A 56,327-nucleotide genomic window follows, 5' to 3' on the forward strand; every position below is an offset into this window, starting at 1 on the left:
CAGAAAGACGCCAATCTAAAGGTTGAACTGGATCCTTCCACTCGTGAAGACCATCTGTTGATTAACCATTCGCACGGTGCTCTGGGCAAGGTGGAAGTGCGTCAGGCGCTGGACTTTGCGATTGATAAAGACGCGATCGTGAAGACCGTGACTTTTGGCTATGGTCAGGTGGCGAATTCCTATATCCCCGCCGGGGCGCTATACCACTACGCGGACAATCTTCGCAGGCCATACGATCCGCAAAAGGCCAAAGAGATACTGAAAGCGGCGGGGGCGGCCGATCTGAAGCTGAACTATGTGGTTAACGCCGGAGATGAAGTGGATGAGCAAATCGCGATTTTGCTCCAGCAACAGCTGGCAAAAGTTGGGGTGACGGTGAATTTACAAAAAGTCGACCCGAGCCAGAGTTGGGATATGCTGGTAGCCGGGGATTACGATATTTCGGTGATGTACTGGACGAACGATATTCTTGACCCTGACCAGAAAACCACCTTTGTGCTTGGTCATGACGCCAATATGAACTATATGACGCGCTATCATAACGAGCAGGTTAAAGCGCTCGTGGCTTCGGCGCGCATCGAAATGGACAGTGAAAAGCGTGAGCAGATGTATATCGACCTGCAAAAAATGGCCAAAGCCGACGTGAACTGGGTTGATCTGTATTACAGCCCATACCGCAACGTCAGCCGCAAGAATATCGACGGTTTTTACCAAAATCCCCTGGGGCGCTTCTTCCTGGAAGATACCGTCAAAAACTAATGCCTCTTTGCGCCGGTTGATATCGACCACCGGCGCTTTTTTTAATCTTTTCGGACCACCCGCTTCCGCGGGAAACTCGCAACGTTACCGATCAGTCCGTCAACACCAGCTCCGCCGTTAATGAGTTCATGATGAAATTCTTTGCAGCCCTGCTTACCGTCATGGTGGTTTGTTTTCTCAGTATGGGCTGGTGCGTGGGGGCGCCCTTCCATGCAGTGGTGGAAGCGGCGGTACAACGGGCCAGGCCAGTGCTACTCACGGCACTGGCCGCCATTCTGGCGTTTATCCCGCTGACGCACTCCCAAACTCTCTTGTGAGAAATACGAGAGAGGGCGTTACCTGCGATAAAAACTCGATTTTAACCTTAACAATTCTTAACATGTTTAACGGCTTTTTTAAAAAGGTTTTAAGCTATTAATACATTGATATAAATAAGAATTTTTTTTAGACTGGATATGTAAAAGCGTATGCATGCCATAAGACACTTCATATCGAAGCTACAATCTTTTTAAACATCGCATCGTGGGGGTCTCTATCCAGAACAGTGTATGGCAGTTTTGATGCCCTGGTTCAGCGATAAGAACAGTGAGCTTAAGTGTGTTGGTTGCGGGGGAAAAAGTAACCCAGGCGTAACCCCAAAGAGTTTTTTAAAGACAGTGGCTTATATAACTATTTGATTTAGATGGTGCCGATAATAGGAGTCGAACCTACGACCTTCGCATTACGAATGCGCTGCTCTACCAACTGAGCTATATCGGCCCTGCAAGAGGTGTTCACGAGCGTGAATCACGAGGCAAAAGGTTAGAACTTAGCGGGCGATGCGTCAATAGCCAGTGGAATCAACTGCCTATTTTTGCATCGCCCGTTCTCATTTACGCACGAATGGTATCGTCGCCGAAACCAATCCACTTATAGGTGGTTAACGCTTCCAGCCCCATCGGGCCGCGGGCGTGCAGCTTCTGGGTGCTGACCGCCACCTCCGCACCGAGGCCGAACTGGCCGCCGTCGGTGAAGCGCGTGGAGGCGTTCACGTAGACGGCGGAAGAGTCCACTTCATTGATAAAGCGGTTGGCGTTACGCAAGGTGCGGGTCAGGATGGCGTCGGAGTGCTGGGTGCCATGTTCGCGAATATGGGCGATAGCCTCATCCATATCAGCCACCACTTTGACGTTCAGATCCAGCGACAGATACTCGTCGTCATACTGCTCCGCTTTCACCGGCTCGACCTTCGCAGGGCCGTTTTGCAGCGCGGGGAGGGCGGAAGGGGCGGCATGCAGGGTGACGCCGCTCTCGGCCATCTGCTTGCTTAACGCCGGCAGGAAGGTGTCGGCGATGTTACGGTGCACCAGCAGCGTTTCCACGGTATTGCAGGTGCTCGGCCGCTGGGTCTTGGCATTGACGATGATCTTCAGCGCAGGGGCGATCTCGGCGGTTTCATCAACGAAGATATGGCATACGCCAATCCCGCCGGTGATCACCGGGATCGTTGACTGCTCGCGGCACAGCTTGTGCAGGCCAGCGCCGCCGCGGGGGATCAGCATATCGATGTATTTATCCATCTTCAGCATTTCGCCCACCAGCGCGCGATCCGGGCTCTCAATGGCCTGTACCGCGGCGGCCGGCAGACCGCACTCCTGCAGCGCTTGCTGGATCACCTTCACCGTGGCGGCGTTGGTGCGCCAGGTTTCTTTCCCGCCGCGCAGGATCGCTGCGTTGCCGGTTTTCAGACACAGGGAGGCGACGTCGACCGTCACGTTGGGTCGCGCTTCATAAATCACGCCAATCACCCCCAGCGGGACGCGGCGACGTTCAATACGCAGACCGCTGTCCAGCAGCCCACCGTCGATCACCTGGCCGACCGGATCGGCCAGATTGCACACCTGGCGCACATCGTTGGCGATGCCGCTCAGACGCGCCGGGGTCAGCGCGAGGCGATCAAGCATCGCTTCACTCAGGCCATTGGCGCGAGCTTCGGCTAAATCTTCCGCGTTGGCGCGCAGAATATCGTCGGTCTGCGCTTCCAGATAATCGGCGATCTTTTCCAGTACCTGGTTCTTTTCCCGGCTGGAGAGTAACGCCAGCTGCCAGGAGGCCGCTTTGGCGGCAATGCCCATTTGTTCCAGCATTTTCAGCTCCTTAACGGATGATCATATCATCGCGGTGGACGGCCACCGGGCCGTATTCATAGCCCAGAATGGCATCGATTTGCTGCGAGTGCTGGCCGGCGATAAGGCGCAGCGCGTCGCTGTTGTAGCGGCTGACGCCGTGAGCGATATCGCGTCCTTCGCTATTGCGAATGCGGATCACTTCGCCGCGGGAGAAGTTGCCGCTGACGATTTTGATGCCTTTTGGCAACAGCGAGCTGCCTCTTTCGAGGATCGCCTGAGTCGCGCCCGCATCGACGGTCAGTTCACCGGCCGGCGGGGCGCCGAAGATCCAGCGCTTACGGTTCTCCAGCGGAGACTCCTGCGCGTGGAAGCAGGTGCCCACCGGCAGGCCTTCCATCGCGTGGCCGATGACGTCCGGACGGTTGCCGGCGGCGATGATGGTATCAATCCCCGCGCGGCAGGCGACGTCCGCGGCCTGCAGCTTGGTGCCCATGCCGCCGGTGCCGAGTCCGGAGACGCTGTCGCCGGCGATGGCGCGCAGCGCGTCGTCGATGCCGTAGACGTCTTTAATCAGCTCCGCCTGCGGGTTGCTACGCGGGTCGGCGGTGAACAGGCCTGGCTGGTCGGTTAACAGCAGCAGCTTATCCGCCCCGGCGAGGATCGCGGCCAGTGCGGAGAGATTGTCGTTATCGCCCACTTTGATTTCCGCGGTGGCGACGGCGTCGTTTTCGTTAATGACCGGGACGATGCTGTTATCCAGCAGCGCGCGCAGGGTGTCGCGGGCGTTGAGGAACCGTTCTCTGTCTTCCATGTCGGCGCGGGTCAGTAGCATCTGGCCAACGTGAATGCCATAGATAGAAAACAGCTGTTCCCACAGTTGGATCAGACGGCTTTGTCCCACCGCCGCCAGCAGCTGTTTGGAGGCGATGGTGGCGGGCAGTTCCGGGTAACCAAGGTGCTCGCGCCCGGCGGCAATGGCCCCGGAGGTCACGATGACAATACGGTGTCCCATGGCGTGCAGCTGTGCGCACTGGCGCACGAGCTCGACGATATGGGCGCGGTTCAGGCGACGGGACCCGCCTGTTAAAACACTGGTGCCCAGTTTTACCACCAGCGTCTGGCTTTCACTCATGATTCTCTGCCGTTCAAAAGGAATATCGATATCGAGCTGATGTTGTAGCAGGAGTCGGCCCGCTTGCCAACACCCGGGGCGGCGGGCGCGCCATTTTATTGCGCGGGATCGGGCATTCTGGAGAGGGTATGTGACAAAAATATGTCAGATACATTTAAATACTCTTTTTTATAAAAAGTTCCACATTGTCATAAATATTTAATATCCCGGCGTTAAAAAAACTCCTGTTTTTGATGGGCGAGTGCCCGCAATTGAATAGCGCGTATAAATAAATCACCAGGACTGAATAATGAAAAAGAGTACTCTGGCATTAATGATGATGGGCTTTGTGGCTTCAACGGCGACGCAGGCAGCGGAAGTTTATAACAAGAATGCTAACAAGCTGGATGTGTACGGTAAGATCAAAGCCATGCACTACTTCAGCGATTATGACAGCAAAGATGGCGATCAGACTTACGTGCGTTTCGGTATTAAAGGCGAAACGCAGATTAACGATGACCTGACCGGCTATGGCCGTTGGGAATCTGAATTCTCCGGTAACAAAACCGAGAGCGACTCCAGTCAGAAAACCCGTCTGGCATTCGCCGGGGTGAAGCTGAAGAACTACGGCTCCTTTGACTACGGTCGTAACCTTGGCGCCCTGTACGACGTGGAAGCCTGGACCGATATGTTCCCGGAATTCGGCGGCGATTCCTCTGCTCAGACCGATAACTTTATGACCAAGCGTGCCAGCGGCCTGGCGACCTACCGCAACACCGATTTCTTCGGTCTGGTGGATGGTCTGGATATGACCCTGCAGTACCAGGGTAAAAACGAAGGCCGTGAAGCGAAGAAACAGAACGGCGACGGCGTTGGTACCTCATTAAGCTATGATTTCGGCGGCAGCGACTTCGCCGTCAGCGCGGCCTACACCAGCTCTGACCGTACCGACGCGCAGAACTTGCTGTCCCGCGGTCAGGGTTCCAAAGCGGAAGCCTGGGCGACCGGCCTGAAATATGACGCCAACAATATCTACCTGGCGACCATGTACTCTGAAACCCGCAAGATGACCCCGATCAGCGGCGGCTTTGCCAACAAAGCGCAGAACTTTGAAGCGGTGGCGCAGTATCAGTTCGACTTCGGTCTGCGTCCGTCCCTCGGCTATGTGCTGTCGAAAGGGAAAGACATCGAAGGAGTGGGTAGCGAAGATCTGGTTAACTACATTGACGTGGGCCTGACCTACTACTTCAACAAAAACATGAACGCCTTCGTGGATTACAAAATCAACCAGCTGAAAAGCGATAACAAACTCGCCATCAACGATGACGACATCGTCGCGCTGGGCATGACCTACCAGTTCTGATTAACCGCAGAACCACCCGCCGCAGCCCTGGCTGCGGCTTTTTTTTAGCGGCGATTCTTCGCCAGATGCAGGGTGTCGCTGTTCATGGTGATCTGCGCGTTATACTCCTTCGGCAAACGGCGCGCCTGGTAGAACGCCGACTCCCAGTAAGGGTTGTCCAGCGAAGAGCGCATCACGCCCTGGCTGCTCGAGGCGTGAAGGAAATTATGATCGGTATCGTAAAAGCCAACGTGCATCCCGGCCCGGGTGCGGAAGAAAACCAGATCGCCGGGACGTAAATCGCGCTTATTGACCCGCACGCCCATGTGCAGTAGCTCGCGGGTGGTGATCCGCTCCATCGGCAGGTTAAAGCGATCCTTCAGCGTGCGCCAGACGAAACCCGAGCAGTCGACGCCGCTTTGTTCAGTACCGCCCCATTCATAGGGGGTACCCTGCCAGGTGTGCATCTGGTCATGCAGGGCCGCCACCACCGGGATCAGATCGTCCGATCCGCCGTCAATGGTCATATCCGCATGAGATTTTGTGTTCTTTGCCTGTTTCGGTGAGGAGGAGCATCCTGCCAACAACAAAAAAGGAATTAAAAAGAGAGCATGCGTCAGTTTTGGCTTCATATCGTTATTTTCGAAGTAGCAAGCAGACTGCTTTGTTTTATAGCCGATTAAAAAGAACGGCTAAATAAGCCGAGGCCGCCTTTACGTTTATTTACGATTAAAAATAAACAATCAGGCGAGAGATCACCCATAAAAGGCAGTTGTCACTTCCGAACGGCCTGTGCCAGGATTCTGATTAAACATTTGACGAGGCATTCCATGACGCATTACGCCATCTCTGGTGAGACTTTGCCTGGCGCCGCTTTCGACGCGGGGTGGATGACGTCTGCGCCTCATCATTGCTTCACCACGCTCTGCCCACCGCCTCCCCCTCCAGACCGGGTTGTTTTCGGCGCTTAACGCCGTCTTTAGCAGGCGCTTACCTGCCGGTATGACGCTTGATACCTTGTGTTTGACGTTCTGGAGCATGCTATGCACGTTCGCTATTCTCTGCTCGCCTCGCAGGCGACAACGGCCATTTTTGTGCTGCTGTGGGGCAGCGCGGCCATCTTCACCCGCTGGGGACTGGACAACGCTTCGCCGATGGCGCTGCTGGTCTTTCGTTTTCTGATTGCCCTGGTCGCGCTGGCGCCGCTGGCCATCGTCCGTCGGCGCTGGCTGCCCGCGCCGGGTACCCGCCTGCAAACAGCGGCTACCGGTCTGATGCTGATTGGCGGCTATTCGGTCTGTTACTTCGAGGCGATGGCTAACGGTGTGACGCCGGGACTTATCGCCACCATCATGGGGATCCAGCCTATCCTTACGCTTTGCGTGGTGGAGCGTCGCCTGCAGGGGCGGCGGCTGTCAGGACTGCTGATTGCCCTGGCGGGGCTGGTGCTGCTGGTGTGGCGCAGTCTGGCGGCCTCGCCGATGGCGATGGTGGGGATCCTGTTTGCGCTGGCGGCTCTGCTGCTGATGACCTTTGGCGCGCTGTGGCAAAAGCGCAGCCGTCAGGCGCCGGCGGATGTCCTGCCGCTGCAGTACGCCGTCAGTCTGGGGCTGTGCCTGCTGATTGCCCCGGTCAGCGGCTTCCAGTTTACCGTTAACGCCGGGTTGATTATTCCGGTGCTGTTTCTCGGGCTGCTGATTTCGGTGGTCGCCCAGCTGCTGCTGTATCGTCTGCTGAGCGCGGGAAATATTGTTAATGTCACCAGCCTCTTTTATCTGGTGCCAGTGATCACGGCGCTGCTGGATTATCTGCTGCTGGGCAACCGGCTGCCGGCGGCGGCGATGGTCGGTATGGTGGCGATCATCGGCGGGATCGTGCTGGTGTTCCGCACCGCGAAGGTCCGCGCCGGCTGATGGCGAGCCGGGCGCCGCGGCGTCCGGTCATTTTCCTGTCATCTTTTTTACGCATGCTCCCGGCAGCTTATTTTGATCAACAAGGGAAAGCTGATGGGCAACACGCTGACGATTTTCGATCTCGACAACACCCTGATACAGGGCGATAGCAGTACGGTCTGGAGCCAGTTTATGGTTCGCGAAGGATTAGCGACGCAGAAGGGGTATCTTGCCCGCGAGGCGCGGCTAATGGCGGATTATGACCGGGGGGAGATGAATATCGCCGATTATGTGGCCCTGATCCAGGCGCCGCTGGCCGGAATACCGAAATCGGACGTTGACGCGCTGGTGGCCCGCTGCGTGCGCGAGGCGATCCTGCCGCGGGTCTATCCGCAGGCGTGGGAACGCATTCGTCGTCTGCGGGTCGAGGGAGAGCAGATGCTGATCATTTCAGCCTCGGTCAGCCTGCTGGTGCAGGCGGTGGCCGCCGCGCTGGAGATTGATCAGGCGCTGGGCATTGACGTGGAGATGGTCGACGGCGGCTACAGCGGGGTCATTGCCGGGATCCCCAGCTATCAGCAGGGGAAGGTGGCGCGTCTGGCGCAGTGGCGCGAGGCGCATCCGCAGTATGACGGTGAGATGACGTTCTATACCGATTCCATTAACGATCTGCCGCTGTGCCTGCATGCGGATCGCGTGCGGCTGGTCAATCCTTGTCCGCAGCTGCAGGCGGCGGGTGCCGGATACGGTTGGCCGGTGCTGACCTGGCGGCTGGAATAGCGGAGCGGATAAATGCTTCTGCGGGTTCAGCCGTTCCAGGCCGGATAAGCCCTGTAGGCCGGGTAAGGCGCAGCCGCCACCCGGCATAAAAGCAGCTCCGTGCCTGATGCCATCGCCCGGCGGCGCTGCGCTTGCCGGGCCTACAGACAGTCGGAGCCGGACGAGTAGGCCGGGTAAGGCGCCAGCCGCCACCCGGCGGAATAACGGTACAAGCGTAAATTTCCCTGTGCATACAGCGCCTGGCAGGGCTACAACTTCTATGTTATTTCCGGACAGATTGCGCTCCCAATATTTTTTCTGCGCTATGTCACTCATGGCGCAGGGAGCGCACAGGGGGCGGCCAGTCGCCGCCGCCCCCTGTACCCCCGGGCTCCGGCCAGCAACATCGCCACTGCGTGGTGCCTTCGACTTATCCCTGCAGGCTTCGGGTCGGGCCGAGGCAGCGTCCCTGCAAAACACGGCCCTCAGCCCGCATCCATGCGGGCTGCCCCGGCCTTCCGGGAACGTCTCAGCGATGTTGAGGCCGCCAGCACCGGCAGTTTCAGTTGCCCCAGGCCCGGCGGTGATTTGGGGTTGTAGGTCGGGTAAGCGAAGCGCCACCCGACAAAATATCGGCATAAAAGGCCTTATAAGCCGCCATCCGGCGCAAAGGCGCGCTAGCGTCCGCCCCGATACAGCGGCACCGCGGCGCCGCCGATATAACGACGGCGCAGCCAGGCGGAGAGGGTATCCATGATCATCACCACCGCCACCAGCAGCAGGGTGATAAACATCACCACATCCCAGTTCCACAGGCGCATGTTCTCGGCATAGATAAGCCCAATACCGCCGGCGCCGACGAAGCCCAGCACCGCCGCGGAGCGGGTGTTGGATTCAATCTGATACAGGCTCAGGGCGAGGAAGGTCGGGAACGACTGGGTAAAAATGCCGAAGCGATGCTTTTGCAAGCCGTTCGCGCCCACGGCGGTCAGCCCGCGTCCGGGGGAGCGGTCCACGGCTTCGTGTCCTTCCGCGTACAGCCGTCCCAGCAGACCGGTGTCCTGCATGATGATCGCCAGCACCCCGGCCAGCGGCCCGAGGCCTACCGCGCGCACGAAAATCAACCCCCAGATAGCCATATCGATCCCGCGCAGCACATCAAACAGGCGGCGCATCAGCAGAGCGAGGGTCCCCAGCACCATGCCGCGCATGATGTTGCGGGCGGCAAAGAAGGAGAGCAGCAGCGCCAGCACCGTGGCGGTCAGCGTCCCGGCGAAGACGATAGCCAGGGTGATGCCGATTTGCGTGAAGTAATAGCCGAACGGCCAGTTCCAGAAGTCGTGCCAGACGAACATCCGCGCCAGGTAGCGGCCAATCTGCTGCAGACCGGTGGTCAGTTGCTCGCCGCTGATGCCAAACTGCAGAAAAAACCAGACGTAATAGAGCACGCAGGCCAGCGCCACTAGCCCGACGTAGCGCAGGTAGCGCCCCTGGACCTGATAGAGCTGCTTATGCTGTCGACGGCTGGCGGCGATATCCGGTTGTATGTGCCAGACACTCATTTTTTTCCCTCCAGTACCCACAGGCGCAGACGACCGGACAGCATGTCCAGCGCCGACACCACCAGAATGATCAGCAGCAGGGTGATGCTCACCTGATCGTAGCGGTCGAGTTTGATGTTGGTCATCAGCTCCTGACCGATGCCGCCCGCGCCCACCAGGCCGAGAATCGTCGACGAACGGAAGTTGATTTCAAGCCGCATAAAGCCGTAGGAGAGAAACAGCGGTTTCACCTGCGGCCACAGGGCGAAGCGGATTTTCTGCAGCGGTGACGCGCCGCAGGCCGCCAGGCCGCGTACCGGTTTGTTTTGCGCACTTTCCACCGCCTCGTAGAACAGTTTGGTCAGACTACCGACGGTGTGCAGCATCAGCGCCAGAAAGCCCGGGATCGCACCGATGCCGAACGCCATGACAAAGATCACCGCCCACGCCAGCTCGGGCATGGTGCGCAAAAACGCCACCAGTACGCGAATGGCAAAGCGCACCGGCGCCGGGGTCCAGGCGTTGTTGGCGGCGAGGAACGCGAAGACGGTGGCGATGGCGACCGCCACCAGCGTCGAGGCCAGCGCCAGCTGCAGGGTTTCCCAGATGAGCGGCAGCTGGATCGGCAGGCGATAGCCCCACCAGGCCAGCGACCCTTTGGTCTGCACATCGGCGAACAGGTTGCTGGCACTCAGAGGCGGAATGGTCTCTGCCATATAGTCAAAGAAGTGGGGCAGCGAGTGCCAGATGGTCAGCAGATTAAATTCTGCGGCGCTGCCGGCGGCAAAATAGAGCGCCAGCAGGAGTAACGACCAGCAGACGGTATCGCGCTTTTGCCGCGAGCGTACCTGCTGGTAATAGCGTTCAAATTCGGTGTGGGTCGTCTTCATGCGTCGGGGATCTTCAACGTAGCGCCGCCGCTCACCCTGGGGGCAAGCAGGCGGCGTTGAGGCAGGATTAACGCGCGCTCACCAGCTCGCGTTTCATGTCGATAATCTGCTGGAAGTCAGCCACGCTGCCCGGACCGATGTGCTGGGTACCGCCCATCGCTTTGATAAAGCAGGCGTGATCCTCGGTGTCCAGTTTTTTCACTGCCGCCACGACCTTCGCCTTAAAGTCCGCCGGCAGCGCATTGCTCACCAGGATCGGGCCGTTCGGGATCAGCGGCGATTGCCAGATAATGCGGATCTGCTTCATCAGATCCGGATGATCCATGCGAATCAGACGGTTGAACGCGCCGGTGGTGTAGCCGGTGTTGTAATCGCCGACCATCGAAGTCCAGGTGACCGCGCCCGCGAACTGGCCGTTCAGCACGCCGAGGATGTCCTGCTCGTGGCCGCCGGAGAAGGTGACGCTGGAGAAGGTATTGTTGTATTTGTTGTCGGCGTTACCGCCAAATTTTTCTTTAAACGCATGGTTAGGGATCAAATAACCGGAAGTGGAGTCCGGATCGGCGAAGCCGAACGCTTTACCTTTTAAATCGTCCAGCGTTTTGTACGGGGAGTCGGCTTTGACGATCACCACGGAGTGATAGCCGCGAGACTGATCTTTATCGTCCACGGCAATGCCGACGATATCCACCGCTTTCGGATTATTGATATAAACCGAGGCGTAAGAGGAAGGGGACATGCTCAGCACCACGTCGACTTTGCCCCCCAGCAGACCCTGGATCACCCCGGAATAGTCGGAAGAGTTACGCAGTTTGGTATCCACGTTCAGCTCTTTATCGAGGAAGGTCTTCACACACTGGTTATCGCCGATTTGCTGGGTGGCGTTCTGGCCACCGAGAATGCCCAGATTCAGCTCTTTCGGCTGCGCTGCCGCCGCCTGCCATGCCATCATCATGCCCGCGACCACTGCGGATAAACGAACTGCGCCAGTCATATATTTTTTCATTATGTTGCCCGTGTGAGTGAAATTAATGCAATTGGCTAACTTCATCGCCGTACAGCTGCTGCAGCACATCCTGCGTCAGCCGGGAGGGGTGATCGTCAAAAATAAGCTGGCCGCTGGCGACGCCGATAACCCGGGTGCAGTAGGCCTTCACCAGCTCTACCGAATGCAGGTTCACCATCACGCTGATGCCCTGCTCGCTAATCTCGCGCAGCACATCCATGATGCGCTGGGTGTTCTTCGGATCCAGCGAGGCGACAGGTTCGTCGGCCAGCAATATGCCGGGGTTTTGCATCAGCGCCCGGCAGATTGCCACCCGCTGCATCTGTCCCCCGGAGAGGTTCTCCGCCCGCTGCAGCGCATGCGGCAGCATGTTCATCCACTCAAGCAGCGCAATGGCGCGCGCCCGGTCGGCTTCGGGGAAAATCTTAAACAGCGACTTCAGGGTTGAGGTCTGGCTGAGGCGGCCAAGCAGGACGTTGGTGAGCACGTCGAGGCGCGGTACCAGACAGAAGTCCTGAAAGATCATTCCGCATTGACTGCGCCAGGCGTTGAGTGAGCGGCCTTTCAGCTTTGAGACATCGTGTGGCGTACCGACTTCCGGATAGCTAAGAATTTCACCGCCGCTGGCGCTGTGCGTGCCATTAAGGACATGCAGGAGCGTCGATTTACCGGCGCCGGAGCGACCAATGACCCCGACCATTTCGCCGGCGTGCAGGTCAAAGCTAATGCCGTCCAGCACCTTGTGCTGGGCATGATAGGCTTTAGTCAGGTTACGCACGCTTAAGACCTTCCGCTGCAGGCCTGCATCGAGATCGGTGAACGGCTGGAAATCAGTTTCGGCCACCGCGGCAAGAGAGCTGTTCATAAGAGTGTCCAGGTTCGTCATTAACTGGGCACTATTAATAGGTCTTTATATGAAATTTCGATGACGGTATTGCGAACAAACCGTGAACAGGCGGGAAAGGGCGGGGATGACAGGCCGACCGCGCGGCTCGCTAACCGCTGGCGAAGCCTTGAAAAGCGGCTATGCTTTCGGGGGACGCAGAGGCAGGTGCACCCGTGACGGCAGGAACCCATCGGCAAAACTCGTTTTATCTTGCTAATGAGGTCTGTTTAATCGAATAGATAATGCGTCTGCCTTTGTTTAGCATTCATCATTCCGCAGAATTAACATATGTATAACTATTTTGTGCGGCAGGTTAATCTATTCATCGGTCTTATGTATTGGTGAATCATCCTGGTTATTGCTAATTTCCAGATTTATATTCTTTATTTTTATATAAATTTAGCCTATTTGATAACTTCATCCTGCGCATCATTAAGAATATTCCTAACATAATAGGGCGAAGATCCTGGGTAATATAAAGCACAAGTAAGAATTGAGGGTTATATTGCCAATAACCTCATGAAAATAAATGTCTTTTTCATCTTCTCAAAAATCCGATATTTTCAGTTTTTGTAAATATTGACCCAGGCACGAAATTGATTGTCTGCCCGCGTGTTGACACTCCATAGGAAAAAACTTAAATTCAACCCCATGCCGAAAATAATTAAAATTAAACCCGGCTTATCAAATATTGATAAGTAATGTGTGTCTTATTTAATGGCGATTTATTAAAGGAAGCGAATACGCCAGTTAACTTTGTAGGCCTGGCAAACAGTGAAGTTGTAAAAATGATTACTTCAAGGACTATGAGGTTAAAAACTATATGGAATATAAATGCTGTTCCGATAAGTACATTTGGTCTGCCCATGACTCCTACTTCTATAAAGGGCTATCCGAACTGATTATGGATATCGACGAATTAATTTATCTGTCGTTGGAAAAAATCAGAAAAGATTTTGTTTTTATCAATCTCAATACGGCTTCTTTAAACGAATTTATCAGGCGCGATAGCGAATGGCTATCCGCGGTAAAGGGGAAACAGGTCGTATTGATTGCGGCCAGGAAATCAGAAGCCTTAGCAAATTACTGGTATTACAATAGCAATATTCGCGGCGTGGTATATGTTGGCCTGAGCCGCGATATTCGAAAAGAACTGGCTTACGTAATTAATGGTAGATTTCTCCGTAAAGATATTAAGAAAGATAAAATTACAGACCGCGAAATGAAAATTATCCGCATGACCGCCCAGGGCATGCAGCCGAAATCGATCGCCAGAATTGAAAATTGTAGCGTGAAGACAGTATATACCCATCGGCGCAATGCTGAGGCCAAACTGTATTCCAAAATATATAAGTTAGTTCAGTAACACCCAGGCAAATTTGTTTTTCAAATGGTTCACCGGGACATCATGTCCTTAATTCAACTCAGGATGAAAAAGCGATGAAAAAAAAGGTTCTGGCAATAGCTCTGGTAACAGCGTTTACCGGTATGGGTGTGGCGCAGGCTGCTGATGTAACGGCTCAGGCTGTTGCGACCTGGTCGGCGACCGCTAAAAAAGACACCACCAGCAAGCTGGTTGTGACCCCGCTCGGCAGCCTGGCGTTCCAGTACGCCGAAGGCATTAAAGGTTTTAACTCGCAGAAAGGTCTGTTTGACGTGGCGATTGAAGGTGATGCAACGGCGACCGCCTTTAAGCTGACCTCGCGTCTTATCACTAACACCTTAACCCAGCTGGATACCTCCGGCTCCACGCTGAGCGTGGGTGTGGATTATAACGGCGCCGCGGTCGAAAAAACCGCAGATACCGTGATGATCGATACCGCTAACGGCGTACTGGGCGGCAACCTCAGCGCGCTGGCAAATGGCTACAACGCCAGCGGCCGTACCACCGCGCAGGATGGTTTCACCTTCTCCATCATCAGCGGCACCACTAACGGCACTACCGCAGTGACCGATTACAGCACCCTGCCGGAAGGGATCTGGAGCGGCGACGTCAGCGTCCAGTTCGACGCCACCTGGACCAGCTGATCCTTCTGATGCACCAGCAGGGGGAGCTCCCCCTGCTTTTTTCACGGACGGAATTGTTATGAAAAAGCACCTTCTGGCCCTCGGGCTGCTGCTTGCCGGGGTGTCGCCGGCGCAGGCGCTGGATGTCGGCGATATTTCATCCTTTATGAACAGCGGCAGCAGCACGCTGAGCAAAACGATCAAGAACAGCACAGACAGCGGTCGACTGATCAATATCCATCTCGAACGGCTCTCTTCACCGCTGGACGACGGGCAGGTTATCCCGATGGATAAACCGGATGAGGTGCTGCTCACCCCCGCCAGCCTGCTGCTACCCGCCCAGGCCAGCGATGTCATCCGCTTCTTTTATAAAGGCCCGGCGGACGACAAAGAGCGCTACTACCGCATTGTCTGGTTCGATCAGGCACTCAGCGATGCCCAGCGCGATAACGCCAACCGCAGCGCGGTAGCGACGGCGTCCGCCCGCATCGGCACCATCCTGGTGGTGGCGCCACGCCAGGTGAACTACCGCTTTCAGTACGCCAACGGCTCCCTGACCAACACCGGGAATGCGACGCTGCGGATCCTCGCCTACGGCCCTTGCCTGAAGGCTGCCGACGGTAAGGAGTGTAAAGAGAATTACTACCTGATGCCGGGTAAATCGCGCCGTTTTACGCAGGTGGACACGGCGAATAAAAAAGGACGGGTTGCGCTTTGGCAGGGTGAGCAGTTTGTTCCCGTGAAATAGACAGTTGTGCAGATGGATAACGACGATGCCTCTACGACGGATTTCCCCAGGACTGAAAACGCAGCTTGCCTTCGGCATGATCTTTTTGTTCGTTCAGCCCGACGCCAGCGCTGCTGCCGTACGAGCTCAGCAGATTGGTGGGGTGATTATTCCGCAGGCCTTCAGTCGGGCGCTGCAGGACGGTATGAGCGTCCCGCTCTATATTCATCTTGCCGGCAGCCAGGACACCCGGGACGATCAGCGGATCGGCAGCGCCTTTATCTGGCTGGACGACGGCCAGCTGCGCGTCCGGCAGATCCAACTGGAGGAGAGCGAGGGGAACGCCAGCGTCAGCGAACAGACCCGACAGCAGCTGATCGGCCTGGCCAATGCCCCGTTCAGCGAGGCACTCACCATTCCCCTGACCGACAGCGCGCAGCTGGATCTCAGCCTGCGCCAACTGCTGCTGCAGCTGGTGGTCAAGCGCGAGGCGCTGGGCACCGTCCTGCGCTCGCGCAGCGAAGATATCGGCCAGTCCAGCGTGAACACCCTTAGCAGCAACCTGAGCTATAACCTCGGCGTCTATAACAACCAGATGCGCAATGGCGGGAGCAACACCTCCAGCTACCTGTCGCTGAACAACGTCACGGCGCTGCGGGAGCATCACGTGGTGCTCGACGGCTCGCTGTACGGGATCGGCAGCGGTCAGCAGGACAGCGAATTATATAAGGCCATGTATGAGCGCGATTTCGCCGGCCACCGTTTTGCCGGTGGGATGCTCGACACCTGGAACCTGCAGTCCCTGGGACCGATGACCGCCATTTCGGCCGGCAAGATTTACGGCCTTTCCTGGGGGAACCAGGCCAGCTCCACCGTCTTCGACAGCAGCCAGTCGGCCACGCCGGTGATTGCCTTTTTACCGGCAGCGGGCGAAGTGCATCTTTCCCGTGAGGGGAGGCTGCTGAGCGTCCAGAATTTCGCCATGGGCAACCACGAAGTGGATACCCGCGGCCTGCCGTACGGTATTTACGATGTCGAGGTGGAGGTGATCGTCAACGGTCGGGTGGTCAGCAAACGCACCCAGCGTGTCAATAAGCTGTTCAGCCGCGGTCGCGGCATCGGCGCGCCGCTGGCGTGGCAGGTATGGGGCGGCAGTTTCCATATGGATCGCTGGTCGGAAAGCGGCAAAAAGACCCGGCCGGCAAAAGAGAGCTGGCTGGCAGGCCTCTCGACCTCCGGGTCGCTCAGCACCCTGAGCTGGGCGGCAACGGGCTATGGCTACGACAATCAGGCGGTGGGGGAAACCCGCCTGACGCTGCCGCTGGGCGAGTCGATCAACGTTAACCTGCAGAATATGCTGGCCAGCGACAGCTCCTGGAGCAGCGTCGGCAGCATCAGCGCCACGCTGCCGGGGGGCTTCAGTTCAGTGTGGGTCAACCAGGAGAGAACCCGCATTGGCGATCAATTGCGGCGCAGCGATGCCGACAACCGAGCGATCGGCGGCACCCTCAACCTCAACGCGCTGTGGTCGAAGCTGGGGACGTTCAGCGTCAGCTACAACGATGACCGCCGCTACAACAGTCATTACTACACCGCGGATTACTATCAGACGGTCTACAGCGGCGCCTTTGGATCGCTCGGCCTGCGGGCGGGGATCCAGCGCTATAACAATGGCGACAGCAGCGCCAACACCGGGAAATATATCGCTCTCGATCTCTCGCTGCCGCTGGGCAACTGGTTCAGTGCCGGGATGACCCATCAGAACGGCTACACCATGGCTAACCTCTCAGCGCGCAAGCAGTTTGATGAAGGCACTATTCGCACCATCGGCGCCAATCTGTCGCGGGCCATCTCCGGCGATACCGGGGATGACAAAACCCTCAGCGGCGGGGCGTATGCCCAGTTCGACGCCCGCTACGCCAGCGGCACGCTGAACGTCAACAGCGCGGCAGACGGCTACGTCAACACCAACCTTACCGCCAGCGGCAGCGTCGGCTGGCAGGGCAAAAATATCGCCGCCAGCGGACGAACCGACGGTAACGCCGGGGTGATTTTCAACACCGGGCTGGAGGACGATGGTCAGATCAGCGCCAGGGTTAACGGGCGGATTTTCCCGCTCAGCGGCAAGCGTAACTACCTGCCGCTCTCTCCCTATGGCCGCTATGAGGTGGAGCTGCAGAACAGCAAAAACTCGCTCGACAGTTACGACATCGTCAGTGGGCGCAAGAGTCATCTGACTCTCTATCCGGGCAACGTCGCGGTGATTGAGCCAGAGGTGAAGCAGATGGTCACCGTCTCCGGTCGTATTCGTGCGGAAGACGGCACGCTGCTGGCGAATGCGCGGATTAACAACCATATCGGCCGTACCCGCACCGATGAAAACGGCGAGTTTGTCATGGACGTGGATAAGAAATACCCCACTATCGATTTCAGCTACGGCGGCAATAAAACCTGCGAAGTGGCGCTGGAGCTCAGCCAGGCGCGCGGCGCCGTCTGGGTCGGGGATGTGGTCTGCAGCGGCCTCTCGTCGTGGGCGGCGGTGCAGCAGACAGGAGAAGAGAATGAAAGTTAATGCACTGATGGCGCTGGCGATCCTCGCGCTGCTCTGGCCGGCAGCCGCGCTCAGGGCGGCGGTGTCCAAGACCACCTGGTCGGATGCGCCGGCGCGCGAGTTTGTGTTTGTTGAAAACAACTCCGACGACAACTTTTTCGTCACCCCCGGTGGGGCGCTGGATCCGCGTATGACCGGGGCTAACCGCTGGACCGGCTTAAAATACACCGGCTCCGGCACCATCTATCAGCAAAGCCTCGGCTATATCGATAACGGCTACAACACCGGGCTCAATGCCAACTGGAAGTTTGATATGTGGCTGGAAAACTCGCCGGTTTCGCACCCCTTAACCGGCCTGCGCTGCATCAACTGGTACGCCGGCTGCGATATGGCTACCAGCCTGATCCTGCCGCAATCCACCGACGCAAGCGGGTTTTATGGCGCGACGGTGACCAGCGGCGGCGCGAAGTGGATGCACGGCATGATGTCGGACGCGTTTTATCAATATCTGCAGCAGATGCCGGTCGGCGGCAGCTTTACAATGACCATCAATGCCTGTCAGACCTCGGTGAACTACGATGCCAGCAGCGGTGCGCGCTGTAAGGATCAGGCCTCCGGTAACTGGTATGTGCGCAACGTCACCCACACCAAAGCCGCGAACCTGCGGTTGATTAATACTCACTCGCTGGCGGAGGTGTTTATCAACAGCGACGGCGTGCCGACCCTGGGAGAAGGGAACGCCGACTGCCAGACGCAGACCATCGGCAGCCGCGCAGGATTAAGCTGTAAGATGGTCAACTATACCTTGCAGACCAACGGCTTAAGCAACACCTCGATCCATATTTTCCCGGCGATCGCCAACTCGTCGCTGGCCTCGGCCGTCGGGGCGTACGATATGCAGTTCAGCCTCAATGGCAGCTCATGGAAGCCGGTGAGCAATACCGCTTATTACTACACCTTCAACGAGATGAAGAGCTCAGACTCAATCTATGTTTTCTTCTCCAGCAACTTCTTTAAGCAGATGGTCAATCTGGGGATCAGCGATATCAACACCAAGGATCTGTTCAACTTTCGCTTTCAGAACACCACCTCGCCGGAGTCAGGCTGGTATGAGTTTTCCACCTCCAACACGCTGATTATCAAGCCCCGTGATTTCAGCATCAGCATTATCTCCGACGAATATACCTCGGCGCCGTCGCGCGAGGGATATGTCGGCAGCGGCGAACCGGCGCTCGATTTCGGCTACATCGTCACCACCAGCGGTAAAACGGCCGCCGATGAAGTGCTGATCAAGGTGACCGGACCGGCGCAGGTGATTGGCGGGCGTTCCTACTGTCTCTTCAGCTCTGATGACGGTACGGCGAAAGTGCCGTTCCCGGCGACGCTCTCTTTTATCACCCGCAGCGGCACGACGCAGACCTACGATGCCGGGTGCGATGACAGCTGGCGGGATATGACCGATGCGCTGTGGCTGACCACGCCATGGACCGATATCTCCGGCGAAGTGGGGCAGATGGATAAGACCACGGTGAAATTTTCGATTCCGATGGATAACGCCATTTCGCTGCGGACGGTAGACGATAACGGCTGGTTTGGCGAAGTCAGCGCTTCAGGAGAGATTCATGTCCAGGCGACGTGGCGCAACATTAACTAAGGCCCTGCTGACGGTGGGCTGCCTGCTGGCAGCGCCGCTGGCTCAGGCGATCTCGGTCGGCAACCTGACCTTTTCCCTGCCGGCCGAAGCGGATTTCGCCAGCAAACGGGTGGTCAACAACAATAAAAGCGCGCGGCTGTACCGCATCGCCATCAGCGCCATCGATCGCCCGGGCGGCAGCGAAGTACGCTCCCGGCCGGTGGATGGTGAGCTGCTGTTCGCCCCCCGCCAGCTGGCGTTGCAGGCAGGTGAAAGCGAGTACTTCAAATTTTACTATCATGGCCCGCGGGATAACCGCGAGCGCTACTATCGGGTCTCGTTTCGCGAAATCCCCACGCGTAACCTGACGAGGCGCAGCCCAACCGGCGGCGAGGTCAGCATGGAGCCGGTGGTGGTGATGGATACCATTCTGGTGGTGCGCCCACGCGAGGTGCAGTTTAAATGGTCTTTCGATAAGGTGGCCGGGACGGTGAGCAACACCGGCAATACCTGGTTCAAGCTGCTGATTAAACCCGGATGCGATTCGACCGAAGAGGAGGGGGACGCGTGGTATCTGCGTCCTGGCGACGTGGTTCGCCAGCCGGCATTGCGCCAGCCGGGGAACCACTATCTGGTTTATAACGACAAATTTATTAAGATCAGCGATACCTGCCCGGTGAAGCCCCGTCCCGCGGAGTGAGCCTTATCCGGCGGTCGCGCGGCGGGTAAAACGCCGGCTGGCCAGCAGGCTCAGACCGCAGCACAGCAGGTAGTACACCGCGCCGGTGAAGACGAAGATCGCCAGTGGATAGATCTGCACCCGGTTGTTGACCTGGCCGGCCACGGTGGTCAGCTCCGGGACGTTGACGATAAACGCCAGCGACGTGTCTTTCAGCAGGCCGATAAAGATCCCCACCAGCGAGGGCTGAACATTGCGCAGCGCCTGCGGGAGCAGCACCAGGCGCAGCGTTTGCCCGGGGGCGAACCCCTGGGTCAGCGCCGCCTCATACTGTCCTTTCGGCAGCGACTGCAGCCCGGCCAGCACCGAGTGCATCACCGAGGCGGCGGTAAACCACGCCAGCGCCAGGGTCACGGTCACCGCGCCGGGCAGATCGCCGCCGGTCAGCATCGGCAACAGATACCACAGCCAGAAGATGACAAATATCAGCGGGATGCCGCGAATAATTTCCGCCCACAGAAACAACAGACGCCGCACCAGCCCGCCGTAGCGCCAGGCCAGGCCCGCCAGCGCAATGCCTCCCGGCAGCGCCAGCAGGGTGGCGCCGATAGCCATCAGCAGGGTCAGCGCCACGCCGCCGGGCTGGCCCTCCGCCAGTCGGCCCCACAGCAGGTAATCGAGGTTATCGGCGATCACCGCCAGATTAGCGTTCATGTTGGGCGCTCCGTTGCAGTTTTCTTCCCGGGCCGAGACGCGTTAGCGCCACGCCCATCGCCACCCCCAGCGCCAGGTACAGCGCGGTACCCACGGCAAACGCCTCCAGCGCGTGCGCGTTATAGCTCTCAATCTGTCGTACCTGATAGGTCAGTTCCGCAAAGCCGATGCCGCTGGCCAGCGATGAGAGTTTCATCAGGTTAAGATACTGGCCGACAATCGGCTGCCAGGCGTTGGCCAGCCCCTGCGGCAGGAGGATAAAGCGCAGCTCCTGCCACGGCGTAAAGCCCTGCGACAGCGCGGCTTCCCGCTGCCCGTGGCTGACGGCGCGCAGTCCGGCGGCGATCTCTTCCACCAGAAAGGCGGAGGTAAAGACCCCCAGCCCCCACATTGAGCAGAGGAACTCCGGCGTCAGCCACCAGACGTTACCCGGCAGAATGGACCAGGCGTGTTCGTCGTTCACCACCTCCTTCACCGCCAGCGGCAGCAGATTCCAGGCGGCAAAGTACCAGAACAGCAGCTGGACCAGCAGCGGGGTATTGCGAAACAACGAGACCCACGCGGCCACCAGTCCGCGCCCCGCGCGGCCGCCGCCGAGGCGCAGGGCCAGCAGCAGGACCGCCAGCAGGGTGGCGAGCAGGATCCCGGCGACGCTGACCCAGACGGTGGTGAGAAAACCAGAGATGATCCATTGCAACGGCTGCCCGCTCAGGACGCCGTGCCAGTCAAGCATCGGCGTCACGCGAGGCTCTCCTGGTGCAGCGGATCCAGCACCTTCTGCAGAAAACGCCGTGCGCGGGCATGCTGCGGATGGGCGAAAAACTCAGCCGGCGGGGCGACCTCGAGAATGTCGCCGCCGTCGATAAACACCACCCGGTCGGCAATTTCGCGGGCAAACTGCATCTCATGAGTCACCACCAGCATGGTGATCCCGCTGTGGGCGAGGGTTTTCATCACCTGCAGCACTTCGCCGATCATCTCCGGGTCGAGCGCCGAGGTGGGCTCATCGAACAGGATAATCTGCGGCGAGGAGGCCAGGGCGCGGGCGATCGCCACCCGCTGCTGCTGGCCGCCGGAGAGCTGCGCCGGCATCTGCTGCGCTTTTTCTTCCAGTCCGACCTGGCGCAGCAGCGCCAGCGCCCGCTCCTGAGCCGCACTTTTCCCCCAGCCGTGGACGCGCTCCAGCGCCAGCGTGATGTTCTCCAGCGCCGTCAGGTGGGCGTAAAGGTTGAACTGCTGGAAGACAAAACCGACGCGGCTGCGCAGCTGGCGCAAGGCGCTGCCGCTCAGCCGGCTGGTCGGTTTATCGTCGATCAGGATCTCGCCGCCGCTTAAGGATTCGAGCTGGTTGATCAAGCGGATCAGCGTCGATTTTCCCGAACCGGAAGGGCCAAGGATCGCCACCACTTCGCCGGGTTCGACCTGCAGGTTGATCGCGTTTAGCACCTGATGATCGCCGTAGCGCTTGGCCACATCACGAAACGTAATGCTGGCGCGCTGCAGACGTGAAAAATCCGCGGCCGGGGCCGCGGAGTGGGAGAGTAAACCCGAGAACATATTATTTCGCTTCTATGGTAAAGGCGCGCGGCTGCGGCGTTTTAGTGGCAGGGCCAAACCAGACATCATAGATTTTCGCGGCTTCGCCGGTTTTCTCCAGCTTCACCAGCTCATCGTTAACGGCTTTCAACAGGGCCGGTTCGCCTTTCTTCACGCCCACGCCAATCTCTTCTTTGCTGAGCAGGTCGGGCAGAATTTTAAACTTGGCTTTATCCGGCGCTTCCGCCAGCAGACCGGCGAGGATGGTGCTGTCCTGGGTGATGGCCTGGACGTTGCCGTTGCGCAGGGCGGTCAGGGCCAGCGGAATATCGTCATAGGAGAGGACGCGAGCCTGCGGGAAACGCTGGTGCAGGGCCTGTTCGCCGGTGGTGCCTTTCACCGCGCCGATGCGCGCTTTGCTGTACTCATCGAGCTTATCCGGAGAGCCGGCCGGCACGAGGAACTGCTGGCCGGTGACGAAATACGGCGTCGAGAAATCAATGACCTGGGCACGCTCCGGGGTGATGGTAATGTCGGCGACGATCAGGTCGGCTTTGCCGGACTGCAGCAGCGGAATACGGTTAGCCGGGTTCGTCGCCACCAGCTCGAGTTTGACGCCGAGCGCTTTCGCCAGCGCCTGGGCAAAGTCGACATCGTAGCCGACGATATGGTGGGTTTTGGCATCCACGGAGCCGAACGGCGGGTTGGCGTCGAAGGTGGCGACTTTCACGACGCCGGCGGCTTTGATGTCAGCCAGCTGGTCTGCTTGTGCCTGAGACGCGAGCAGCAGCATACCCAGCGCCAGTGCAATTTTTGTGGTTTTATTGCGCATGTTTTTCCCCTGAATCCCTGTTTTGTTTTGTGGACATCACGCTCCCACAAATTCCCCGTCGGCGGCAAAGAAGAAAAAATTCTTATCTATAACGAAAAAGAACTTAACAAACATGTGGGTATTCTTTATGCGGCGCTGGCGTTTTACCGGCGCGGCAACGATTGCCGGGCGGCCCTCTCTCCCTCCGGAGAGAGGGTGAGGGTGAGGGAGAGGGGATAGGGGTAATTTTCCGTTCATCGTGCGCATGGGCGTTAGCCCCGCGGTGTATACCGGGGCTGCAACGATTGCCGGGCGGTTCCCTCTCCCTCAGGGAGAGGGTTAGGGTGAGGGGAAAGGACCGGGCGTAATATGCGCCAGCCAGGATTGCAAATTCGGAATTAGTATTTCCCGCGCCCGGCCAACTGTGGTTGAAATAGACCCAAGCGATTCGCTTCCCGACAGAGGAGAAAATGAAAGTGGCATTGTGGCAACGATTAACGGGCTGGCTGGCTTTGATGTCCAACGGCGAAGCCGGACAGCAGGATACCCAGCGCGTCATGGAGGCGATACTGCCGGTGGCCAGCCTCTACGGCGTGGACATTGGCAACGTGGAAACCCGGTGGTTCCGTCATGATAAGACATACTGAGCGACGCAGGACGCGAGAAGCCTACTGGAACGAGGTGTGCTTTGTGTAGCAAGAGACTGCCTGAGGTTGCGGCATCACAGGATGCGCCGCCGCAGCCCAGGCAGTTTTGACCACGCTTATCCCCCCAGATACATCCGCTTAATTTCCGGGTTAGTCAGCATCTCCCGCGCCGCGCCTGACAAGGTGATCCGGCCATTCTCCAGGACATACGCCCGATCGGCGATAGCCAGCGCTGCCGTCGCATTCTGCTCCACCAGCAGCACCGTCATATTCTCTTCGCGCAGTTGCTTAATGATGCCGAACAGCTCGCCGACAATTTTCGGCGCCAGCCCGAGGCTCGGTTCATCCAGCATCAATAACACCGGCTCGCTCATCAGCGCCCGGGCGATGGCCAGCATCTGCTGCTCGCCGCCGCTCATGGTGCCCGCCATCTGATGGCGCCGCTCCTTGAGCCGTGGAAAGAGGGCATACATGCGATCGCGCAGGCGGGTGTAGCCGGCGAGATTATTGTAGGCGCCCATGCGCAGGTTCTCTTCGATAGTCAGGTTGGTAAAGACCCGACGTCCCTCCGGCACCAGCGCCAGCCCGCGGCGCACAATCTGGTGGGTCTGGCTGCGTGAGATATCGTCGTTGAGGAAGCTGACGCGCCCACTGGAGCGCACCAGGTTGACGATCCCGTTCAGGGTGGAGGTTTTACCGGCGCCATTGCTGCCGATCAGGGTGACGATTTCCCGGTCATAGACGTCGATATCGACGCCTTTCAGCCCCTGGATCACGCCGTAAAAGACCTTTAGTTCCCGGGCGTTAAGCATAATTGGCTTCTCCCAGATAAGCGGAAATGACGTCCGGATGCTGGATCGCCTCGGCCATCAGGCCGCTGAACAGCGGCTTACCGTACTCCAGAACCATCACCCGCTCGCACAGGCGGTTGACGAAGGGCATATCGTGCTCAATCAGCAGGACGCTGAGCTGATAGTCATGGCGCATGCGGAAGATAAGCTCTGCCAGATCCTCGGTCTCCTTCGGGTTCATCCCGGCGGCCGGCTCATCGAGCAGCAGCAGCTTCGGCGCGGTGGCCAGCGCGCGGGCGATCTCCACTTTTCGCTGGTTGCCATAGCTCAGGTTTGTAGCCTGCATATGGGCGAAGTGGGCGATGCCGATGTCCTCCAGAATGGCCATGGCTTTGGCTTTCGCCGCCCGTTCGGCCGGAAAGTAGCGGCCAATATGCAGCGCCGCCTCCAGCAGCGAGTAGCGGCTGGCGCGGTCGAGTCCGACCATCACGTTCTCCAGCACCGTCATGGAGTTAAACAGACGGATATTCTGGAAGGTACGGGCGATCCCGGCGTTCACCACCTGGTTGGGCTTCAGCCCCTTCAGCGACGTACCCGCCAGGGTGACGTTGCCGCTGGTGGGTTTATAGTTGGCGGTGATGACGTTAAACAACGTGGTTTTGCCCGCGCCGTTGGGGCCGATAAGGCCAAAGATCTCCGCTTCATCAACATGGAAGCTGACGTTGTCGATGGCCCGCAGGCCGCCAAACTGCATGGTGACGTCCTGCACCTGTAGGATAATGTTATTTTCCGCCATAGCTGCTGTTCCTTCTTCCCATCTGCCAAATCTCTTTTTTCCCCAGCAGCCCTTCGCGGGCGAAGAGCATGATGATCAGCAACAGCAGGGAGAAGACCACCATTCGCAGGCCCGGATACGCGCCGAGATCGTGACCGAAGAACTGCAGCGACTGGTCGAGGAAGCGCAGCCATTCGCCGCTGCCGACCACCAGGACGGTGCCGAGCAGGGCGCCGGTGGTGCTGCCGAGTCCGCCGAGGACGATAATAATCAGCAGCTGGAAGGTGAGCATAAAGTCGAACAGCCCTGGGGAAATGGTGGTCAGCAGCGAAGCCAGCAGACCGCCACCGATCCCTTCGAAGAAGGCGCTGGTGGCGAAGGCGCAGGTTTTGATGCGGAAGGTGTTGACCCCCATGGCGATCGCCGCATCTTCATCGTCGCGAATGGCTTTCATCATCCGGCCATACTTCGACCATACCAGCTGGAGGATCATGCCGGTGGCCAGCAGGGCGAACAGCCCGCACCAGAACAGGAGATGCGGCTGCTGCGGAATATCGTTCAGCCCGATGGCCCCGTTGGTGATTTGCGGGTTGTTAATGGCGAGGATCTTGATGATAAACCCAAAGCCGAGGGTGACGATGGCCAGGTAGTCGCCACGCACCCGGAAGACCGGCACGGCGAGGCACACCGCCAGCGCCGCCGCGCACAGGCCGCTTATCAGCAGGGCAGGGAGGAAGCCCGCGTGCAGGCTGAGGATCCACGGGCTGGGGGCGGCCATTTCAAACATGTCTACCTTGCTGTCGCTGGAGAGGATCAGCAGGGCGGTCACGTAGGCGCCCACCGCCACGAAGCCGTTCGGCTCCAGCGACAACTGGCCGGTCACGCCGTTGATCAGGTTGTAGCTGACCGCAAGGATCATAAAGATAAAAATGGTGCTGATGACACGAACAATGTAGTCATTGAAAACCACGTTGATTCCGGCCAACAGCGCGATACAGATGACAATAATGGCCAGGTTGCGCAACTGCGCACCGGCGGTCGTCGTCGCGTTGAGCATCAGAAACGGCTCCTTTCCAGACGTTCGTCGCCCATAATGCCGACCGGGCGGAACAAGAGGACCAGAATCAAGAACAGGAAGGCGAAAGCGTCTTTATAGCCGCCCAGTTCGGGGAAGATCGCCACGGCGACCACTTCGGTAAAACCGAGGATAAAGCCGCCCAGCACCGCGCCGGTGACGCTGCCGATCCCGCCCAGCACGGCGGCGGCGAAGGCCTTCAGGCCGATAAGCACGCCCATCAGGGGATCGATAGTGGGGTAGCTGATGGAGTAGAACACGCCGCCGAGGGCCGCGAGACTACTGCCGAGGGCGAAGACCAGGGAGATGATCCGGTTGGCGTCAATGCCCATCAGGCGCACGGTGTTGACGTCAAAGGCCACCGCGCGGATCGCCATCCCATAACGGGTGCGGTACAGCAGCCAGAGGATCGCCAGCAGCAGCAGGACGGTGATCAGCGGCACAATCCACGCCACGTTGGTAATGATGACGCTGCCGAAGGCGCGGGTCTGGTTGAAAAAGTCAGGGGCGGAGAAGAAGCGTGAGCTGCCGCCGAACAGCACGTTAAACAGGTTTTCGAGGAAGAAGCTGACGCCGATGGCGGTGATCAGCATGGAGATTTTCGAGGCCTGACGCAGCGGACGATAGGCGACCCGGTCAATCAGCATACCAAACAGGCCGCACAGCCCGAGGGTCAGGAAAACGGCTACCCCGAAGGGTAGCCCAACTGAAGAAAATAAAAACAGCGTACTAAACGCGCCGACCATCATCACGTCCGCATGGGCGAAGTTGATCAGCCGTAGCACGCCATAAACCATCGTATAACCGATGGCAATCAGGGCGTACATGCCCCCAAGACTCATTCCATTGACCACTTGCTGGAGAAAAATGGCGCCGTCCATTTTGTAGCCTCGTCACAACTTAAGGGTTAACCACGGTACGAAACGCCAGCTTGCCATCTTTCACTTCGTTGATGACCGCGCTGCGAATGGCATCGCCGTTCTGTAACGTCAGCGTGCCGGTCACGCCCTGGAAATCTTTGGTGGCGCGGATTTTTTCATTCACGCAGACCCGATCGTGGGGATCGCTGCACTGGTTCATGGCGTTGACGATGACGTTATAGGCGTCCGCCGCCATTGCGCCCCAGGTATGGGTCGGCTGCTGGTATTTGGCTTCCCAGGCTTTGATGAAGGTTTCCCCGGCCGGGGTCTGCTCTTTGGCGTTCGGCGAGTAATAATCGGTGGTCATATAGCCGTTGACCGCGTCTTTACCGACATCGAAGAAGACCTGATCCGCGGCCAGACCGTCGCCGCCCACCACCGGTTTGTTGAGCCCCAGTTGTTTAGACTGCACGGCAATCAGCGCCCCTTCGGTGTAGTAGATCGGCATGTAAATCATGTCGACATTCTTCGCCTTGACGCTCGCCAGCTGGGCTTTAAAGTCCTTGCTGCCGCCCGGGGCCTGTACCTCGATGGGAATGGTGCCGCCGTTTTTCAGGAACTGGGTGCGGAACGCTTTCGCCAGGCCGACGGAGTAGTCGTTGCTGCTGTCAAACACGATGGCGGCGGTTTTGGCTTTCAGATCGCGGGAGGCCAGATTGGCCCCGACCACCCCCTGGAAGCTGTCCGAGAAGCAGACCCGGCTGACGTACGGATGGTTACGGGTGACGCGGTCGTTGGTGGCGGTGGAGGATACCAGCGGCGTTTTGCTGTCGTCGGCGATCTTGGTCATCGCCAGGGTGTTGGAGGAGGTGACTTCACCGATCACGGCATCCACTTTATCGCTGGAGACCAGCCGCTGCATGGCGTTGGCCGCTTCGACTTTGTCGCTTTTATCATCGATAACGATAAGCTTAATGGTATCGCCATTTTTTAACGTCGGGGTGATGGCCTGAATAATGTCCAGCCCTTTCTGCGACGGCTGGCCGTAGCCGCTGAGGGCGCCGCTCAGGGGTAATACCACCCCGATTTTAATTTCCGCTGCCTGCGCGCTGCTGGCGCCGACCAGCGCGGCAACCAGCGTGGCCATTAAAGACGCTTTCCCGGAAAACGATTTCATTGGTATTTCTCCGTCGGTCGATTATTTATCTTTAACCATCAATGACTGCATAACATTGAGGAATAATTCGCCAGCGTATTCGGTGAATTATTGGCTGTTATGTTGAATAGATAACGAGATATATACCCTAAATAATTCGAGTCGCATGAAGGCGGCAAGTGAGCGAGTCCCCAGGCGCTTACAGAAGTCAGTGACTGGGGGGAGAGAACGCCGCCAACGCACATGCAACTTGAAGTATGACGGATATTTTTAATGCGCTGATTTACCTTACAACGTCCGTTTCGTTTTTACTCATGCAATATTCTTATTACCTGCAGGGAAGGGCATAGGGCTGGCGACAACACGGTTTTTGGATTTTATCGGCGGGCGGCTGACGCCTTACCCAGTCTGGGAAATAGGCCATATAAACCGGTTGAACGGTTTCCGTAGGCCCGCGCAAGCGAAGCGTCGCCGGGCAATTTCAGCGCGCACCCGAATATAATATTCAGGTGCGCCAGGTCATATTGAAAATCTATTCTGCTGCTCACGTGACTTATTATTTTAAAGGGGTCAACGGTTTTATTTTCCCATGCAGCGCTGGATTATCACTTTCATCTTTTAACTGCACGCCGGTGACGCGGCGTAAAAAAGCCTGCTCCAGCAGCCAGGCCAGTTTAAAGGCGGCGGCGTCATGGCTTAATCCCTCCGGACGAATATTGGAGATACAGTTGCGCTCAGATTCCAGACGCTGACGATGGGGCTGCCAGGTGAGGTAGACGCCGAGGCTGTCCGGCGAGGAGAGACCCGGTCGTTCGCCAATCAGGATCGCCACCGCGCGGGCTTTCAGGGTTTCGCCAATATCATCCCCCAGCGCCACCCGCGACTGATGCGCCAGCACTACCGGCGCCAGGCCGATACCCAGCGTCTGCAGATAGGGCAGCAGGGCGCGGATCAATGGCACCGCCTGGCGCTCTACCGCCCAGGAAGAGAGGCCATCGCCGATCACCAGCAGCAGATCGGCGGGGCGGACGCCGCTGGCGGCGAGGTCGGCGCGACTCTCGTCGGCGAGCTGCCGCCCGAGATCCGGACGCCGCAGATAGGTGTGACGGTCCGGCGCGGCGCTGTGCACCGTCAGGGCGTCGAGGCCGAGCGCCGCCAGCGGCGCCACCAGCTGCTGGCTGGCGAACGGCTGATGAATAGCATCCCGCGCTCTGGCGTGGGCCAGACCAAAGTTAAGGACTTCGCGGGTCGGCAGGCTGGCGCCGCTGCGCCCCAGGGCGATCCGCGCATCGGTAAATTCACGCAGCGGGTTCCAGGCATCGGGACGGTTCATACGGGGGCTCCTTGCGGCAGGACGGACAACAGCGGATGGCGGGCGTCGGTGAGCCGCAGCGCGCCGTGCGGATCGATAATCTGCATCTTCGCCAGCCAGTCGGCGAACTCCGGGGCATGCTTTAAGCCCAGCAGGCGACGGGCGTACTGCGCGTCATGGAACGAGGTGCTCTGGTAATTGAGCATGATATCGTCCGCTCCGGGCACGCCGATCAGGAAGGTGAGCCCGGCGGTGCACAGCAAGGTCAGCAGGGTGTCCATATCATCCTGATCCGCTTCCGCGTGGTTGGTATAGCAGACGTCGCAGCCGATCGGCAGGCCCATCAGCTTGCCGCAGAAATGATCCTCCAGCCCGGCGCGTATAATCTGCTTGCCGTCGTAGAGGTACTCCGGACCGATAAAGCCGACCACGGTATTGACCAGTAGCGGTTCAAAGTGGCGGGCGACCGCGTAGGCCCGCGCCTCACAGGTCTGCTGGTCGACGCCGTGGTGGGCGTTGGCCGACAGGCAGCTTCCCTGGCCGGTCTCAAAATACATCACATTGTTGCCGAGGGTACCGCGCCTGAGGCTGAGGGCCGCCTCGCGGGCCTCCTGCAGCATGGCAAGATTGATGCCGAAGCCGCTGTTGGCCGCTTCGGTTCCGGCTACCGACTGAAACACCAGATCCACCGGCGCGCCGCGCTCAATCAGCTGCAGCGTATTGGTGACATGGGTCAGAATGCAGGACTGGGTGGGGATGGCGAAGCGCTGAATAATATCGTCCAGCATGACGTTCAGCTGCGCCAGCACCGGTAAGCTGTCGCTGGCCGGGTTGATGCCAATCACCGCGTCCCCAGCGCCGTACAGCAGCCCGTCGAGCATACTGGCGGCGATGCCTTTCAGGTCGTCGGTGGGATGGTTGGGCTGCAGGCGTACGCTGAGGTGGCCGGGCAGGCCGATGGTGTTGCGAAAGCGCGTCACCACCTGGCATTTGCTGGCGGCAAGAATCAGATCCTGATTGCGCATCAGCTTACTGACCGCCGCCGCCATCTCCGGGGTGATGGCGCGGGCGACCCGCTGCAGCGTGGCGGTATCGGTGGCATCATCCAGCAGCCAGTCGCGAAAATCGCCGACCGTCAGGTGACGCAGGGCGGCAAAGCCCTGCGCATCATGGGTGTCGAGGATCAGGCGAGTCACTTCATCCTGCTCGTAAGGGATAAGCGGGTTGTCGAGAATGTCGGTCAGCGGCACCTCGGCGAGGGCCATTTTCGCCGCCATCCGCTCTTCGGCTGAGGTGGCGATAACCCCCGCGAGGGCGTCGCCGGAGCGGGCCGGCGACGCTTTTGCCATCAACGTTTTCAGACTATCAAAGCGCCATACCTGGCCCGATAGCGTGGTTTTATACATGCCGCCTCCTCAGGAGACCGTGCGCAGTTGAGGATCCACTGGTGCCCGTTCACGGGCTGCTGCGGTTTTGCGGAACCACAGGTAGCCGCCGAGCATCATCGCCGCGAAAATCAGCGCCAGCAGCAGGTTATACCAGACCATCGCCACCAGGCAGATCACCGCCATGCCGAGGGCAAAGGCCGGCGCCAGCGGGTAGAGCGGGGCGCGGAACGGACGGATCAGCTTCGGCTCGCTACGGCGCAGTTTGAACAGCGCCGCCATGGAAGTGATATACATAACAATAGCCCCAAATACCGACATGGTGACGATACAGGCGGTCAGCGGCATGCCGCTGATGGTGATCAGCGAGTCGGAGAAGATCGCGGCGATACCGACCACGCCGCCGGCGAGGATCGCCAGATGCGGGGTACGGGTGCGGCGGTTGAGGGTCGCCAGCCCGGCGGGCAGATAGCCAGCGCGGGCGAGGGAGTAGATCTGCCGCGAATAGCCCATAATGATCCCGTGGAAGGAGGCGACGAGGCCAAACAGCCCCAGCCACACCAGCATATGCAGCCAGCCGCTGCCATTGCCCACGACCGTCTTCATCGCCTGGGGCAGCGGATCGTTAATATTGGACAGCGCGCGCCAGTCGCCGACGCCGCCGGCGAAGACCATCACGCCGATCGCCAGCACCGTCAGCGTCAGAATGCCGCCGCCCAGGGCGCGCGGAATGGTGCGCTGCGGATCTTTGGCCTCTTCGGCCGCCATGGAGGCCCCCTCAATGGCGAGGAAGAACCAGATAGCGAACGGAATGGCGGCGAACATCCCCGGCAGCGCCAGGCCGCTGAAGCTTTCCGCGCCCGCCCAGCCGTTAGTGGTGAAGTGGCTCCAGGAGAAGCCGGGCGCGACCACGCCCATGAACACCAGCAACTCGAAGATGGCCAGCAGGGTGACGATCAGCTCGAAGGTGGCGGCAATGCCGACGCCGAGAATATTGAGCGTCATAAAGATCACGTAAGCGCCGCAGGCGACCCATTTCGGATCCAGCGCCGGAAACTGCACGTTGAGGTAGGCGCCGATGGCCATGGCGATGGCCGGCGGGGCGAAGACGAATTCAATCAGGGTGGCAAAACCAGCGATAAAGCCGCCGGTGGGCCCGAAGGCGCGGTAGGCGTAGGCGAAAGGGCCGCCAGCGTGCGGGATGGCGGTGGTCAGCTCGGTAAAGCTGAAAATAAAGGCGCAGTACATCGCGGCGACCGCCAGGGCGACGACCATAAACCCCATCGTGCCCGCCTGTGACCAGCCGTAGCTCCAGCCGAAGTACTCCCCGGATATCACCAGTCCGACGGCGATCCCCCATAAACGAAAACTGCCGAGCGTTCTTTTTAAGGTGGTGGTTTGCTCTGTCATACGTGTTGCCTCGCCAGATAGAAAGGTTCTGAACGACAGGCTGCAAAGAGAGTGCCAGAACGTTGTCTGTCGCGATGAGGCGTCAGCGCGTGGCGCGCCAGCCGGCGCTGCGCAAAAATGGGGCAGGCTGCACGCTGTCGGCGCGTGCCCTGGTGCAGCGGCTTTGCTTTTTCCGCGGCGTCACGGTATAACTCTTCTTCTTTTGGATGTTTAGATGTCTATACGTTTATACGCATCATGACCCGGGCAAGCGGGCTGGCGTGAGAAAATAAAATGCAAAGCACAACACAACAACAAGGTGGGCAACTGAAGCGCACCATGAAAACGCGCCATCTGATCATGCTGTCGCTCGGCGGCGTGATTGGCACCGGCTTATTCTTTAATACCGGCTATATCATCTCTACCACCGGCGCGGCCGGGACGCTGCTGGCGTACCTGATTGGCGCCCTGGTGGTTTGGCTGGTGATGCAGTGTCTCGGTGAACTGTCGGTGGCGATGCCGGAGACCGGCGCCTTCCACGTCTACGCGGCGCGCTATCTTGGCCCGGCGACGGGCTATACCGTGGCGTGGCTCTACTGGCTGACGTGGACGGTGGCGCTGGGGTCGAGCTTCACCGCGGCGGGCTTCTGCATGCAGTACTGGTTCCCGCAGGTGCCGGTCTGGATCTGGTGCGTGGTATTCTGCGCAGTGATCTTCGGCCTTAATATCATTTCGACGCGCTTCTTCGCCGAAGGCGAGTTCTGGTTCTCGCTGGTGAAAGTGATCACCATCATCGCGTTTATTATTCTCGGCGGCGCGGCCATTTTCGGCTTCATTCCGATGCAGGATGGCTCCCCGGCGCCGGGCCTGCATAATATCACCGCCGAAGGCTGGTTCCCGCATGGCGGCCTGCCGATCCTGATGACCATGGTGGCGGTGAACTTCGCCTTCTCCGGAACGGAGCTTATCGGCATTGCCGCCGGAGAGACGGAAAACCCGCACAAGGTCATTCCGGTCGCCATCCGCACTACCATCGCCCGGCTGATCATTTTCTTTATCGGCACCGTGTTTGTGCTGGCGGCGCTGATCCCAATGCAGCAGGCGGGGGTGGAGAAAAGCCCCTTCGTGCTGGTGTTTGAAAAGGTGGGCATCCCTTACGCGGCGGACATTTTCAACTTCGTGATCCTGACGGCGATCCTGTCGGCGGCAAACTCCGGCCTGTACGCTTCCGGGCGGATGCTGTGGTCGTTGTCGAACGAGAAGACGCTTCCGACCTGCTTTGCCAAAGTCAATAAACGGGGCGTCCCGGTGACTGCGCTGTCGGTCAGTATGCTGGGTGGCGTGCTGGCGTTGTTCTCCAGCGTGGTGGCGCCCGATACGGTGTTTGTGGCGCTGTCGGCGATCTCCGGCTTTGCGGTGGTGGCGGTGTGGTTGAGCATCTGCGCTTCGCACTTTATGTTCCGCCGCCGCCATCTGCAGCAGGGTAAGGCCCTGAGCGATCTGCAGTATCGCGCTCCCTGGTATCCGGTGGTGCCCGTTCTGGGCTTTGTGCTGTGCCTGGTGGCCTGCGTGGGCCTCGCCTTTGACCCGAGCCAGAGAATTGCGCTGTGGTGCGGGATCCCCTTTGTGGCCCTGTGCTATGGTGCCTGGTATCTCACTCGTTCACGGAATATGACTCAGGAGTCCCAACATGTCGCAGATTAATCCGTTCACTGCCCTTCTGGCCGCCCAGCCTTATGTCCTGCTGGATGGCGCTATGGCCACCGAGCTGGAGGCGCGCGGTTGCGATCTGGCCGACAGCCTGTGGTCGGCGAAAGTGCTGCTGGAGAACCCGCAGCTGATCCGCGATGTGCATCTCGACTACTTTCGCGCCGGGGCGCAGGTGGCGATCACCGCCAGCTATCAGGCCACCCCGGCGGGTTTTGCCGCGCGTGGACTGGATGATGCGCAGTCCCGGGCGCTGATCGGCAAAAGCGTCGAACTGGCGCGCAAAGCACGCGAGGCGTACCTCGCTGAGAACCCGCAGGCTGGTACGCTGCTGGTGGCCGGTTCGGTAGGGCCGTATGGCGCGTTTCTCGCCGACGGCTCGGAGTATCGCGGCGATTATCAGCGCAGCGCGGCAGAGTTCCAGGATTTCCACCGCCCGCGCGTCGAAGCCCTTCTGGATGCGGGCGCCGACCTGCTGGCCTGTGAAACCCTGCCGTCCTTCGCTGAGATCCAGGCGCTGACGGCCCTGCTGCAAGACTATCCCCGCGCCCGCGCCTGGTACTCTTTCACGCTGCGCGACGCCGAACATCTCAGCGATGGCACGCCGCTGTGCGAGGTGATGGCTGCCCTGGCGGATAACCCGCAGGTGGTGGCGGTGGGCATCAACTGTATCGCCCTGGAAAATACGCCCGCGGCGCTGGCGCATCTGCACAGCCTGACGGCCCTGCCGCTGGTGGTCTATCCTAACTCCGGCGAACATTATGATGCGGTGAGCAAGACCTGGCACCATCATGGCGAAGCCTGCGCCACCCTGGCGGATTATCTGCCGCAGTGGCTGGCGGCCGGGGCGAAGCTGATTGGCGGCTGCTGCCGCACCACGCCGAAGGACATCGCTGCGCTTAACGCGAAGCGCTGAGTTTTGTGCCGGGTGGCGCTGCGCTTACCCGGCCTACACATTGCGCGATCCGTCGCCGGCACCCGGCACCAACCCACCGCACAAAACCAACTATCCTTTCCCGCTTTTGTTCTAAAAACGATTCGCTATTAGCCAGAATTTTTAATTACTTCATCTCCCTCCTGATGCCGGAAATACTGCACCTATAACAACTCAGGGGAAGCAGACACTATGGCATTCACATCGCGAATTACTCTTCTGGCGGCGCTGGCCGTCGCCGCCTTCCAGGCGCAGGCGGTCAACGTGACCGTGGCGTATCAAACCTCCGCTGAGCCGGCGAAAGTCGCCCAGGCGGACAACACCTTCGCCAAAACCAGCGGCGCGACCGTCGACTGGCGGAAATTTGACAGCGGCGCCAGCGTGGTGCGTGCTCTGGCCTCCGGCGATGTGCAGATCGGCAATATCGGCTCCAGCCCGCTGGCGGTGGCTGCCAGTCAGCAGGTGCCGATTGAAGTGTTCCTGCTCGCTTCAAAGCTCGGCAACTCCGAAGCGCTGGTGGTGAAAAAAAGCATTACCAAACCGGAAGATCTGATCGGCAAGCGCATTGCCGTGCCGTTTATCTCCACCACCCACTACAGCCTGCTGTCGGCGCTCAAACACTGGGGCATCAAGCCGGGACAGGTGCAGATTATTAACCTGCAGCCGCCAGCGATTATCGCCGCCTGGCAGCGCGGGGATATCGATGGCGCTTACGTCTGGGCGCCAGCGGTTAACGAACTGGAAAAAGAGGGCAAGGTGCTGACCGATTCCGCGCAGGTTGGGGAGTGGGGCGCGCCAACCCTCGACGTCTGGGTGGTCCGTAAGGACTTCGCCGAGCAGCATCCGGAGATCGTCAAAGCCTTTGCTAAAAGCGCCATCGACGCCCAGCAGCCCTACATCGCCAACCCGGAAACATGGCTGAAACAGCCGGACAACATCAGCAAGCTGGCGCGCCTGAGCGGCGTGCCGGAAGCCGATGTCCCCGGGCTGGTGAAGGGGAACACCTACCTGACCGCCGCTGAGCAGGCGCAGGCGCTGAATGGTCCGGTCAATCAGGCCATCGTCGATACCGCGCGCTTCCTGAAAGAGCAGGGCAAAGTGCCCGCGGCGGGAACCGATTATCGTCAGTACGTCACTGACCGTTTCGTGAAGTAAAGGAGGCGGCGATGCTGCAAATCTCGCATCTTTCCGCCGACTACGGCGGTAAACCGGCGCTGGCGGATATCAACCTGACGCTGGAGAGTGGGGAGCTGTTGGTGGTGCTGGGGCCCTCGGGCTGCGGTAAAACTACCCTGCTGAACCTGATTGCCGGATTCGTGCCCTATCAGCACGGCAGCATCACCCTCGAAGGTCAGCGGGTGACCGGGCCGGGCGCAGAGCGCGGCGTGGTCTTCCAGAATGAAGGCCTGCTGCCGTGGCGCAATGTGCAGGATAACGTGGCGCTGGGCCTCCAGCTGGCGGGCGTGGATAAAGCGCAGCGCCGGCAAGCGGCGGCGCAGATGCTGAAGAAGGTCGGCCTCGAAGGGGCGGAAAAGCGCTTTATCTGGCAGCTGTCCGGTGGTCAACGCCAGCGGGTGGGTATCGCCCGGGCGCTGGCGGCTAACCCGCAGCTGTTGCTGCTGGATGAGCCCTTCGGCGCGCTTGACGCCTTTACCCGCGAGCAGATGCAAACGCTGTTGTTGACGCTCTGGCATGAGACCGGCAAACAGGTGCTGCTGATCACTCATGACATTGAAGAAGCCATTTTCATGGCGACCGAGCTGGTGCTGCTGTCGCCGGGGCCGGGTCGGGTGGTGGAGCGGCTGCCGCTTGATTTCAGCCGTCGTTTTGTCGCGGGAGAACCCTGCCGCAGCATCAAATCCGACCCGCGCTTTATTGAACAGCGGGAATACATTCTGAGCCGGGTGTTTGACCAACGGGAGGCTTTCTCATGAGCGTGCTACTGAACGACAAACCGCGTCAGTCGACGCTGAAGTGGCGCTGGCCGCTCTCCCGTCAGCTCACCCTCAGCGTGGCGACCCTGGCGGTGCTGCTGGCCGTCTGGTGGGCGGTCGCGGCGCTGCAGCTGATTAGTCCGCTGTTTCTGCCGCCGCCGGGCCAGGTACTGCAGAAGCTTATCACCATTGCCGGGCCGCAGGGCTTTATGGATGCGACGCTCTGGCAGCATCTGGCGGCGAGCCTGACGCGGATCGTCATCGCCCTGCTGGCGGCAGTGCTTATTGGCGTACCAGTGGGGATCGCCATGGGGCTTAACCCGACGGTGCGCGGGATCCTCGATCCGCTGATCGAACTCTATCGTCCGGTGCCGCCGCTGGCCTACCTACCGCTGATGGTGATCTGGTTTGGCATCGGTGAAACCTCGAAAATCCTGCTGATCTACCTGGCGATTTTCGCCCCGGTAGCGATGTCGGCGCTGGCAGGGGTAAAAAGCGCCCAGCAGGTGCGCATTCGCGCCGCCCGTTCGCTGGGCGCCAGCCGGGCGCAGGTGCTGTGGCTGGTGATCCTCCCCGGCGCGCTGCCGGAGATCCTCACCGGGCTGCGCATTGGTCTCGGGGTAGGTTGGTCAACGCTGGTGGCCGCTGAGCTGATCGCCGCCACTCGCGGGTTAGGGTTTATGGTGCAGTCTGCTGGCGAGTTTCTCGCGACCGATGTGGTGCTGGCGGGGATCGCGGTGATTGCCATTATCGCCTTTTTACTGGAACTGGGTCTGCGCGCGCTGCAGCGCCGCCTGACGCCCTGGCATGGAGAAGTACAATGAGTGAACGTCTGAGCATTACCCCGCTGGGGCCGTATATTGGCGCGCAGGTGACCGGGGCGGATTTAACCCGTCCGCTGAGCGACAACCAGTTTGAACAGCTGTATCACGCGGTACTGCGTCATCAGGTGGTGTTCCTGCGCGAGCAGAATATCACCCCGGCGCAACAGCGCGACCTGGCGCTGCGGTTTGGCGACCTGCATATCCATCCGGTCTACCCTCACGCCCCTGGCGTGGAAGAGATTATCGTCCTCGATACCCACAACGATAATCCCCCGGACAATGACAACTGGCATACCGATGTCACCTTTATCGATACGCCGCCCGCTGGCGCCATTCTGGCGGCGAAAGAGTTGCCGACGACCGGCGGGGACACCCTGTGGACCAGCGGCATCGCCGCCTGGGAAGCGCTGTCAGAACCTTTCCGGCAGCTGCTGAGCGGCCTGCATGCCGAACACGATTTCCGCAAATCGTTCCAGGAGTATAAGTACAACAAGACCGAAGCCGAGCATCGGCGCTGGCAGGAAGCGGTGGCGAAGCATCCGCCGCTGCTGCATCCGGTAGTGCGTACCCACCCGGTGACCGGCAAGCAGGCGCTGTTCGTTAATGAAGGGTTTACCACGCGAATTGTCGAGGTGAGCGAGAAAGAGAGCGCGGCGCTGCTGAACTTCCTGTTTGCCCATGTGACTAAACCGGAGTTTCAGGTGCGCTGGCGCTGGCAGCCGAACGATGTCGCTATCTGGGATAACCGGGTGACCCAGCATTACGCCAACGCCGACTATCTGCCACAGCGGCGGATCATGCACCGGGCGACGATCCTCGGCGATAAACCGTATTACCGGGCGGGGTAATGCTTGTAGCCGGTTAAGGCATCAGCCGTGAGCCGCGGAGAAAAGCGGATGCTGCATTGCCCGCTGCTTCCCGGAGGCGGCGCCTGACGCGCCTTTTCCGGGCTACCGAACCGCCGGAAACGGTGAACCGTAGCCCGGCGAAGGCGCAACGCGCCGCAAGCCGGGAAAAAGCGTTTATGCCGATTTTTGCGCACTCAGATGCGCGCCAATATAGCGCTGATAGCGATTGGCCTTCAGGTAGGTGAGATCCACCAGCACCAGACCATCCACGCAGTTATTGAAATCCGGGTCGCTGCCGAAATCGATAAACTGCACGCCGCCCGGCTCACACACTTCCGAGTACTGCTTATACAGCGGCGGGATCGCGCAGCCGAGATTGCCGAGCAGGGACTTCAGCCGGGCCAGGTCGTCGTTATAATCCTCCCCGCCAAACTGCGCCAGCACGTCGGGCAGCGACGCCGGATAAGGTCGACGCGACTCCGCCAGCGGATGCGTCGCCGGGAACCACAGCCGGTAGAACGCCACCAGCAGATCGCGGGCGGCGGGCGGCAACCCGCCAGAAATCGACACCGGACCAAACAGATAGCGATAGTGCGGATAGCGCGCCAGATAAGCGCCGATGCCGGACCACAGATAATCCAGCCCGCGACGCCCCCAGTAGCGCGGCTGGATAAAGCTGCGCCCCAGCTCAATGCCGTGCTGCAGGACATCGTCCATCCGCCCGTCGTAATGGAACAGGCTGTAACTGTAGATCCCTTCCAGGCCGCGCTTTGCCAGCTGGATGGCCGTCGGCATAAAGCGGTAAGCGCCGACGATTTCCAGATCGTCTTCATCCCATAGGATCAGATGCAGATAGTCATCGTCATACCCGTCGATATCCCGCCGTTTACCGCTGCCTTCCCCGACCGCGCGGAAGGCGATTTCCCGCAGGCGTCCCAGCTCGCGCAGCAGCGGCGCTTCCTCCTGGCCGTTGCGCTGCCAGAGGTAAATCATTTTGCCGTCGGCGGTACGGCCCAGGCATTCGGCCTTGTTCAGCTCACGTTTGAGCCGCGCCCGATCTTCCGGGCGGGCGATGGCGCTTGTGGTTTTGAACTGCCCCGGCAGCCCTTTGCGCAGCTGTTCAAGATGCTGATAGCAGCGGCCGGTAAGATCGCGAGCGCTGGACTGCGCATCGAACCAGTTCGACCAGGGGATCTGCTGGCCGATGCGCACCGGCAGGCTGCTGTTGCGCCGGCGAAACATCTGCTGCATCAGCAGGAGCAGCGGCAGGTTGTCTGATATCAAAGTGCTGGCATAAAACAGGGCGCTGTTGTGGGCGTTAATCCATGCAGGCAGCAGCGGGGCGCGATATTTTGCCGCCAGCTTAATAAAACCGGAGTGCCATTTTCGATCGCGGATACCGCGGCGGGTCAGACGGGAGACTTCCCCCGCCGGGAAGAAGATCAGCACCCCGCCGGCCTGCAGCTGGTGATCCATCTGCTGCAGCGCCGCTTTAGCGGTGCGGCCATGAATGTTATCCACCGGGATAAACAGCGAGCTCAGGGGCTCAAGGTGGGTGAGCATGCGGTTGGTGACCACTTTGACGTCGCGGCGCACGCGGGATACCGCATACAGGAGCGCCAGGCCGTCGAGGGTGCCGGTGGGGTGGTTGGCGATAATGACCAGCGGGCCATATTCGGGGATTTGTTCGAGATCGTGCGCCGGGATGGCACAACGGATATTGAGGTATTCCAGTACCTGTTCGACCGTATCAAGCCCCTTCAGGTGGCGATGACGATCGGCAAATTGTTGAAACTCTTCCTCATGAAACAGCTTTTTTAACAGTTTCTTTTGCCAGGGGGCGGGCCTCGCCTGAGGCCACAGGTCATCGAGTACGTTGTCGAGACTAAACATAGTGGCTCCTCCTCCGTCCTGCCCAGACAGTAGAAGGTGGAGATGTCGTTCAGATTACAGTTGGGTGAAGTTTCGGTCGCAGCGGGGGAGGTTTCCCGGATAGCGGCTAACGCCTCATCCGGGCTACGGTTGGCGCCGATTTGTAGCCCCGGTAAGCGTCAGCGCCACCGGGGAGAGGCTATCGGCGTTCACCACAGATAAGATCAAAGCTATCGCCAGCCCAATTTGGGGGATATAGACCGCGCTGGACATCGCGATGAAAGGTTGAAAATGGCCAATCGATCACTCGGGTGACCCAGCCATGCTTAAGTGGATTGATATGGATGTAATCAACGTGTCGGCGGTAATCATCTTCATCGCGTATGGCATGCTCCCAGAAGCGCGGTTGCCAGAGGGGTCGTCGTTTTAACGTTCTGGTAAAACAGCCTTTGATATCTCTCCAGCGTGAAGAAAAATCGTCATCATTATGAGGTAGTGTCCAGATGCAATGGAGATGTTCAGGCAACACCACCCAGGCATCAATAGTAAAGGGTCGATGTTGTTTAACAACGGCGACAGAGTAGCGCAATAATTCTATGTTTTCAGTTAGGTGCATGCTTCTACGGTCTTTAAGATTAACGGTGAAGAACCAGGTTCCCCCCTTAATGTAATAACGTCGATAAGCAACCACAGGATCTCCTGGAATTCGGTATTTATGATGTGGTTTAACACGTTAGAAGGCGAAATCCGGTACGCCAAGGAGAAGGCGCAGAAGATGGAAAGCGGCGCGCAAAATTTTAGCTACAGATATTGGTTAGCGCCTGTCCCCGGATAGCGGCGCAAGCCCCTTATCCGGGCTACGGTGTGGTGGTCGCGATAAATACAGCGCACCGGGGATGAGGTTTGGTAGCCCCGGTAAGCGAAGCGCCACCGGGGAGGGGCGGGGTTAACGGAGGATTTTTTTCTCAGCCAGATCGAGGGCGAAATAGCTGAAGATCAGGTCGGCGCCTGCGCGTTTGATAGCGCCGAGGCTTTCCAGAACCACTTTCTCTTCATCGATAGCGCCCGCCTGGGCGGCGAATTTGATCATCGCGTACTCCCCGCTGACCTGATAGGCGCCGAGCGGCAGATCGCTGCGTTCACGGATATCGCGCAGAATATCCAGATAGGCGCCAGCCGGTTTCACCATCAGGCAGTCGGCGCCCTGGGCTTCATCGAGCAGCGACTCGCGAATGGCTTCCCGGCGGTTCATCGGGCTCATCTGATAGGTTTTACGATCGCCTTTCAGCGCGGTACCGGCCGCTTCGCGGAACGGGCCGTAGAAGGAAGAAGCGAACTTGGTGGAGTAGGACATAATCGCTGTATTAGTGAAACCGGCGGCATCCAGCGAGCGGCGAATCGCCTGTACCTGACCGTCCATCGCGGCGGAAGGGGCGATGAAATCCGCCCCCGCGGCGGCGGCCACAACGGCCTGCTTGCCGAGGTTTTCCAGGGTCGCGTCGTTATCCACCCCGTGGTCGCACAGCACGCCACAGTGGCCGTGGGAGGTGTATTCGCAGAAGCAGGTATCGGACATGACGATCATCTCCGGCACCGTGGACTTGCAGATCCGCGACATACGCGCCACCAGACCATTTTCATTCCAGGTATCGCTGCCAGTGGCATCGGTGTGATGAGAAATGCCAAAGGTCATCACCGAGCGAATACCGGCGTTAGCGATGCGTTCGATTTCACGCGCCAGATATTTTTCCGGAATGCGCATCACGCCGGGCATGGCCTCGATCGCTTTGTAATCATCAATTTCTTCTTCAACAAAGATCGGCAACACCAGGTCGTTCAAACTCAGTGTTGTCTCTTCAAACAGGGCGCGCAGCGCAGCGGATTGACGCAGGCGGCGGGGGCGAGTGATTAAATCTGTCATGGTTTGCCTGATTTTGTGAAATGAAAGACGTTAGTGTAACTGAAATGCCATAGGGATGTTTCGCCAAAACGATCGTTATGTCGTGTCGGCGAAACCCCCGCGAGCTTACTGGCTGGCCGTCTGCATGTTGGGCTGCGCGCCGCTCAACTCGCTGACCAGGTCGTTGATGCCATCGCTCATATTGTTGAAGCGGGTTAACGGCGAGCGGGTCACCACCACAAAAGCGCCGACGTTAGCCTGCGGATTCATCGCCATATAGGTGATAAACCCACCGCCGCCGCCGGTTTTCTGAATAATCCCCGGATGGCCATTCTTCGGCTTCATATACACCCAGCCAAGTCCCAGCGCGTCGGCGCGGCCCGGCACGTCCATACCAATCACCCGGGTCAGCTGGTTACGCTGATAAATCAGCGTCTGCATCCGGTCGGCCTGCTGGCTGCGGGTATAGAAATCGGATGACAGGAACTGCTGCATCCAGCGCATCATATCGCCTGGTGTCGAGTAGACTCCGCCGCTACCGATCGCCGCCAGGGTGTTGTTGCATGGGCTGGCGCCTTTTTCCGGGATCATCAGCCGCTGGCACTGATCTGGTGACGGGGTAAAGGTGGTGTCCTTCATCCCCAGTGGCCGGGTGATCTGCTCTTCGAACAGCTGCGGATAAGGTTTGCCGGCGGCGTTGGAGAGGGCGTCCGCCAGTAAATCGAAGGCCAGGTTGGAGTAGGCGGCCTGCGAGCCGGGCGCCGTCTTCAGGGTTGCGGTAGAGAGCCAGTTCCAGCGCTGTTGGCGGGTCGGCCAGACAAACACCGCGCGATGAGCGGCGCCGCCAGGCTGCTCGCGCGGCAGGGCGCTGGTATGGGTCGCGAGGTTCGCCAGCGTGATCGGCGTCCCCTGCCAGTCAGGCACCCGGGTACCCGGCGGGGCGTATTTGCTTAGCGGATCGTTGAGTTTCACCACCCCCTGATCGAGCAGCTTCACCAGCATCTCGCTGGTCATCAGTTTGCTGAGGGAGGCGATACGGATCACCGAGTCGAGCTGCGGGTGCTGATTATTCCCCGGGCGGGTTTCGCCAAAGCTGCGAAAAACGCGCTGATTGCCATCGATAACCACCAGCGCCATACCGGTGGCGCCGCTGCCGTAGTAGATATGATTGGCGTAACGATCGACCACATCCGAGGCGAAAACCGGATCAACGGTGGGCTGTGCGGCCTGTACCGAGGTCCACGACGCCGCGCACAGCGCAGCAAAAATGAGCAAACTACGTTTCAACGGAGATCATCCATTAAATAAATAAAAGAGAAGAGGGTATTTATACTACGAAGTGGCGCAGAACAAAGTGGGATTCACGACATTCCTGCAGGAAAAAGGTAACGGTGCGTAAAAAAGACTTTTTTACGCTTTCAGATATCGGCTTTTTCCGCTGCCGCGTATGATGACCGTTTGGCTGAAAGTTCGTGGGAGAGAGCAATGACGGCTCAACGGGTAGTGATGGTCGTGGATATGCAAAACGGCGTGTTCGCCACGCCGCGTCTGGCGCGCGAGCGCTGCGTCGCGCAAATTAATCGTCTGGTGCGCGCGGCGGACAAGGTTATTTTCATTCAGCATGATGAAGCCGGCGGCCTCGAAGCTGGCAGCGAAGGCTTCGCCCTGCTTCCCGAGCTGGAACAGCCAGCTGGCGCGCTGTATGTCACCAAAACCGCCTGCGACGCCTTCTATCACACCTCGCTGGCGCAGGTGCTGGACGAACACGACATTCAGCAGTTCGTCATCTGCGGCTGCGCCACCGACTACTGCCTCGACACCACCATTAAAAACGGCGCCAGCCGCGGGTACGGTATTGTGATCGCGGAAGATGCCCACACCACCGCCAACCGCCCCGCCGCGCAGGCCGCGACGCTTATCGCCCACTACAATGAGGTGTGGCGTACGCTGACCGTTCCTGGCAATCCTTTACAGGTGAAACCCACAGAAACAATTCTGCACGCCTGGCAGCAGAACTAAGCTGTTGATATCCGGTCTCATCATTCGTCTGCCCCGCGAGAGCGCATCCACGCGGCGGCCGACGTATGCGTCGTACACAGCAATAGCAGAACGATAAGAAGTTAGCAGGAGACAATGATGTTTAAATCTTTTTTCCCCAAACCGGGGCCGTTTTTTATTTCTGCCTTTATCTGGTCGCTGCTGGCCGTGATCTTTTGGCAGGCGGGCGGCGGCGACTGGCTGCTGCGGGTCACCGGGGCATCGCAAAATGTGGCGATCAGCGCGGCGCGCTTCTGGTCGCTCAACTATCTGGTGTTCTACGCTTACTATCTGTTTTGCGTCGGCGTATTTGCACTGTTCTGGTTTGTCTACTGCCCGCACCGCTGGCAGTACTGGTCGATTCTCGGCACGTCGCTCATCATTTTCGTCACCTGGTTTCTGGTGGAAGTCGGGGTGGCGATCAACGCCTGGTATGCGCCGTTCTACGACCTGATCCAGAGCGCGCTGGCCACCCCGCATAAGGTCAGTATCAACCAGTTTTATCAGGAGATCGGTATCTTTCTCGGCATCGCGATCATCGCGGTGATCATTGGCGTGATGAACAACTTCTTCGTCAGCCACTATGTCTTCCGCTGGCGTACGGCGATGAACGAACACTATATGGCCCACTGGCAGCATCTGCGCCATATCGAAGGCGCCGCGCAGCGTGTGCAGGAAGATACCATGCGCTTTGCTTCCACCCTGGAAGATATGGGGGTGAGCTTTATCAACGCGGTGATGACCCTGATCGCCTTCCTGCCGGTGCTGGTGACACTCTCCGAACACGTTCCCGACCTGCCCATCGTCGGTCATCTGCCGTATGGCCTGGTGATTGCCGCTATCGTCTGGTCGCTGATGGGAACCGGCATGCTGGCGGTAGTGGGGATTAAGCTGCCTGGCCTGGAGTTTAAAAACCAGCGTGTTGAAGCGGCGTATCGTAAAGAGCTGGTCTATGGTGAGGATGATGAAACCCGCGCCACGCCGCCAACGGTACGTGAGCTGTTCAGCGCGGTGCGTCGCAACTATTTCCGTCTCTATTTCCACTATATGTATTTCAATATCGCCCGCATTCTCTATCTGCAGGTGGATAACGTTTTCGGCCTTTTCCTGCTGTTTCCGTCGATCGTTGCCGGTACCATTACCCTCGGGCTGATGACGCAAATTACCAACGTTTTCGGCCAGGTGCGCGGCTCGTTCCAGTACCTGATCAGCTCGTGGACGACGCTGGTGGAACTGATGTCCATCTACAAACGTCTGCGCAGTTTTGAACGCGAGCTGGACGGCAAGCCGCTGCAGGAAGCGATCCCGACATTACGTTAATCAAGACAAGGAAGCATGATGGCCGCACGTTTATCGCGCATTATTCCCGGTTCATTGACGCTGCTGGCGGCCATGGTGCTGAGCGCCTGTACCAGCCAGCAGGCCCCGACGCTGAAAGAGGGTGAGAAGCCCGTTGACGTGGCGTCGGTGGTGCGGCAGAAAATGCCGGCCAGCGTCAAGGATCGGGAGGCCTGGGCGCAAGCCATCGCCACCGCGTTTGACAGCCAGAAGCTGGCGCCGACGGAAGAGAACGTCTGTTCGGTGCTGGCGGTCGCGCAGCAGGAGTCTAACTATCAGTCCGATCCGGTGGTGCCGGGGTTGAATAAAATCGCCTGGCAGGAAATTGACCGCCGAGCGGAAAAAATGCACATTCCGCCGTTTCTGGTCCATACCGCGCTGAAGATCACCTCGCCAAACGGCAAAAGCTACAGCGACCGTCTGGACAACGTGAAGACGGAAAAGCAGCTGAGCGCCATTTTTGATGACTTTATCGGGATGGTGCCGATGGGGCAGAAGCTGTTCGGTTCGCTTAACCCGGTGCATACCGGAGGCCCAATGCAGGTCAGCATTGCCTTTGCCGAGCAGCACACCTCCGGCTACCCGTGGAAAATGAGCGGTACGGTGCGCCAGGAGGTCTTCAGCCTGCGCGGTGGCCTGTGGTTTGGCACCTATCATCTGCTGAACTACCCGGCCAGTTACAGTGCGCCGCTGTACCGTTTTGCCGACTTCAACGCCGGCTGGTATGCCAGCCGTAACGCCGCCTTCCAGAACGCGGTGGTGAAAGCCAGCGGGGTAAAACTGGCGCTCGACGGCGACCTTATCCGCTACGACAGCGATGAACCGGGCAGCACCGAACTGGCGGTGCGTCGCCTGGCGGGCCAGTTGGCAATGAGCGACAGCGAGATCCACAGCCAGTTGAAAAAGGGCGACAGCCTGGCGTTTGAGAAGACCGACCTTTATCAGCAGGTTTTCCGCCTCGCCGAGAAAAAGGCGGGCAAGACTCTGCCGCGGGAGATGTTGCCAGGGATCCAGCTGGAGAGTCCGAAAATTACTCGAAATCTGACGACGGCGTGGTTTGCAAAACGGGTTGATGAGCGGCGGGCAAACTGTATGGCGCGGCGTTAACGGCGTTGACGCCAGCGCACGATAAGCGCGAGCAGCCCGATGAACGAGCAGCCGATCGCGAAAGGGATCAGTCCAAAGAGAGTGCCAACGGCGAGGCTGATGTCGACTTGCGGACGGCTGGCGTCCTGCGTTTGCATCAAGCGTTCAAATACCCCCGGGGCGTGGATCAGCATGCTGAGCATCTGCGCGCCGGCCCAGCAGCAGACCAGGACGAACAGCCCGTAGGCGACATGGCTGCCGGTCAGCGCCCCTCTTTTTTTATTTCCCAAAAGCGATTTTGAAAAACTGAATTCAGCCATAGGCCCTCCCACCTCTGCGCTGCTGGTTTTTTCTCCAGCTCTATGGCAGGTATTCTGGCAGTGAGGGGCCATCGTCAGTATCAGATTGCTGGTAATTGCCGTCCAGGAATAATCCTGTTTTCGCTGGTGTGTTAACCGCGCCACAGGAATGGAAAAGGGAGAGCGGCGTCGCAATCCAGCAACATTCTCTCCCGCGCTACAGACCGCCGCGGGCGGCTATGCGAAGATGCGTTTTTTTGCTGTTGGAGGTCGCATGAAGCTCACTGATAAAATTCGCCGCGACTGGCACTACTACGCGGTGGCGCTGGGGCTAATTTTTATTCTCAATGGGGTGGTGGGGCTGCTGGGGTTTGAAACGCAGGGCTGGCAATCCTACGCCGTCGGTCTGGTCACCTGGGTCATTAGCTTCTGGGCCGCGGGCCTGGTGATCCGCCGCCGCCCGGCAGAAGAGGCCTGAGACCCCTGCTGCCAGGCGCGATAAACGCGTTTTAGTTCATGGAGGTTTTCAGCGCCCGGTCCGCGGCATGGCGCTCCAGCGCCAGCTCAATCAGCCGGGTGATCAGGCTGGTGTAGTCGAGGCCGCTGGCCTGCCACAGCTTCGGATACATGCTGATGTTGGTAAAGCCCGGCAGGGTGTTGATCTCGTTGATCACCACCTCGTTGTCGGAGGTGAGGAAGACGTCGACGCGGGCCATGCCGCTGCAGCCCAGGGTCTGGTAGGCCTGCACCGCAATAGCGCGGATTTTGTCGTTGATCTCAGGGGCGATGGCGGCCGGGACCACCACCTGCGCGCCCTGGTCATCGATATATTTGGTGTCGTAGGCGTAAAACTCGCTGTTGAGGACAATTTCACCGCAGGTGCTGGCCTGCGGGTGGTCGTTACCCAGCACGGCACACTCAATTTCCCGCCCTTTAATGCCTTGTTCCACCACCACTTTATGGTCAAATTCAAAGGCCAGGGCCACCGCCTGATGGTACTGCTCTTCATTTTTAACTTTGCTGACGCCAACCGATGAGCCCTGATTGGCCGGCTTCACGAACAGCGGCAGGCCCAGCTTCGCTTCGACATCGGCAAAGCTGAACTGCGCGCGGTTGGCGCGGGTCAGGGTGATAAACGGGGCGACGGCGAGCCCGGCATCGCGCAGCAGACGTTTGGTCACGTCTTTGTCCATACAGGCCGCGGAGCCCAGCACATCGGAACCAACGAAAGGCAGATTCGCCATGCGCAGCATCCCCTGCAGGGAGCCATCCTCGCCCAGCGTGCCGTGGACGATGGGGAAAATCACATCGATAGCCGCCAGCGGCTGGCCGCTGTCGGCGTTAATCAGCTGCTGTGCTTCGCGGCCTGGGATCTGCGCCAGAGTCACCGTGGAAGGGCGCAGGGCAATGCGGGCAGGATCCTGAGCATTGAGCAGGTAGTTGCCGGCGTCGTTGATGTGCCATAGCCCCTGTTTATCAATGCCCAACAGAACCACATCGAAGCGCGATTTATCAATCGCTTCCACGATATTCTTCGCTGACTGCAGCGACACTTCATGCTCCGCCGACTTGCCGCCAAAAACGATCCCAACCCTCATCTTTGCCATTTCAACTTCCATCCAGATAACATCAAAGGGCATAACATACCATGTGAAACCGCTGCCTGCCTGCCATAATATTTACCTGATCAATTGACGGGAGTGGGCGTGAGAGGAAAGACGCTGCTGGTGCTGGCCGGGCTGCTCGGCGCGGGCCTGTTGGGATACCGCTATCTGCCGCCGCACCTGAATCCTCTGGTACCGCTGGCGCTGGACGATCCCCCGGGCTGGCTGACGTCATTCAAGCTGCGCAGGCTGACGGCAGATCAGTGCGCCTCCCTGCTGGCGGAAGCCAATCGCCGGCGGCTTATCGCCAGCCGGCCGGTGGCCGACAGCGAGGGAAGCTGCCCGCTGCATAACGTGGTGCGAGTGGCGAATTTTGGCAGCGTGACGCTGAGCAGCAGCTTCCTCGCCAGCTGCCCGCTGGCGCTGAGCGCTGCGCTGTATGTCGAGCAGCAGGCGAAGCCGCTGACCCGCCAGCTGATGGCGAGCGACCTGCGCCAGATCGATCATCTCGGCAGCTTCGCCTGCCGCAATATCTACCATCGGCAACAGGCGCGGCGCAGTGAACACGCCACGGCGGACGCGCTGGACGTCAGCGGTTTCCGTCTGGCGGATGGCCGACGCGTCAGCGTCCTGCAGGGCTGGCGGAACGAGACCTCGCATCCCTGGCTGGCGGCGCTGTTGAGTAACAGCTGCCATTACTTCGGCAACGCACTGGGGCCAGAGTACAATGCGGCTCACGCCAATCATTTTCATCTGGGGATGCGCGGACAGGGCTTCTGCTTTTGAGCATAAAGCGCTGTGAGCAGCCTAAATGACCAGAAAATGCTTCGTCAGGTTCTCATCCGCACTCATAAAACACCAAACTCACCGCCAGCGCATCTATGGTAGTACACCAGTGGAATGAAATTGATAAGCTAGGTAATAATTGGCAAATCATTAATGAATACGCGTAGTTATGGAATCCTGGAAGGTTAATCTCATCTCCGTCTGGTTTGGCTGCTTTTTTACCGGCCTGGCGATCAGTCAAATTCTCCCTTTTTTGCCCCTCTACGTCTCCCAGCTGGGCGTCACCTCGCATGAAGCGCTGTCGATGTGGTCGGGGCTGACCTTCAGCGTGACTTTTCTTGTCTCGGCGATCGTTTCGCCGATGTGGGGGAGCCTGGCAGACCGCAAAGGCCGCAAGCTGATGCTGCTGCGCGCCTCGCTGGGGATGGCGATTGCTATTTTACTACAGGCCTTCGCCACTAACGTCTGGCAGCTGTTTATCCTGCGGGCGATCATGGGCTTAACCTCCGGTTATATCCCCAACGCCATGGCGCTGGTGGCCTCTCAGGTGCCGCGCGAGCGTAGCGGCTGGGCGCTGAGCACGCTATCAACGGCGCAAATCAGCGGCGTGATCGGCGGCCCACTGCTCGGCGGCTTCCTGGCTGATCATGTCGGTTTGCGCGCCGTATTTATCATCACCGCGATTTTGCTGACCGTAAGCTTCCTGGTGACGCTGTTTCTGATTAAAGAGGGCGCCCGCCCGCAGGTCAGCAAAAGCGAGCGCCTCACCGGGAAACAAGTCTTTGCCTCCTTGCCCTACCCGGGGCTGGTGATCAGCCTCTTTTTCACCACCCTGGTGATCCAGTTGTGCAACGGCTCAATTGGCCCAATTCTGGCGCTGTTTATCAAGTCGATGGTGCCGGACAGCAATAATATCGCCTTTCTGGCCGGGATGATCGCCGCGGTGCCCGGCGTGTCGGCGCTGATTTCTGCACCACGGCTGGGTAAGTTAGGCGATCGCATCGGTACCTCGCGGATCCTGCTCGCGACGCTCTGCTGCGCAGTGGTGATGTTCTTCGCCATGTCCTTTGTCACCACCCCGCTGCAGCTGGGGACGCTGCGTTTCCTGCTTGGCTTTGCCGATGGCGCGATGCTCCCGGCGGTGCAGACCTTATTGCTGAAATACAGTAGCGACAGCGTCACCGGGCGCATCTTTGGCTATAACCAGTCGTTTATGTATCTGGGCAATGTCGCCGGGCCGCTGATTGGCGCATCAGTATCGGCGATGGCCGGTTTCCGCTGGGTGTTTATCGCTACGGCGATTATTGTGCTGATCAATATCTGGCAGCTGGCTATCATGCTGCGTCGTAGCCGCCGTACCGCCGCCTGACCCCTTTCTTTCTCTTCGACCGGCATTGACGTCACTACGTCAATGCCGGTTTTTGATCTTCCTCATCTGTAAATGCATCACCGATCACAAAACGATCATTTTCACCTCTTACCCCCTTCTATTTGTAACTGTTACGCGTATACAGTTACGCGTAACAGTTATGGAAAAAAGAGGTTTTATGAGAAATTTATTCGATTTATCAGGGAAACGTGCGCTCATCACCGGTTCTGCTCAGGGGATTGGCAATCTGCTGGCCGGTGGCCTTGCAGAGTATGGCGCAGAGATAATCATTAACGACCGTACTCAGGAGCGGGCAGACCAGGCGGCGCAGGCGTTGGTGGCTCAGGGCCACCGCGCAGTAGGTTATGCGTTTGACGTGACTCAGGCGGCGGAGGTTGAGCAGGCGATTGCCCGTATCGAAGAGGAATTCGGTGCAATTGATATTTTAATTAATAACGCCGGGATCCAGCGCCGTTACCCTTTCACTGAATTCCCTGAAGAGGAGTGGGATCGGGTTATTGAAGTTAACCAGAAAGGCGTTTTCCTGGTCTCGCAGCAGGTGGCGAAATATATGATGACACGCCGTGCGGGAAAAATAATTAATATTTGTTCAATGCAAAGTGAATTAGGTCGCAAAACCATTACTCCGTACGCCGCATCGAAAGGGGCAGTTAAAATGCTGACTCGCGGAATGTGCGTGGAGCTGGCGGAATATAATATTCAGGTCAACGGGATTGCGCCGGGCTATTTTGCCACCGAGATGACGACCGCGCTGGTGAACGACGAGGCGTTTTCCGCTTGGCTATATCAGCGCACCCCGGCAGCACGCTGGGGAAAACCGGAAGAGTTGATTGGCGCGGCGGTGTATCTGGCTTCACCTGCTGCAAACTTCGTTAACGGTCATTTGTTGTTTGTGGATGGTGGGATGCTTGCTGCCGTTTAAATAACTTTGCGTCTTTCGGGAAACTGGCACGCTCGCGATACCTGAAAGACGATATATTAAACCCGTGTGATGATATTCATTATCTGAGGATTGCTTATGCAAATGCTCGCGAAATTACCAGTGCGTCGCTGGTGGTATTTAATGCCGATTATTTTTATTACCTATAGTCTGGCGTACCTTGATCGCGCGAATTATGGCTTTGCCGCTGCGGCGGGAATTGAAAGTGATTTAGGCATTACTAAAGGCACCGCGTCGCTGATTGGCGCACTCTTTTTTCTCGGCTATTTCTTTTTCCAGGTGCCCGGTGCGATATATGCGGTAAAACGCAGCGTGCGCAAAATGATTTTCTTCAGCCTTATTTTATGGGGCTTCTGCGCGGCGGCGACCGGGTTTGTTAGTAATATTCCGATGCTGATGGTGATTCGCTTTACTCTTGGCGTGGTTGAGGCGGCGGTGATGCCCGCGATGCTGATTTACATCAGCAACTGGTTTACCAAAACCGAGCGTTCGCGCGCCAATACTTTCTTGATCCTCGGAAACCCGGTGACCGTGCTGTGGATGTCTATCGTATCCGGCTACCTGATTCAGTCCTGGGGCTGGCGTGAGATGTTCATCATCGAAGGTATTCCGGCGGTGTTGTGGGCAGTATGCTGGTGGATCCTGGTCCGCGATAAACCTTCCGAGGTTTCCTGGCTGAATGAGCAGGAAAAAGAGACCCTGCAGAAGGCGATGGATAGCGAACAAAGCAATATCAAGCCGGTACGTAACTATGGCGAAGCGCTGCGCTCGCGCAACGTGATTATGCTGTGCGCCGTGCATGCGTTGTGGAGTATTGGCGTATACGGTTTCATGATGTGGATGCCGTCGATTCTGAAAAACGCCGCGCAGATGGATATTGTGGCGGTAGGTTGGTTGGCGGCGGTGCCATATCTGGCGGCGATCTGTCTGATGCTGACGGTCTCCTGGCTGTCAGATAAGTTCCAGAATCGTAAGCTGTTTATTTGGCCGTTGTTGCTGATTGCCGCTATCGCCTTCTTTGGTTCCTGGATGGTGGGTGACCAGGCGTTCTGGTTCTCCTATGCGCTGCTGGTGATCGCTGCTGCCTGTATGTATGCGCCTTACGGCCCTTTCTTCGCGCTGATCCCGGAACTGCTGCCGCGTAACGTCTCCGGCGTGTCGATGGGCTTGATTAACAGCTTCGGCGCGCTCGGTGCTTTCCTCGGCGCGTGGCTGGTAGGTTATTTGAATGGGATTATGGGCGGGCCTGGCGTTTCTTATACATTTATGGCGATCGCGCTGTTGGCTTCGGTGGTGCTGATGTACAACGTGCGTGCCAATAACGAACCTTCCTCGTCATCGGTCACGGCAAAAAAGGTCGCGGGTTAACATAAACCGTAGCTGCTGTGGTAAGGTTCTCTGCGAGTACATAAGTCGTTTGTCGCAGAGAACCCGATGAAAAACAACCGGATGACATTACAGGATATCGCCAACCTGGCAGGGCTGAATAAGATGACGGTGAGCCGTTATTTACGCGACCCTGGCCAGGTTTCTCAGCGCAGCCGTGAGCTGATTTCAAAGGTCATGGAAGAGAATAACTATATCCCTAATCGGGCGCCGGAAATTCTGCTCAACGCGCGCAGCAAAACGATAGGCGTGCTGATCCCCTCTTTTCGCAATCAGATTTTCGCCGATGTGTTGGCCGGTATTGAATCGGTAACCTCCGCGCACCAGTACCAGACCCTGATCGCCAACTACGAATATGACCCGCAGCGCGAAGAGCGCGAAGTGCTCAATTTGCTCTCCTATAATATTGATGGCCTGATCCTGACCGGCAAGCAGCATAGCGATCGCATGATTCAATATGTACGCGCCAGCGGTATTCCGGTTGCGGAACTGATGGACTTCGGCGGCCAGCAGCTTGATATTCAGGTGGGGTTCGATAACGAAAAGGCGGCGTGGGATATGACTAACGCCTTTCTCGAAAGCGGCAAACGGTCAATTGCCTTTTTTGGTTCAATGGACGACCCTCGCGATCTTAGTCGTTTTCGCGGCACCGAGCTGGCGCTGGAGGTTCATGGCCTGAAGGCGTATCACATGGCTCCGCGCACCATCTCCTCGGTCGCCCTTGGCCGGCAGATGTTCCTGCAAACGCAGCAGTCGCGCCCGGATATCGACGCCATTTTTTGTACCAATGACGATCTGGCGGTGGGGGTATTGCTGGAATGTCAGTCACAGGGCAAAGCGGTACCAAAAGAGATAGCCATAGCCGGTTTTCATGGGCTGGAAATTGGCCGCGCACGCTTGCAGAAAATAGCCAGCGTCATTACCCCACGTTATGACATCGGTAAAACAGCAAGTGAAATACTGATTGCCCGATTGGCAGGTAAAGACGCGCCGGACAGCGTTAATCTGGCCTACCAGATATATTATGGTGATACGTTATAGTTATCGATGGAATAGCAATATTCCATTTTATTCTTATCTATTAAATTTGGTTATGAGGCTTATTAATCAGCTGTTGAGTAAATTCCATCGTAGAAATACTCAAGGAGCAAAACGTTTCGCTTAATATGGGATGGAAAGAGATATTATTTTTAAAATAATACTGGTGTCCGATGGCTGATGTATGACATAAATAGCAGCCTACGGACCTCACATTAAGGATAACGCATTGTGAAGAATCTCATTGCCGAGTTACTGGTTAAACTGGCGCAAAAGGAAGAAGAAGCAAAGGAACTGACGGTGCAGGTTGAAGCGCTGGAGATCGTGGTCACCGCATTATTGCGCCATATGGAGCATGATGCCCAGCAGGCATTGATTCAGGATATTGAGCAGGCAATAGACCAGGTGACGCCCTATCCGCCGGCCAACGACCAGGATGCGATGCTGCTGCAGCAATATCTAAAGAAGCTGTTGCGGCATCCTCGTAGCTAGTCTTTGTGACACGACAAGGATGCCGTCATTTTTCTGTCATCTCCCTTTTATAAAGTCTCCCTCGTTTTGTTTTTTTTAAGTATTTTTTACATGGAGATGACAAAAGTGAAATTAAGCGCCCTGTTTATTGCCCTGGTTCCTCTGCTGGGCTCGCCGGTTATTCATGCAGAAACTACTGCTGCGCCGGTTCTGGAAAATCGCGCTGCGCAAGGAGATATCACCACTCCCGGCGGCGCGCGTCGTTTAACAGGCGATCAAACCGAAGCGCTGCGCGCCTCGTTAATCAATAAGCCGGCTAAAAACGTTATTTTGCTGATTGGCGATGGCATGGGTGATTCAGAAATTACCGCCGCGCGAAATTATGCGGAAGGGGCGGGCGGTTTCTTTAAAGGGATTGACGCCTTGCCGCTAACCGGGCAGTACACGCACTATTCGCTGGATAAAAAAACCGGTAAACCGGACTACGTGACCGACTCGGCGGCGTCCGCCACCGCCTGGACCACCGGCGTCAAGACCTATAACGGCGCGCTGGGCGTCGATATTCATGAGAACGCGCATCAGACCCTCCTCGAGCTGGCGAAAGCGGCGGGGCTGGCCACCGGCAACGTTTCCACCGCCGAGCTGCAGGATGCCACCCCCGCGGCGCTGGTAGCGCATGTGACATCGCGTAAATGCTACGGCCCCACGGTCACCAGCGAAAAATGCCCCAGCAATGCGCTGGAGAAAGGGGGCAAAGGCTCCATTACTGAACAGCTGCTGAACGCCCGGCCGGATGTCACCTTAGGCGGCGGGGCGAAGACCTTTGCCGAAACGGCGACGGCGGGCGAGTGGCAGGGCAAAACCCTGCGCGAGCAGGCGGAAGCCCGCGGCTACCAGATAGTGACCGATGCGGCTTCTCTTGCCGCCGCGACTGACGCCAGTCAGGCTAAGCCGCTGTTGGGACTCTTCGCCGACGGCAATATGCCGGTACGCTGGGAAGGGCCGAAGGCGTCTTATCACGGCAATATCGATAAGGCGCCGGTGACCTGTACGCCAAACCCTAAACGCGATGCCTCGGTGCCGACGCTGGCGCAGATGACGGAGAAAGCGATTGACCTGCTGAGCCGCAACGAGAAAGGTTTCTTCCTGCAGGTGGAAGGCGCTTCCATCGATAAACAGGATCATGCGGCGAATCCGTGCGGCCAGATCGGTGAAACCGTTGACCTCGACGAAGCGGTGCAGAAGGCGCTGGAGTTTGCGCGAAAAGATGGCAATACCCTGGTGATCGTCACCGCCGACCATGCGCACGCCAGCCAGATCATTCCGGCGGACAGCAAAGCCCCGGGACTGACCCAGGCCCTGAATACCCACGATGGCGCAGTGATGGTCATGAGCTACGGCAACTCTGAGGAAGAGTCGATGGAGCATACCGGCACCCAGCTGCGCATTGCGGCCTACGGTCCACACGCGGCTAACGTCGTCGGCCTGACCGACCAGACCGACCTGTTCTCGACCATGAAAGCTGCCCTGAGTCTGAAATAAGTCGCTGCCGGTGGCGAAATTGCGTCACCGGCTGGTTTTTTTTCTATCT

Annotated in this window: 55 protein-coding genes, 1 tRNA gene and 1 pseudogene (1 of these 57 cut by a window edge); 31 read left to right on the plus strand and 26 right to left on the minus strand. The window is 58.5% G+C overall.

Features of this window, described 5'->3' with window-relative positions; genetic code table 11:
• Positions 1-759, plus strand: the 3' portion of a protein-coding gene (locus CWM54_RS13950) for an ABC transporter substrate-binding protein (protein WP_061155642.1). It extends 756 nt beyond the left edge of the window; the window shows 759 of its 1,515 coding nt (coding positions 757-1,515); the start codon falls outside the window, past its left edge; it ends in the stop codon at positions 757-759.
• A gap of 203 nt (positions 760-962) precedes the next feature.
• Positions 963-1,061 (plus strand): annotated as a pseudogene (locus tag CWM54_RS29505) (hypothetical protein); the annotation flags it as partial.
• A gap of 381 nt (positions 1,062-1,442) precedes the next feature.
• Here the strand turns inward: CWM54_RS29505 and CWM54_RS13960 are convergent.
• The 3 genes from CWM54_RS13960 to proB form a co-directional block, all read right to left on the minus strand.
• Positions 1,443-1,518 (minus strand) — tRNA-Thr (locus CWM54_RS13960).
• Positions 1,519-1,631: 113 nt separating this feature from the next.
• Entirely contained in the window at positions 1,632-2,885 is a 1,254-nt protein-coding gene (proA, locus tag CWM54_RS13965; RefSeq protein ID WP_008805305.1) for a glutamate-5-semialdehyde dehydrogenase, read from the minus strand.
• Between the two features lie 10 nt (positions 2,886-2,895).
• Positions 2,896-3,999 carry a glutamate 5-kinase gene (gene proB, locus CWM54_RS13970; RefSeq protein ID WP_008805306.1) on the minus strand — a complete coding sequence of 368 codons (1,104 nt, stop codon included), beginning with the start codon at positions 3,997-3,999 and terminating at the stop codon, positions 2,896-2,898.
• Positions 4,000-4,288: 289 nt separating this feature from the next.
• On the opposite strand from proB, the gene phoE reads away from it, so the two are divergent.
• Positions 4,289-5,341, plus strand: coding sequence for a phosphoporin PhoE (gene phoE / locus CWM54_RS13975; RefSeq protein ID WP_049163779.1), 1,053 nt, complete (start codon positions 4,289-4,291; stop codon positions 5,339-5,341).
• 44 nt (positions 5,342-5,385) lie between these two features.
• Here the strand turns inward: phoE and CWM54_RS13980 are convergent, their stop codons facing one another.
• On the minus strand, positions 5,386-5,952 hold the full coding sequence (locus tag CWM54_RS13980) for an NlpC/P60 family protein (RefSeq protein WP_004222859.1): 567 nt from the start codon (positions 5,950-5,952) through the stop codon (positions 5,386-5,388).
• A gap of 411 nt (positions 5,953-6,363) precedes the next feature.
• Here CWM54_RS13980 and CWM54_RS13990 point away from each other — a divergent pair, with 411 nt between their 5' ends.
• Positions 6,364-7,233, plus strand: coding sequence for a DMT family transporter (locus CWM54_RS13990; RefSeq protein WP_008805308.1), 870 nt, complete (start codon positions 6,364-6,366; stop codon positions 7,231-7,233).
• A gap of 93 nt (positions 7,234-7,326) precedes the next feature.
• On the plus strand, positions 7,327-7,992 hold the full coding sequence (locus CWM54_RS13995; RefSeq protein WP_061155632.1) for an HAD family hydrolase: 666 nt from the start codon (positions 7,327-7,329) through the stop codon (positions 7,990-7,992).
• Between the two features lie 656 nt (positions 7,993-8,648).
• Here CWM54_RS13995 and phnE (CWM54_RS14005) read toward each other — a convergent pair.
• From phnE (CWM54_RS14005) to phnC, 4 genes are all read right to left on the minus strand, one after another.
• Positions 8,649-9,533, minus strand: coding sequence for a phosphonate ABC transporter, permease protein PhnE (gene phnE, locus CWM54_RS14005; RefSeq protein ID WP_100681363.1), 885 nt, complete (start codon positions 9,531-9,533; stop codon positions 8,649-8,651).
• Entirely contained in the window at positions 9,530-10,402 is an 873-nt protein-coding gene (phnE, locus tag CWM54_RS14010; RefSeq protein WP_061155630.1) for a phosphonate ABC transporter, permease protein PhnE, read from the minus strand. The genes phnE (CWM54_RS14005) and phnE (CWM54_RS14010) overlap by 4 nt, the downstream gene beginning before the upstream one ends.
• Before the next feature lie 67 nt (positions 10,403-10,469).
• The gene (phnD, locus tag CWM54_RS14015) at positions 10,470-11,408 is read right to left on the minus strand and encodes a phosphonate ABC transporter substrate-binding protein (protein WP_032691132.1); all 939 of its coding nucleotides are present in this window, start codon (positions 11,406-11,408) and stop codon (positions 10,470-10,472) included.
• A 22-nt stretch (positions 11,409-11,430) separates the two neighbouring features.
• On the minus strand, positions 11,431-12,273 hold the full coding sequence (gene phnC / locus CWM54_RS14020) for a phosphonate ABC transporter ATP-binding protein (protein WP_061155629.1): 843 nt from the start codon (positions 12,271-12,273) through the stop codon (positions 11,431-11,433).
• 844 nt (positions 12,274-13,117) lie between these two features.
• Here phnC and ecpR point away from each other — a divergent pair.
• From ecpR to CWM54_RS14050, 6 genes are all read left to right on the plus strand, one after another.
• Complete coding sequence (gene ecpR / locus CWM54_RS14025) at positions 13,118-13,660, plus strand: ECP biosynthesis operon DNA-binding transcriptional regulator EcpR (protein WP_061155628.1); 543 nt, start codon at positions 13,118-13,120, stop codon at positions 13,658-13,660.
• Between the two features lie 74 nt (positions 13,661-13,734).
• Positions 13,735-14,322 carry a common pilus major fimbrillin subunit EcpA gene (gene ecpA / locus CWM54_RS14030; RefSeq protein ID WP_012542737.1) on the plus strand — a complete coding sequence of 196 codons (588 nt, stop codon included), beginning with the start codon at positions 13,735-13,737 and terminating at the stop codon, positions 14,320-14,322.
• Between the two features lie 58 nt (positions 14,323-14,380).
• Positions 14,381-15,049 carry a hypothetical protein gene (locus CWM54_RS14035; RefSeq protein WP_061155626.1) on the plus strand — a complete coding sequence of 223 codons (669 nt, stop codon included), beginning with the start codon at positions 14,381-14,383 and terminating at the stop codon, positions 15,047-15,049.
• Positions 15,050-15,074: 25 nt separating this feature from the next.
• Complete coding sequence (ecpC, locus tag CWM54_RS14040) at positions 15,075-17,600, plus strand: fimbrial usher EcpC (RefSeq protein ID WP_100681362.1); 2,526 nt, start codon at positions 15,075-15,077, stop codon at positions 17,598-17,600.
• Positions 17,590-19,233 carry a fimbrial adhesin EcpD gene (ecpD, locus tag CWM54_RS14045; protein WP_100681361.1) on the plus strand — a complete coding sequence of 548 codons (1,644 nt, stop codon included), beginning with the start codon at positions 17,590-17,592 and terminating at the stop codon, positions 19,231-19,233. The genes ecpC and ecpD overlap by 11 nt, the downstream gene beginning before the upstream one ends.
• On the plus strand, positions 19,202-19,912 hold the full coding sequence (locus tag CWM54_RS14050) for a fimbria/pilus periplasmic chaperone (protein WP_061155623.1): 711 nt from the start codon (positions 19,202-19,204) through the stop codon (positions 19,910-19,912). The genes ecpD and CWM54_RS14050 overlap by 32 nt, the downstream gene beginning before the upstream one ends.
• A gap of 3 nt (positions 19,913-19,915) precedes the next feature.
• Here CWM54_RS14050 and CWM54_RS14055 read toward each other — a convergent pair whose 3' ends face one another.
• From CWM54_RS14055 to CWM54_RS14070, 4 genes are read right to left on the minus strand one after another with little or no spacing between them, the layout of a single operon-like run.
• Positions 19,916-20,605, minus strand: a complete 690-nt coding sequence (locus CWM54_RS14055; RefSeq protein ID WP_008805320.1) for an amino acid ABC transporter permease — start codon at positions 20,603-20,605, stop codon at positions 19,916-19,918.
• Complete coding sequence (locus CWM54_RS14060; protein WP_165785808.1) at positions 20,595-21,347, minus strand: amino acid ABC transporter permease; 753 nt, start codon at positions 21,345-21,347, stop codon at positions 20,595-20,597. The genes CWM54_RS14055 and CWM54_RS14060 overlap by 11 nt, the downstream gene beginning before the upstream one ends.
• Complete coding sequence (locus CWM54_RS14065; RefSeq protein ID WP_061155622.1) at positions 21,344-22,162, minus strand: amino acid ABC transporter ATP-binding protein; 819 nt, start codon at positions 22,160-22,162, stop codon at positions 21,344-21,346. Before CWM54_RS14065 ends, CWM54_RS14060 begins: the two co-directional genes overlap by 4 nt.
• Before the next feature lies 1 nt (position 22,163).
• Positions 22,164-22,973 (minus strand): ABC transporter substrate-binding protein, encoded by an 810-nt coding sequence (locus CWM54_RS14070; RefSeq protein WP_002890106.1) that lies wholly within the window; start codon positions 22,971-22,973, stop codon positions 22,164-22,166.
• Positions 22,974-23,422: 449 nt separating this feature from the next.
• Here CWM54_RS14070 and CWM54_RS14080 point away from each other — a divergent pair, with 449 nt between their 5' ends.
• Positions 23,423-23,599, plus strand: a complete 177-nt coding sequence (locus CWM54_RS14080; RefSeq protein WP_077274703.1) for a hypothetical protein — start codon at positions 23,423-23,425, stop codon at positions 23,597-23,599.
• A gap of 116 nt (positions 23,600-23,715) precedes the next feature.
• Here CWM54_RS14080 and CWM54_RS14085 read toward each other — a convergent pair whose 3' ends face one another.
• From CWM54_RS14085 to CWM54_RS14105, 5 genes are read right to left on the minus strand one after another with little or no spacing between them, the layout of a single operon-like run.
• Positions 23,716-24,411: an ABC transporter ATP-binding protein gene (locus tag CWM54_RS14085; protein ID WP_004204908.1), complete on the minus strand. Its 696-nt coding sequence runs from the start codon at positions 24,409-24,411 to the stop codon at positions 23,716-23,718.
• The gene (locus tag CWM54_RS14090) at positions 24,404-25,186 is read right to left on the minus strand and encodes an ABC transporter ATP-binding protein (RefSeq protein WP_061155621.1); all 783 of its coding nucleotides are present in this window, start codon (positions 25,184-25,186) and stop codon (positions 24,404-24,406) included. The genes CWM54_RS14085 and CWM54_RS14090 overlap by 8 nt, the downstream gene beginning before the upstream one ends.
• Positions 25,173-26,222, minus strand: a complete 1,050-nt coding sequence (locus CWM54_RS14095; protein WP_100697536.1) for a branched-chain amino acid ABC transporter permease — start codon at positions 26,220-26,222, stop codon at positions 25,173-25,175. Before CWM54_RS14095 ends, CWM54_RS14090 begins: the two co-directional genes overlap by 14 nt.
• A complete protein-coding gene (locus CWM54_RS14100) occupies positions 26,222-27,121 on the minus strand; it encodes a branched-chain amino acid ABC transporter permease (RefSeq protein WP_002890128.1) in 900 nt (299 codons plus the stop codon). Before CWM54_RS14100 ends, CWM54_RS14095 begins: the two co-directional genes overlap by 1 nt.
• A gap of 19 nt (positions 27,122-27,140) precedes the next feature.
• Positions 27,141-28,247: an ABC transporter substrate-binding protein gene (locus CWM54_RS14105; RefSeq protein ID WP_004147267.1), complete on the minus strand. Its 1,107-nt coding sequence runs from the start codon at positions 28,245-28,247 to the stop codon at positions 27,141-27,143.
• On the opposite strand from CWM54_RS14105, the gene CWM54_RS28645 reads away from it, so the two are divergent.
• Positions 28,240-28,383, plus strand: coding sequence for a hypothetical protein (locus CWM54_RS28645; protein ID WP_162677947.1), 144 nt, complete (start codon positions 28,240-28,242; stop codon positions 28,381-28,383). The two genes, CWM54_RS14105 and CWM54_RS28645, sit on opposite strands and share 8 nt — an antisense overlap.
• A 429-nt stretch (positions 28,384-28,812) precedes the next feature.
• On the opposite strand, the gene eutC is transcribed toward CWM54_RS28645, so the two are convergent.
• Genes eutC through eat form a run of 3 tightly spaced genes read right to left on the minus strand, consistent with a single transcriptional unit; the run spans position 28,813 to position 32,363 of the window.
• Positions 28,813-29,589, minus strand: a complete 777-nt coding sequence (gene eutC / locus CWM54_RS14115; protein WP_064166043.1) for an ethanolamine ammonia-lyase subunit EutC — start codon at positions 29,587-29,589, stop codon at positions 28,813-28,815.
• Entirely contained in the window at positions 29,586-30,974 is a 1,389-nt protein-coding gene (locus CWM54_RS14120; protein ID WP_100697540.1) for an ethanolamine ammonia-lyase subunit EutB, read from the minus strand. Before CWM54_RS14120 ends, eutC begins: the two co-directional genes overlap by 4 nt.
• Positions 30,975-30,983: 9 nt before the next feature.
• Entirely contained in the window at positions 30,984-32,363 is a 1,380-nt protein-coding gene (gene eat / locus CWM54_RS14125) for an ethanolamine permease (RefSeq protein WP_061155617.1), read from the minus strand.
• 62 nt (positions 32,364-32,425) lie between these two features.
• On the opposite strand from eat, the gene CWM54_RS28650 reads away from it, so the two are divergent.
• The 7 genes from CWM54_RS28650 to tauD all read left to right on the plus strand — a co-directional run bounded on the left by CWM54_RS28650 (position 32,426) and on the right by tauD (position 38,589).
• A complete protein-coding gene (locus tag CWM54_RS28650) occupies positions 32,426-32,554 on the plus strand; it encodes a hypothetical protein (RefSeq protein ID WP_165785931.1) in 129 nt (42 codons plus the stop codon).
• Positions 32,555-32,636: 82 nt separating this feature from the next.
• Positions 32,637-34,046, plus strand: coding sequence for an S-methylmethionine permease (mmuP, locus tag CWM54_RS14130; RefSeq protein WP_100681357.1), 1,410 nt, complete (start codon positions 32,637-32,639; stop codon positions 34,044-34,046).
• Positions 34,033-34,965: a homocysteine S-methyltransferase gene (gene mmuM, locus CWM54_RS14135; protein ID WP_100697542.1), complete on the plus strand. Its 933-nt coding sequence runs from the start codon at positions 34,033-34,035 to the stop codon at positions 34,963-34,965. The genes mmuP and mmuM overlap by 14 nt, the downstream gene beginning before the upstream one ends.
• 210 nt (positions 34,966-35,175) lie before the next feature.
• Complete coding sequence (gene tauA, locus CWM54_RS14140; protein WP_008805331.1) at positions 35,176-36,138, plus strand: taurine ABC transporter substrate-binding protein; 963 nt, start codon at positions 35,176-35,178, stop codon at positions 36,136-36,138.
• Between the two features lie 11 nt (positions 36,139-36,149).
• Positions 36,150-36,917: a taurine ABC transporter ATP-binding subunit gene (tauB, locus tag CWM54_RS14145; RefSeq protein ID WP_023288561.1), complete on the plus strand. Its 768-nt coding sequence runs from the start codon at positions 36,150-36,152 to the stop codon at positions 36,915-36,917.
• Positions 36,914-37,741, plus strand: coding sequence for a taurine ABC transporter permease TauC (gene tauC / locus CWM54_RS14150; protein WP_074386773.1), 828 nt, complete (start codon positions 36,914-36,916; stop codon positions 37,739-37,741). Before tauB ends, tauC begins: the two co-directional genes overlap by 4 nt.
• Complete coding sequence (gene tauD, locus CWM54_RS14155; protein WP_004144604.1) at positions 37,738-38,589, plus strand: taurine dioxygenase; 852 nt, start codon at positions 37,738-37,740, stop codon at positions 38,587-38,589. The genes tauC and tauD overlap by 4 nt, the downstream gene beginning before the upstream one ends.
• 174 nt (positions 38,590-38,763) lie before the next feature.
• Here tauD and CWM54_RS14160 read toward each other — a convergent pair whose 3' ends face one another.
• The 4 genes from CWM54_RS14160 to ampH all read right to left on the minus strand — a co-directional run bounded on the left by CWM54_RS14160 (position 38,764) and on the right by ampH (position 43,648).
• Positions 38,764-40,482, minus strand: a complete 1,719-nt coding sequence (locus CWM54_RS14160; RefSeq protein ID WP_100697544.1) for a lysophospholipid acyltransferase family protein — start codon at positions 40,480-40,482, stop codon at positions 38,764-38,766.
• Positions 40,483-40,660: 178 nt separating this feature from the next.
• The gene (locus tag CWM54_RS14165) at positions 40,661-41,152 is read right to left on the minus strand and encodes an REP-associated tyrosine transposase (RefSeq protein WP_100697546.1); all 492 of its coding nucleotides are present in this window, start codon (positions 41,150-41,152) and stop codon (positions 40,661-40,663) included.
• A 255-nt stretch (positions 41,153-41,407) separates the two neighbouring features.
• The gene (gene hemB / locus CWM54_RS14170) at positions 41,408-42,382 is read right to left on the minus strand and encodes a porphobilinogen synthase (RefSeq protein ID WP_002890201.1); all 975 of its coding nucleotides are present in this window, start codon (positions 42,380-42,382) and stop codon (positions 41,408-41,410) included.
• Positions 42,383-42,487: 105 nt separating this feature from the next.
• Entirely contained in the window at positions 42,488-43,648 is a 1,161-nt protein-coding gene (ampH, locus tag CWM54_RS14175) for a D-alanyl-D-alanine-carboxypeptidase/endopeptidase AmpH (protein ID WP_061155613.1), read from the minus strand.
• A gap of 219 nt (positions 43,649-43,867) precedes the next feature.
• On the opposite strand from ampH, the gene CWM54_RS14180 reads away from it, so the two are divergent.
• From CWM54_RS14180 to CWM54_RS14190, 3 genes are all read left to right on the plus strand, one after another.
• A complete protein-coding gene (locus CWM54_RS14180) occupies positions 43,868-44,380 on the plus strand; it encodes an isochorismatase family protein (protein ID WP_074194103.1) in 513 nt (170 codons plus the stop codon).
• Between the two features lie 117 nt (positions 44,381-44,497).
• The gene (sbmA, locus tag CWM54_RS14185) at positions 44,498-45,718 is read left to right on the plus strand and encodes a peptide antibiotic transporter SbmA (protein WP_061155611.1); all 1,221 of its coding nucleotides are present in this window, start codon (positions 44,498-44,500) and stop codon (positions 45,716-45,718) included.
• A gap of 18 nt (positions 45,719-45,736) precedes the next feature.
• Positions 45,737-46,843: a DUF1615 domain-containing protein gene (locus CWM54_RS14190; RefSeq protein WP_100697548.1), complete on the plus strand. Its 1,107-nt coding sequence runs from the start codon at positions 45,737-45,739 to the stop codon at positions 46,841-46,843.
• Here the strand turns inward: CWM54_RS14190 and CWM54_RS14195 are convergent.
• Complete coding sequence (locus CWM54_RS14195; RefSeq protein ID WP_061155609.1) at positions 46,840-47,142, minus strand: YaiY family protein; 303 nt, start codon at positions 47,140-47,142, stop codon at positions 46,840-46,842. The genes CWM54_RS14190 and CWM54_RS14195 overlap by 4 nt on opposite strands.
• A gap of 253 nt (positions 47,143-47,395) precedes the next feature.
• Between CWM54_RS14195 and CWM54_RS14200 the strand changes: the two genes are divergently transcribed.
• Positions 47,396-47,599: a DUF2754 family protein gene (locus CWM54_RS14200; RefSeq protein ID WP_012968852.1), complete on the plus strand. Its 204-nt coding sequence runs from the start codon at positions 47,396-47,398 to the stop codon at positions 47,597-47,599.
• Between the two features lie 31 nt (positions 47,600-47,630).
• Here the strand turns inward: CWM54_RS14200 and ddlA are convergent, their stop codons facing one another.
• Complete coding sequence (gene ddlA / locus CWM54_RS14205; RefSeq protein WP_100697852.1) at positions 47,631-48,728, minus strand: D-alanine--D-alanine ligase; 1,098 nt, start codon at positions 48,726-48,728, stop codon at positions 47,631-47,633.
• A 99-nt stretch (positions 48,729-48,827) separates the two neighbouring features.
• On the opposite strand from ddlA, the gene CWM54_RS14210 reads away from it, so the two are divergent.
• The 7 genes from CWM54_RS14210 to phoA all read left to right on the plus strand — a co-directional run bounded on the left by CWM54_RS14210 (position 48,828) and on the right by phoA (position 56,278).
• Positions 48,828-49,511: an extensin family protein gene (locus CWM54_RS14210; protein ID WP_100681350.1), complete on the plus strand. Its 684-nt coding sequence runs from the start codon at positions 48,828-48,830 to the stop codon at positions 49,509-49,511.
• 169 nt (positions 49,512-49,680) lie between these two features.
• The gene (locus CWM54_RS14215; RefSeq protein WP_061155607.1) at positions 49,681-50,880 is read left to right on the plus strand and encodes a multidrug efflux MFS transporter; all 1,200 of its coding nucleotides are present in this window, start codon (positions 49,681-49,683) and stop codon (positions 50,878-50,880) included.
• A gap of 178 nt (positions 50,881-51,058) precedes the next feature.
• Positions 51,059-51,823 (plus strand): gluconate 5-dehydrogenase, encoded by a 765-nt coding sequence (gene idnO, locus CWM54_RS14220; protein WP_061155606.1) that lies wholly within the window; start codon positions 51,059-51,061, stop codon positions 51,821-51,823.
• A gap of 96 nt (positions 51,824-51,919) precedes the next feature.
• The gene (locus CWM54_RS14225) at positions 51,920-53,209 is read left to right on the plus strand and encodes an MFS transporter (RefSeq protein WP_061155605.1); all 1,290 of its coding nucleotides are present in this window, start codon (positions 51,920-51,922) and stop codon (positions 53,207-53,209) included.
• A gap of 66 nt (positions 53,210-53,275) precedes the next feature.
• Positions 53,276-54,268, plus strand: coding sequence for a DNA-binding transcriptional regulator IdnR (gene idnR, locus CWM54_RS14230; RefSeq protein WP_061155604.1), 993 nt, complete (start codon positions 53,276-53,278; stop codon positions 54,266-54,268).
• A 228-nt stretch (positions 54,269-54,496) separates the two neighbouring features.
• Entirely contained in the window at positions 54,497-54,757 is a 261-nt protein-coding gene (gene iraP / locus CWM54_RS14235; RefSeq protein WP_100697550.1) for an anti-adapter protein IraP, read from the plus strand.
• Between the two features lie 90 nt (positions 54,758-54,847).
• Positions 54,848-56,278 carry an alkaline phosphatase gene (phoA, locus tag CWM54_RS14240; protein WP_162677942.1) on the plus strand — a complete coding sequence of 477 codons (1,431 nt, stop codon included), beginning with the start codon at positions 54,848-54,850 and terminating at the stop codon, positions 56,276-56,278.
• The last annotated feature ends 49 nt before the right edge of the window (positions 56,279-56,327 follow it).

This window comes from Klebsiella sp. D-Nf1, assembly GCF_002810515.1.
In the GTDB taxonomy this organism is placed as follows: domain Bacteria; phylum Pseudomonadota; class Gammaproteobacteria; order Enterobacterales; family Enterobacteriaceae; genus Klebsiella; species Klebsiella variicola.

Bases quoted from the DNA above. Each gene is read 5' to 3' on its own strand.
- eat (WP_061155617.1), bottom strand. From the start codon at position 32,363: ATGACAGAGCAAACCACCACCTTAAAAAGAACGCTCGGCAGTTTTCGT.
- CWM54_RS14090 (WP_061155621.1), bottom strand. From the start codon at position 25,186: ATGGCGGAAAATAACATTATCCTACAGGTGCAGGACGTCACCATGCAG.
- CWM54_RS13995 (WP_061155632.1), top strand. From the start codon at position 7,327: ATGGGCAACACGCTGACGATTTTCGATCTCGACAACACCCTGATACAG.
- CWM54_RS14080 (WP_077274703.1), top strand. From the start codon at position 23,423: ATGAAAGTGGCATTGTGGCAACGATTAACGGGCTGGCTGGCTTTGATG.
- CWM54_RS13980 (WP_004222859.1), bottom strand. From the start codon at position 5,952: ATGAAGCCAAAACTGACGCATGCTCTCTTTTTAATTCCTTTTTTGTTG.
- CWM54_RS14225 (WP_061155605.1), top strand. From the start codon at position 51,920: ATGCAAATGCTCGCGAAATTACCAGTGCGTCGCTGGTGGTATTTAATG.
- CWM54_RS14190 (WP_100697548.1), top strand. From the start codon at position 45,737: ATGGCCGCACGTTTATCGCGCATTATTCCCGGTTCATTGACGCTGCTG.
- proB (WP_008805306.1), bottom strand. From the start codon at position 3,999: ATGAGTGAAAGCCAGACGCTGGTGGTAAAACTGGGCACCAGTGTTTTA.
- ecpA (WP_012542737.1), top strand. From the start codon at position 13,735: ATGAAAAAAAAGGTTCTGGCAATAGCTCTGGTAACAGCGTTTACCGGT.
- ecpC (WP_100681362.1), top strand. From the start codon at position 15,075: ATGCCTCTACGACGGATTTCCCCAGGACTGAAAACGCAGCTTGCCTTC.
- CWM54_RS14050 (WP_061155623.1), top strand. From the start codon at position 19,202: ATGTCCAGGCGACGTGGCGCAACATTAACTAAGGCCCTGCTGACGGTG.
- CWM54_RS13990 (WP_008805308.1), top strand. From the start codon at position 6,364: ATGCACGTTCGCTATTCTCTGCTCGCCTCGCAGGCGACAACGGCCATT.
- CWM54_RS14215 (WP_061155607.1), top strand. From the start codon at position 49,681: ATGGAATCCTGGAAGGTTAATCTCATCTCCGTCTGGTTTGGCTGCTTT.
- phnD (WP_032691132.1), bottom strand. From the start codon at position 11,408: ATGAAAAAATATATGACTGGCGCAGTTCGTTTATCCGCAGTGGTCGCG.
- CWM54_RS14070 (WP_002890106.1), bottom strand. From the start codon at position 22,973: ATGCGCAATAAAACCACAAAAATTGCACTGGCGCTGGGTATGCTGCTG.
- CWM54_RS14085 (WP_004204908.1), bottom strand. From the start codon at position 24,411: ATGCTTAACGCCCGGGAACTAAAGGTCTTTTACGGCGTGATCCAGGGG.
- mmuM (WP_100697542.1), top strand. From the start codon at position 34,033: ATGTCGCAGATTAATCCGTTCACTGCCCTTCTGGCCGCCCAGCCTTAT.
- sbmA (WP_061155611.1), top strand. From the start codon at position 44,498: ATGTTTAAATCTTTTTTCCCCAAACCGGGGCCGTTTTTTATTTCTGCC.
- CWM54_RS14195 (WP_061155609.1), bottom strand. From the start codon at position 47,142: ATGGCTGAATTCAGTTTTTCAAAATCGCTTTTGGGAAATAAAAAAAGA.
- CWM54_RS14160 (WP_100697544.1), bottom strand. From the start codon at position 40,482: ATGTTTAGTCTCGACAACGTACTCGATGACCTGTGGCCTCAGGCGAGG.
- ecpR (WP_061155628.1), top strand. From the start codon at position 13,118: ATGGAATATAAATGCTGTTCCGATAAGTACATTTGGTCTGCCCATGAC.
- tauB (WP_023288561.1), top strand. From the start codon at position 36,150: ATGCTGCAAATCTCGCATCTTTCCGCCGACTACGGCGGTAAACCGGCG.
- hemB (WP_002890201.1), bottom strand. From the start codon at position 42,382: ATGACAGATTTAATCACTCGCCCCCGCCGCCTGCGTCAATCCGCTGCG.
- tauA (WP_008805331.1), top strand. From the start codon at position 35,176: ATGGCATTCACATCGCGAATTACTCTTCTGGCGGCGCTGGCCGTCGCC.
- CWM54_RS14105 (WP_004147267.1), bottom strand. From the start codon at position 28,247: ATGGCCACGCTGGTTGCCGCGCTGGTCGGCGCCAGCAGCGCGCAGGCA.
- tauC (WP_074386773.1), top strand. From the start codon at position 36,914: ATGAGCGTGCTACTGAACGACAAACCGCGTCAGTCGACGCTGAAGTGG.
- proA (WP_008805305.1), bottom strand. From the start codon at position 2,885: ATGCTGGAACAAATGGGCATTGCCGCCAAAGCGGCCTCCTGGCAGCTG.
- phoA (WP_162677942.1), top strand. From the start codon at position 54,848: ATGGAGATGACAAAAGTGAAATTAAGCGCCCTGTTTATTGCCCTGGTT.
- ecpD (WP_100681361.1), top strand. From the start codon at position 17,590: ATGAAAGTTAATGCACTGATGGCGCTGGCGATCCTCGCGCTGCTCTGG.
- CWM54_RS14065 (WP_061155622.1), bottom strand. From the start codon at position 22,162: ATGTTCTCGGGTTTACTCTCCCACTCCGCGGCCCCGGCCGCGGATTTT.
- phnE (WP_061155630.1), bottom strand. From the start codon at position 10,402: ATGAAGACGACCCACACCGAATTTGAACGCTATTACCAGCAGGTACGC.
- tauD (WP_004144604.1), top strand. From the start codon at position 37,738: ATGAGTGAACGTCTGAGCATTACCCCGCTGGGGCCGTATATTGGCGCG.
- CWM54_RS14035 (WP_061155626.1), top strand. From the start codon at position 14,381: ATGAAAAAGCACCTTCTGGCCCTCGGGCTGCTGCTTGCCGGGGTGTCG.
- phnE (WP_100681363.1), bottom strand. From the start codon at position 9,533: ATGAGTGTCTGGCACATACAACCGGATATCGCCGCCAGCCGTCGACAG.
- ddlA (WP_100697852.1), bottom strand. From the start codon at position 48,728: ATGGCAAAGATGAGGGTTGGGATCGTTTTTGGCGGCAAGTCGGCGGAG.
- CWM54_RS14120 (WP_100697540.1), bottom strand. From the start codon at position 30,974: ATGTATAAAACCACGCTATCGGGCCAGGTATGGCGCTTTGATAGTCTG.
- CWM54_RS14100 (WP_002890128.1), bottom strand. From the start codon at position 27,121: ATGGACGGCGCCATTTTTCTCCAGCAAGTGGTCAATGGAATGAGTCTT.
- phnC (WP_061155629.1), bottom strand. From the start codon at position 12,273: ATGAACAGCTCTCTTGCCGCGGTGGCCGAAACTGATTTCCAGCCGTTC.
- eutC (WP_064166043.1), bottom strand. From the start codon at position 29,589: ATGAACCGTCCCGATGCCTGGAACCCGCTGCGTGAATTTACCGATGCG.
- idnR (WP_061155604.1), top strand. From the start codon at position 53,276: ATGAAAAACAACCGGATGACATTACAGGATATCGCCAACCTGGCAGGG.
- CWM54_RS14055 (WP_008805320.1), bottom strand. From the start codon at position 20,605: ATGAACGCTAATCTGGCGGTGATCGCCGATAACCTCGATTACCTGCTG.
- CWM54_RS14200 (WP_012968852.1), top strand. From the start codon at position 47,396: ATGAAGCTCACTGATAAAATTCGCCGCGACTGGCACTACTACGCGGTG.
- mmuP (WP_100681357.1), top strand. From the start codon at position 32,637: ATGCAAAGCACAACACAACAACAAGGTGGGCAACTGAAGCGCACCATG.
- idnO (WP_061155606.1), top strand. From the start codon at position 51,059: ATGAGAAATTTATTCGATTTATCAGGGAAACGTGCGCTCATCACCGGT.
- CWM54_RS14095 (WP_100697536.1), bottom strand. From the start codon at position 26,222: ATGCTCAACGCGACGACGACCGCCGGTGCGCAGTTGCGCAACCTGGCC.
- phoE (WP_049163779.1), top strand. From the start codon at position 4,289: ATGAAAAAGAGTACTCTGGCATTAATGATGATGGGCTTTGTGGCTTCA.
- CWM54_RS14180 (WP_074194103.1), top strand. From the start codon at position 43,868: ATGGTCGTGGATATGCAAAACGGCGTGTTCGCCACGCCGCGTCTGGCG.